Here is a 43,909-nt window from a genome sequence, read left to right on the forward strand (position 1 = left end):
AGCAAGCCGGCTTGCCGGCGCAGCATGGGGGCTTTTTTTGCCGCCGGGCCGCCCCAAGGCAAAAAACCCCCTCGGGGGGCAGCAAGCCGGCTTGCCGGCGCAGCATGGGGGCTTTTTTTGCCGCCGGGCCGCCCCAAGGCAAAAAACCCCCTCGGGGGGCAGCAAGCCGGCTTGCCGGCGCAGCATGGGGGCTTTTTTTATTCTTTCACCGGAGACCGTTTTGCAACGTATTCTTCAACGCGGCGAAATCGAAGCGCTGGACCATAATGCCCTGCCGCGCCTGCGTTTGCCTGCGCGGGACAGCGTCTTTGCCGGCCGCGCGGCGAGGCTGCGCCAGCTGGCTGCGGACAGTCCGGTAGGCGATTACCTGTTGCTGATGGCCAGCCTGACCGATGCGCAGCAGCGCGCGCTGGCCGCCTGCGCGACGCCGGGCGCCTCGGCCGAGCGCATCGCCCTGGCGCAGGCCCATGGCATGCCGCCCCTACAGGCGGCGGGATGGCAGCGCGATCCCGCCTGGCAGGGGGTATTGCGCCAGTTGCTGAACGATGTGGCGCGCTCGGCGGGCGTACCGCCCGAAGCGGTGGCCGCATGCCAGGAAATCCGGCAAGCCCTGGATGACGATCCGGCCCGCATCGAGACGCTGGCCGATGCCTTGCTCGGCCAAAGCACGGCGATCGCCGACGGCGCCGCCGCTCCCTTCATCATGGCCGCCCTGCAAGTCGTCTGGACGGACCTCGCCTGTCGCTTCGATCCCGGCCAGCTGCCTGTCGTCAGCCCGTCCGGCGTCTGCCCGCTATGCGGGAGCCTGCCCGTGGCCAGCGTGGTGCGGATCGGCGGGCAATATCAAGGCTACCGCTACCTGTGCTGCTCGCTGTGCGCGACCGAATGGCATATGGTGCGCGTGAAATGCACGCACTGCGAGTCGACCGAAGGTATCGCCTATCACGGTGTCGAAGGCGGCCCGGAAGCGATCAAGGCGGAATCCTGCGAACACTGCCGCACCTATCGCAAGATCTTCTATCAGGAAAAAGACATGAACGTGGAGCCCGTGGCCGACGACCTTGCCAGCCTGGTGCTGGATGTGCTGATGGGCGAAGCGGACTATAGCCGCTCCAGCGGCAATCCCCTCTTGTGGCAGGAAGAGGAATAAGCCATGGCCGGACGGACGGGCCGAAAAATTCCGCGCGAGACGGCTCCCGCCGATGCGATGGATGCGCGTGACGTCGTTGCCGATGCGCCGGTAGCCGATGCCGATACTGCACGCGCGGCGGATATCCCTTCGCTGGACCGCCTGCTGCATGCACCGCCCATGCACCCGCTGCTGGAGGCGTACGGACATACCCAGGTGGTCGCTGCCTTGCGCGCCCAGCTGGATACCCTGCGCCAGGCGGCCCTGCAGGGACGGCTGGCCCGGGCTTCGATTGATGTCCTGGCCATCGCGCGACAGGTACAGGCCGCTTTGGACGCCGCCGCGCGGCCGCACTTGCGCACGGTCTTCAACCTGACCGGCACGGTGCTGCACACCAACCTGGGCCGCGCCCTGCTGCCCGACGACGCTGTAGCGGCGGTCGTGCGGGCACTGACCGCGCCGGCGAACCTGGAATTCGACCTGGATACCGGCGGACGCGGCGATCGCGATGACCTGGTCGAAGGCCTGTTGCGCGAACTGACCGGTGCCGAGGCGGCAACGGTCGTCAACAATAATGCCGCGGCCGTGTTGCTGATGCTGAACTCCCTGGCGGATCGCCGCGAAGTCATTGTGTCGCGCGGCGAACTCGTCGAGATCGGCGGCGCGTTCCGCATTCCGGACGTCATGAAGCGGGCCGGCGCGAAGCTGGTCGAAGTCGGCACCACCAACCGCACGCATCCTTCCGATTACGAATCCGCCATCGGGCCGCGCACCGGCATGCTGATGAAGGTGCATTGCAGCAATTACGCCGTGACCGGCTTCACCCATAGCGTGGGCGTGGCGCAGGTGGCACGCATCGCCCACCAGGCCGGCCTGCCGATGACGGTGGACCTGGGCAGCGGCACGCTGCTGGACCTGGGGCGCTGGGGGCTGCCGCGCGAAGAGACCGTGCGGGACACGCTATCCGCCGGGGCGGACCTGGTGACCTTCAGTGGCGACAAGCTGCTGGGCGGCCCCCAGGCGGGATTGATCGTGGGACGCGCCGACTTGATACGCAAGATTAAGAAGAACCCCTTGAAGCGGGCGCTGCGGGTAGGCAAGCTGACGCTGGCCGCGCTGGAGCCCGTACTGGCGCTATACCGGGCGCCCGAACGGTTGGCCGAGCGGCTGACCACGCTGAGGCTGCTGACGCGCCCGGCCATGCACATGCGCGAGCAGGCCGAACGCATGCTGCCCGTGCTGCAACAGGCGCTGGGCGCGGGCTACACAGCCGTGGCCGCGCCGATGTTCAGCCAGATCGGCAGCGGCGCCTTGCCGGTGGACCAATTGCCCAGCTATGGCTATGCAATCCGCCACGCGGGCACCGGACGACCGGGACGGGCCCTGGAAAAACTGGAGGCCAGCCTGTGTGCCTTGCCGCGGCCGGTGATCGGACGTATCGCCGACAATGCCTTGTGGCTGGACCTGCGCTGCCTGGAAGCGCGCGACGAGGCGGCGTTCCTGGCACAGCTGGAAGCGTCGCTGGCATGATCGTCGGTACCGCGGGCCATATCGACCATGGCAAGACGACGCTGATCCGCGCCCTGACCGGCGTCGATACGGACAGGCTGAAAGAAGAAAAGGCGCGCGGCATCTCCATCGAATTGGGCTACGCGTACACCCCGTTGAGCAATGGCGACGTACTGGGCTATATCGACGTGCCGGGCCATGAAAAGCTGGTGCACACGATGGCCGCCGGCGCGGGCGGCATCGATTTCGGCCTGCTGGTGATCGCCGCCGATGACGGCGTCATGCCGCAGACACGCGAACACCTCGCCATCCTGCAATTGCTGGGGATACGGCATGGGGCGATCGCGATTACCAAAGCGGACCGCGTGGATGCGGAGCGTATCCACGCGGTCCGCGAACAGGCGCGCGCGCTGGCCGCAGGCACCTTTTTGGCACAGGCCCCGGTGTTCGCGGTCAACGCAACCAGCAACGTGGACCTGGGGACGCGTGCCCTGCGGGTCTGCCTGGAAGAAGCCGCCGCGACGCTGCCCGCGCGCCGGGCCGCCGGCCTCTTCAGGCTGGCCGTGGATCGCGTGTTCAGCCTGCCCGGGCAAGGCACCATCGTGACGGGGACGGTGCACGCCGGACGCGTCACCGACGGCGCCGGCACGCTCAAGCTGATGCCAGCCGGCACCCCCGTACGGATACGCGGTATCCATGCGCAGAACCGGGCCAGCGATACGGGCCAGGCCGGCCAGCGCTGCGCGCTGAACATCGCCGGCATCGACAAATCGGCCATCGCGCGTGGCGACTGGATCGCCGATGCACGCTGCTTCAAGCCGTCCCGGCACATCGATGTCGACATGCGGCTGCTCGCATCGGCCGAAACACCGGTAACGACCTGGCTTCCCGTCCACGTCCACCTCGGCGCGGCCCATCATATGGCCCATATCGTGCCGCTGTCCGGTCCTGGCATGGCGCCGGGGGAAACCGGACTCGCACAGCTCGTCTTCGATGCGCCGGTCTGCGCCATGCCGGGCGATCGCTATATCGTGCGCAACGCCCAGGCCACGCAGACGCTGGGCGGCGGCCGCGTGCTCGACGCCGATGCCCCCGACCGCCGACGGCGCACGCCGCAACGGCTGGCATGGCTGACTGCCATCGGCGCCATGCTGGACGGGAACGGCATCCGCGAACCGCTCTCGCAAGCACCCCACGGCCTGACCGAGGATGTGCTGATGCGGCTGGCCGGATGTCCGGTCGACGATCTGCCACTGCCCGAGGACGCGCTGTGGATCACCTCGCGGGGAGCCCATGCGCCGCGCACGCTGATCCTGCGGCCTTACTGGGAAGCGCTGCGCGAGGCGATCCTGGCCGCCCTGGCGCGCCTGCATCGCGAGACGCCGGACGAGCCCGGCGCGGACAGCGCGCGGCTGCGCCGCATCGCCCTGCCCACTTTGAACGACGCGCTCTGGCAGTCATTGATCGACGACATGGTGAAAGACGGCGTCATCGCCCGCAACGGTCCCTGGCTGCATCTGCCTGGGCATGCGGTGCGCCTGGATGACGAGGAAGGCGCGCTGGCGCAACGGCTGCTGCCCCTGCTGCATGCCGGCGCCTACGATCCGCCCTGGGTGCGCGACCTGGCCCGAGACCACAACATTCCGGAAGACACGGTGCGCGCGGTCCTGCGCAAACTGCTGCGCCGCGGGGATGTGGCGCAGATCGTCACCGATCTGTTCTATCACCGCGACAGGGTTGCCGAATTGGCGGCCTTGGTCGCCGCGCTCACGGCCGGCGCCAGCGCGGGAGCCGTCGACGCCGCCGGTTTCCGCGACGCCACGGGGCTGGGACGCAAGCGCGCCATTCAGATCCTGGAGTACTTCGACCGCATCGGCTACACGCGCCGCCTGCGCAACCTGCATGTGCTGCGCACAGACGGCGGCGCGCGCATGTACGAACGTTAGACTGGCGCTGCACGGCGGGCCAGGAATCGCCCGGGAGTAACCCGGGCCGATGGACGGCCTTAATGCGACGGCGCGCGTTGCGTGTGCCCAGCCCCCTTGTCGTGTAAGCCGTACTTTTCGATCATGGTCGCGCTGGCGCGATTCAGGCCCGTGACCTCTACGCCGATACCGTTGCGCCGGAACTTGTGCACGATGCGATCCAGTGCGTCGATCGCCGTGATATCCCAGAAATGGGCGTGCGATAGGTCCAGAATGACCGACTCGATGTCTTCCTTGAAGTCAAATTCCGAAACCAATGCTTCCGACGAGGCGAAAAAGACCTGGCCGTGCACGCGATAGCGCCGCTCGCCCATCGCTTTGTCCAGAGAGGAATCCACCTGCAGCACCCGGCGCACCTTGGAGGCAAAGAACACCGCGCTGAGCAGCACACCTACCAAGACCCCTTTGGCCAGGTTTCCGGTCGCCACGACGACCACGACGGTCGCCAGCATAACGATGGACGAACTTGCCGGATGACCCTTCAGGTTACGCAAGGATCGCCAGCTGAATGTACTGATGGAAACCATGATCATGACCGCGACCAGGGCGGCCATCGGGATCTGCTTCACCCATGGCCCAAGAAACACCACCAGCACCAGCAGGAAGGCGCCGGCGACAAAAGTCGAAAGGCGCCCGCGCCCGCCCGATTTCATATTGATGACCGACTGCCCTATCATCGCGCAGCCCGGCATGCCGCCCAGGAAGCCCGCCACGATATTCGCAAGCCCTTGACCGCGGCATTCCCTGTTCTTGTCGCTGGACGTGTCCGTGTAGTCGTCGACGATCGCGGCGGTCATCAGGGATTCCAGCAAGCCGACGACGGCGATGCTGATCGAATACGGCAGGATGACGCGCAGCGTCTCGAAAGAGATCGGCACATCCGGCAGCGCGAAGGCGGGCAACTGGTCGGGGAAAGATCCCATGTCGCCCACGGTGCGCAGGTCCAACTTGAGCGCCATGGAGATCGCGGTAAGCACGATGATGCAGACCAGGGGCGATGGCACGGCGCGGGTCAGACGCGGAAACACGTAGATAATCGCCAGTCCGCCGGCGACCATCGCGTAGACGTAGTGCGGTACGCCTGCCAGTTCCGGCAGTTGCGCCAGGAAGATCAGGATTGCCAGAGCGTTGACAAAGCCGGTGATGACCGACCGCGACACGAAGCGCATGAGGCCGCCCAGCTTCAGCCAGCCTGCGCCGATCTGCAGGAGGCCCGCCAGGATGCCGGCAGCCAGTACATACTGGACGCCATGGTCCTTGACCAGCGACGTGATCACCAGGGCGACGGCGCCCGTCGCAGCGGAAATCATCCCCGGTCGCCCCCCCGCGATCGCCGAAACCACGGCGATACTGAAGGCGGCATAGAGGCCGACCGCCGGATCGACGCCGGCAATGATGGAGAACGCGAGCGCCTCGGGGATCAGCGCCAGGGCGACGACAATACCCGCGAGGATATCGCCACGGATATTGGAAAGCCAATCCTCGCGAAAGCTATGGAGAGACATGATGAAAGCCTGCAAAACGATTGAACAGGCTGGCCGCGACGGTTGCGGGCTTGCATGGCGGCAGTCGCCGGAAGGCAGCGGCCGCAGCGCGGCGGATGTCGTTCCTGACGAAAGATGCGGCGTCTGATACCGTGCCACGCTGCACAGCGGCATGCGTGCGACGGTGTGTCCGAGCCCCAAGAACCCCAGTCGGCCAGATGATGAAGACGAGGGAGGTTCGCGGGAAATTACATGGGTCTCTCGGATCGGATGGTGAAGATGCGGAGCGCGCCCGCATCCGCGCGATCCGCGATTCTATCCCATACAATGGCTTTTTTCCGGAAGGCATCCGTGCCCGGTGGCACGGCCGGGCTTCAAACCCGGTTGGGGACGTCAGACGTTCCCACGTAGGTTCGACTCCTGCTGCCTTCCGCCCCGATTGCCATCAAACGGCGCCGAAACCGTACAGCCGCGCCGGGTTGTCCACCAGCACGCGCTTGCGCGTGGCTTCGTCCGGCATCCAATCCGCCAGCAGATTCAGCAGGATGCCGTCATCCGGCACGTGCGCCGCCTCGTAGTAATTGATGTGTGGCCAATCCGTGCCCCAGACGACGCGTTCGCTGTTGGCCTTCAACAGCGACGTCGCGAAGGGCGCGATATCGGGAAACGGCGATCCCACCGCGGTATTGCGATCCGCGCCCGATATCTTGGTCCAGGCCTTGCCCTCGGCGAGCAGCTTGCACAGGAACTGGAATCCCGGGTCGCCCACGCTACGGGATGCGTTCATGCGCCCCTGGTGATCGACCACCAGGTCCACGCCGGATGCCAGCAGGGTGGGGGCGAGTTCCGGCAGATCCGGCGCATGGATCCAGATCTGGGCATGCATGCCACGCGCCTTCAGGCGCGGCGCCAGCGCGACGAAATCGTCGATGCCGACGCCATTGCGGTAAACCGCCTTGCCGTCATGCTTGTACAGATTGAAGCGGGCGCCACGCACACCCTGGTCCGCCAACGCGTCCAGATCCTTGTCCGAAATATCGCCGCGGATGACGGCCACGGCCCGCAGGCGCTCCGGATAGGCGGCCAGGGCCTGCAGCACGTTGCGGTTGTCGTCGCCCTGCGCGCTGGCCGTGACCAGCACGCCCCGGGTCAGGCCCAGGCGATCCAGGTGGGCGATGAAACGCTCGGCGCCGTTTTCCGGCGGCGTATAGCTGCGGTCTTCGCTCAAGGGAAAGCGGTCGTAGGGACCGAAGACGTGCGCATGCGAATCGCACGCACCCGCCGGCACGGTAAAACGCACCGGCGCGAAGCCGGAATGAGGCGGCAAACAGGGCTTGGTCATGTCTCGTTCGATGTTATCGGATTCGGATGTTGCGGCATCGCCTAGCGGGCGTTCTCGGGCTTGAGCACGCCGGAAGTCAGCAGCGGCTGCAGCTTGGCTTCTTCTTTGGCGAAGATCTGCCCGGCCTGGTCGATGGTGGACGGTACCACTTCCGAGCCGATGCTCGCCAACTGGCGTTGCACGTCGGGATCGGCCACCGCCTTGGCCAGCGCATCGTTCAGCACCTGGCGCACGGCCAGCGGCGTGCCCTTGGGCGTCATCAGCGCCGAATAGGTCACCATCTCGAAGTCCGGCTTGCCCAGTTCGGCCACCGTCGGGACGTTCGGCAACTGCGACACGCGCTTGGCGGACGTCACGGCCAGCGCGGTCAGGGCACCGCCCTGGATCTGCGGCTGCGAGCTGGTTAGCTGATCCACCATGCCGTCGACCTGATTACCCAGCAGATCCGCCAGCGCGGGCGCGGATCCCTTGTACGGGATCGGGTTCATCTTGATGCCGAAGTCCCGCTCCAGCAGCAGCTCCGCGATGTGGTTGGTGGTGCCCGTCCCGGAATGGGCCACGGCCAGTTCGCCGGGGTGCGCTTTGGCATAGGCAATGAAACTCTTGAAGTCGGTGATGCCCTGCTTGTTCTTGGCGTTCACTTCCAGCACGGAGGGCACCACAGCCAGCATCCCCACCGGTTCGAAGTCGCTCAGCTTCACCTTGGTGCCGGGCACCAATGTCGGGTTGACGACCAGCGGCACGATGGTGGTGGAGAGCACCGTATAGCCATCCGGCGCCGATCGCGCCACATTGCCGGCGCCGATCGAGCCGCCGGCGCCGCCCAGGTTCTCTACCACGATGGACTGTTTCAGGTACCGGGCCATGGCGGTAGTAATGGCGCGGGTGGTGATGTCCAGATTGCCTCCGGGCGGATAGGGAACCACCAGACGGATCGGCTTGTCGGGAAAGCCCTCCGCCGCCGCCTGGCCTGCGTGGGTGCCCAGGCTCAGGGCGACAACGATCCCCAGCGCTTTGACAGCGCCTTTCAACTGCTTCATTAAAGTCTCCGAACTTTTTGGAAGAAAACGATTACGTGCGGTAGGACGGGTCCAGGCGGTCCGCCAGGCGCAGCAGCGCCGGCCATTCCATCTGGCCGTAGGGGCGCCGCGTTCCCGGCTGGTACTGGTTCCACGTGGCCTGGATGACGTCCTTGGATACCGGATTCAGCGGCGCATTGCAGGCCATCGCGGCCAGTTGCGCGCGGCAGGACACTTCCAGTCTATGCATCCAGTTAAAGGCTTCGCCGATGGAGCGGCCGACGGTGAGCAGGCCATGGTTGCGCAGTATCAGCGCTTCGTTCTGGCCCAGGTCGCGGCACAGGGATTCCTGCTCGCTCAGGTCCAGCACCACGCCTTCGTAGTCGTGGTAGCCGATTTTCGCGAAGCGCATCGAGGTCTGGTTGATCGGCAGCAGTCCGCACGCCAGCGACGATACCGCCATGCCGGCCCAGGTGTGCGTGTGGATCACGCAGTCGACTTCCGGGCGCTTTTCGTGGATCGCGCTATGGATGACGAAGCCCGCCTTGTTCACGCCGTAGGAAAGATGGGGGCCGAAATCCGGCTTGCTCAGGATGTTGCCGTGATGATCGATCTTCAGCAGGCTGGAGGCCGTGATTTCTTCATAAAGCAGGCCGTAGGCGTTGATCAGGAATGCCCCCGACTCGCCCGGCACGCGCAGCGAAATGTGGTTGGCGATCATGTCCGACATGCCGTAATGCGCGATCAGCCGGTAACAGGCCGCCAGGTCCACGCGGGCCTCCCATTCCGCCTCGGTGCATTGCTCTTTCATCGAAGAAATCTTCAGTTCGTGCTTCATCATGGTGGTCTCCTGGCCTGGCGATACGGCGGGCGCACTCTGGGCTCCGCGACTGGCGACGGGCATGCCCGCCCATCCGGACGGGACAGCGCCAGAAAGGAGATGTTACGAGTCTTCGGGCTGCTGGGCTTGCCGATTTGAGAATGCGGCGTTTCCCGTCCTTCGATGGTGCACTGCAACGCCCTGGAGAAAGCCCGCATTACCGCTCGCGGCGCGCTACGCGCCCCGGCCGGGCCAGCCACTGCTGGCCACCCGGCCACCGCCGCCTTGGCCGGGGACCGCCAGGTCGGTATCATCGTGCCCCTGGCGGAACAGGCCACCAGCGAAGCCGGCAAGTTTTCCATCCTGTCCCTGACGCCCTGTGCGCGGCCGCATCGCCCTACGACGAGAGCCTGCGAGCCGTCGAAACGGCGGCGCGGACGCTGCGCGAGCGCGGCGCGCAGATGCTGCTGATGGACTGCATGGGCTTCGTCGAGAACCACCGTGCCGCCGCGCGGCGCGCCAGCGGCCCGCCCACGGTCCTGTCCAACGCCCTGATCGCAAAACTTGTCGCGGAGCTCGTAACCTGATGTCCATGCACCTGCTACTTTTCAGCAACTCCCGGTCTCCCGACGGCAGCTACCTGACACATGCCCGTAAGCCCCTGCGCGCGCTGGCGGGCGAGCGTCGCAAGACCCTGTTCGTGCCTTTCGCCGGGGTCACCACCAGTTGGGACGACTACACCGCCAACGTCGGCAAAAGCCTGGCCCCGCTGGGCCTGGAATTGACCGGCGCGCATACGGTGGACGCCGGCGCTGCCGACCGCTACGACCTGATCCTGGTCGGCGGCGGCAACACTTTCCAGCTGGTGGCCGAATGCCGCCGCCGGGGCTGGCTGCAGGCCATTGCGCAGCGCGTGAAGGCCGGCACGCCGTATTCCGGCTGGAGCGCCGGCGCCAACCTGGCATGCCCCACGCTGTGCACCACCAACGACATGCCTATCGTCGATCCGGGCGGTTTCGATGCCCTGGGGCTGATCGGCTTCCAGATCAATCCGCACTACACCAACGCCCTGCCGGCGGGACATCAGGGCGAAACGCGCAACGACCGCATCGCCGAATTCCTCGTCGCCAATCCGGCCGCCACGGTGGTGGGCTTGCCGGAAGGCGATTGGCTGGCCGGCGATGGCAAGCGCATGACTTTCCACGGGCCGCATACGGGCTATGTATTCCGCCACGGACAAGCGCCGGTGGAATTGCGCGACGGCACGGCCGTCGATCAGGCCGCCTTGCCCAACCCCAGATAGCTTTCCACGACGCGCGGGTTGTGGACCAGATCCGCGGCAGGGCCCGACAGCGCGACCTCGCCGGTTTCCAGCACGTAACCGTGGTCGGCCACCTGCAAGGCGGCTCGGGCATTCTGCTCCACCAGCAGGATCGACACGCCCGCTTCGCGCAGGCGCGCGATGATGTGGAAGATTTCGCGAACGATGCGTGGGGCCAGGCCCAGGCTGGGCTCGTCCAGCATCAGCAATCGCGGCTTGGCCATCAGTGCACGCCCGACGGCCAGCATCTGGCGCTCGCCGCCCGATAAGGTGCCCGCCTGCTGCGCGCGGCGTTCTTTCAGGCGCGGGAAGAGTTCGAAGATGTCGTGCATGCTGTCGCGCCAACCGGCCTCGCGCAGGCGATAGCGGCGAAATCCACCCAGCAGCAGATTGTCTTCCACCGACATGCTGGCGAACAGCTCGCGCCGTTCCGGCACCAGCGACATACCCGCACCAACGCGCCTTTCGACGGGCCAGGCCGACACATCCTTGCCGTCCAGCCATACCTGGCCGGATGCCTGTCCGGTCTGCGGCAAGGCGCCCATGATGGCGTTGAGCATCGTCGACTTGCCGGCGCCGTTGGCGCCGATCACCGTCACGATGCTGCCTGCCTGGACCGACAACGAAACGGGAGCAAGCGCCGCCACCTTGCCGTAGCGCGCGGCCAGGCTTTCCACCCGCAGCAGCGGCATGCCGGTATCGGCGGACACACCAGGAGCGTTCATCGCGCTTCTCCCGCCGCCGCGCCGGATGCTTCCGGCGATGCCGCCGCGCCCGCCGTATCCGGCAGGACTGCGTCGTCGTCGTCCAGGCCGCCCAGGTACGCTTGCAGCACCGCCGGATCGCGCTGGATATCCGACGGAATACCTTCGGCCAGCTTGGTACCGAAATCCATGACGACCAGATGATTGGTCAGGCGCATGACGAAATCCATATCGTGCTCCACCAGAAGGATGCTCATGCCTTCGTCGCGCAATTGCTCCAGCACCTGAGCCAGGGCCTGCTTTTCCTTGTAGCGCAATCCGGCGGCGGGTTCGTCCAGCAGCAGCAGGATGGGGTCGCTCGCCAACGCCCGCGCGATTTCCAGGATCCGCTGCTGGCCCAGCGCCAGATTGCCGGCCTGTTCGTGCATGCAGTCGCCCAGCCCCACCCGTTCGAGCTGGCGCGCCGCTTCGTGCAGCAGCCGCGCCTCCGCCGGACGGTCCAGGCGCAGGGCCCCCGCCAGCACACCCACGTCGGCGCGCAGGTGGGCGCCAAGGGCCACATTTTCGAGCACGGTCATGCCCGGCAGCAACTGCACATGCTGGAAGGTGCGACCGACGCCACGCCGGGCGATATCGCGCGCGGACAGGCGTTCGATAGGCTCCCCCATGAAGCTTACGCCGCCGCGCGTGCAGGGCAGCACGCCGGTGATCAGGTTGAAGGTCGTGCTCTTGCCCGCGCCGTTGGGGCCGATCAGGCCCATGATCTCGCCGGCGCGCACGGTGAAGGAAATATCATTGACGGCCACCAGGCCACCGAAGGTCTTGCGGATGGCATCCACTTCCAGCACCGCCTGCCCCGCCGCGGGCCGGGTACGGCGCTCCAGGGGCGGCGCCTCGCGCGGCGGCAAGGCCCGGCCGCGGGCCGACGGGCCACCCGCCACGCGCCGCCAGCCGGCCGCCAGCATGGGCCAGACGCCATCGCGGGCATACTGCAGCATCACGATCAACAGGACGCCGAATACGATCAATTCGAAGTTCGCGGTGGTATCCAGCAGTCGCGGCAGGACGTTCTGGATCTGGTCTTTCAGCACCAGGATGATGGCCGAACCCAGCAAGGCGCCCCAAACGTAGGCCGCGCCGCCCACCACCGCCATGAAGAGGTATTCGATGCCATAGTTCAGGCCGAAGGGGCTGGGGCTGACGGCGCGCTGCATGTGCGCGTACAGCCAGCCGGACACACTGGCCAGCAAGGCCGCGTAGACGAACACGACAACCTTGTAGCGCCGGGTGTTCACGCCCATGGATTCCGCCATGCCCGCGCCGTTGCGCAGCGCGCGGATGGCTCGGCCGGGACGCGAATCCAGCAGATTGCCGGTCACCCAGACGGCCGCCAGCACGAGCAGCCAGATCAGGTAATAGATTTCGCGGCCGCCGGCCAGCGACACGCCGAACAGCGTCAAGGGGACGATGCCCGCGATACCGTCGTGGCGGCCAAGCGCGTCCACGGTGCCATACAGATAGAACAGCGCCAGGCACCAGGCAATGGTCCCCAGGGGAAGGTAATGACCCGACAGGCGCAGCGTCACCGCGCCCAGCATCCAGGCGACCGCGCCCGTCAGTATCAGCCCGGCCAACAGGCCCAGCCACGGCGACCAGCCCAGCGCCGTCGTCAGCCAGGCCGTGGCATAGGCACCGATGCCGACGAAGGCGGCCTGTCCGAAGGACGTCAGCCCGCTGACGCCGGTCAGCACCACCAGCCCCAATACCACCAGGCTGGCCAGCCCGATGTAATTCAGCTGGGTGATCCAGAATTCCGGCGTGGCGGCCAATAGCGGCAACAGCGCCAGCAGCACCACGAAAAGCAGCAGGGGCAGTCGCCGCAGCAAAGTCGTCTTCATCAGCGTCCCTATTCCTCGGCCTCGGCATGGCCGCCGCCGCGCAGCGACAACCACAACAGCACGGGAATGATCAGGGTGAATACGATCACTTCCTTGTAGGCGCTGGCCCAGAACGAAGAGAACGATTCCAGCAGTCCCACCAGCAGCGCCCCGGCGGCGGCCACCGGATAGCTGGCGAGCGCGCCGATGATCGCCCCGACGAAGCCTTTCAGGCCGATCAGGAAGCCCGTGTCGTAATAGACCGTGGTGACCGGTGCGATCAGTATCCCGGAGATGGCGCCCATCAGCGCCGCCAGGGTGAAAGTAATGCTGCCGGAGATCGTGCTGCTGATGCCGACCAGCCGTGCGCCACGGCGGTTCACCGCGGTGGCGCGCAGCGCGCGGCCATAGAGCGTCTTGCCGAAGAACAGCCACAGCGCCAGGATCAGGACCAGGGACGTTCCCACCACGAACAGGCTTTGGGCCGACCAGGCGGTAACGCCCAGGTCCACCTGCCCATCGACGAAGGCCGGCGTGCGCCAGCCTTCCGCGCCGAAGAAGACCAGGCCCAGCCCGACCAGCACGAAATGCACGGCGACGGAGGTAATCAGCAGGACCAGCACACTGGCTTCGGCCAGCGGTTGGTAGACGATGCGATACACCATCGGCCCCATCGGCACGATCAGCAGCAAGGTCAGCAGCATGTTGCGCCATAGCGGCGTATCGGCGCCGGCCAGCTGGCTGGTCGCCCAGTACAGCAGTGCCGGCAGCACCAGATTGACCAGGATGACCTTCGGCAAGGCGGCAACGGTGCGCAAGCGCACCGCGCGCCCCAGCTCCAGCAGGAACACCACGCCGCCCAGCAGGGGCAGCAGGTACACCGTACCCGGCAGTTTGCCGTCCACCAGCATGGCCAGCGTCAACGCGCCGAACGCGACGAATTCGCCCTGAGGGATGAAAATCACCCGCGTCACTGCGAATACCAGCACCAGCGCCATGCCGAGCAAGGCGTAGATCGACCCGCTGACTACGCCGTCCTGCAGCAGGATGAACGCTATGGAAGAATCCATCGTCCCTTTACCGTGGAAGACATCGGCGCGCGCGACCTCTCGGGCGCGTGCGCCGATGTGTGCTTCATGTACGCCGTGTCACAGGCCCGGCTGGTAGACCCACTTGCCGTTCTGCACTTTCACCATCACGCGCGCGCGCTCGTCGAAGCCGGCGTGATCGGTCGGGCTCATATTGAAGACGCCCTGCGAGGCCGCGAGGTTCTTGATGTTTTCCAGGGCATCGCGCATCGCGGCGCGGAACTCCGGCGTACCCGGCTTGGCCGTCTTGAGCGCAACCGGAACGGCCGCCAGCACGAGCTGGCCGGCGTCCCACAGATGGCCGCCGAAGGTACTGACCGAGCCGGCGCCATGCGCTTTTTCATAGGCAGCCACGTAAGCCAGCGCCGACTTCTTCACCGGATTGCTATCGGGCAACTGTTCCGCCACCAGCAGGGGGCCGGCAGGCAGCAGCATACCCTCGCAATCCTTGCCGCAGACGCGCAGGAAATCGCCATTGGCCACGCCGTGCGTCTGGTAGATCAGCCCACCGTAGTTCCGCGCGCGCAGTTCCTTCTGCGGCAACGCCGCGGGCGTGCCCGAACCTGCGATCAACACGGCGTCCGGACGCGCGCCGACCAGCTTCAGCACCTGCCCCGTCACGCTGGTATCCGTACGGCTGAACTTTTCAACGGCGACGATCTTGATTCCCTTCTTCTCCGCCGCGTTCCTGATTTCCTGCAGCCAGCTATCGCCATAGGCATCGGCGAAACCGATGAAGCCCAGGGTCTTGACCTTGCCCTTGACCATCGCGTCGGCCAGCGCGCTCGCCATCAGGGCGTCGTTCTGCGGCGTCTTGAAAGCCCACTTGCGCGGCCCGTCGACCGGGTCGACGATCTTTACGCTTGCCGCCACGCTGATCATCGGCGTCTTGGTTTCACCGGCAACGTCCACCATTGCCAGGGAAGCAGGCGTCACGGAGGAGCCGATCACCACGTCTGCATTGTCCTCGCTCACGAACTTCCGCATGTTCTTCACGGCTTGCGTCGTGTCGGTCGCATCGTCCAGCACGATCCAGTCGATCTTCTGCCCGGCGACCTCCTTGGGCAGCAAGGCGACGGTGTTGCGCTCCGGAATCCCCAGCGACGCGGCCGGACCGGTGCTGGAGAGAGTGACGCCGACCTTGATTTGTGCGTGCGCCAGCAGCGGCAAGGCCAGGGCCAGCGCCGCCGCCACGAGGCGCGTCTTGTGCTTGGGATGCATCATTGAAGTCTCCAGGAAGTGGCCGGCGCTGTGCGCCCGGCAGCAACAACATATGAACCGATTCTGCAAGCTATACAGAAAATCGGATTATAGGTTCAGAAAGGTATCAAATTGCCTGGGCGCATGGCTCTCGGTAGTCACCCTTAGACGGCGTCTCAGCGCTCGCCGTCGAACGCCCATACCCGGCGCACACGCTGCGTTACGAGGGCCGCCAGTACCGCCTTGGCGATATCGCCCGGCAGAAACACCGCCATGGCCAGCGCCGCCTTGCCCAGCGTCATGCCGGCGATGGCGGCCAGCCAGGGAATGCCGATGGCGTAGACCACGACCAGCCCGCCCGCCAGCGCCGAGGCAAAGTAGCCCAGCATCGCCCGCAGCGTGCCGGCACCCGACCGCCCCACCCGTTGCGCCATGGCGCCGCACAGCGCGGCGCCGAACAGCATGCCGACCAGGAATCCGCCCGTCGGACCCGCGTACACACCCAGGCCGCCGCGCCCCCCGGGCAGCACCGGTAGCCCGATCGCCGCCAGCACCAGATAGAGTCCGACGGCCGCCGCGCCCCGTGCCGGCCCCAGCATGCAACCCGCCAGCATGACGCCGAGCGCCTGCAGCGTAATCGGCACGGGCAGCGCCGGCACCGGTATGGGCGGCGCCAGGCTCAATACGACGATAAAGGCAGCAAACATGGCCACCGTGGCGGTATCCCTCGTGCGCATGCGGACCTCTCCTCTTTCTTTATAGTGAAACGCGTGAATGCGTCGATGTATCGATGCCTGCCCTTGCCGAATACCCGCCTCAGCCGCCGCGCGCGTCGATGGCGTCGCCGACTTCGTCGGCGCGCTTGAGCGTGCGCACCAGCAGGGGTACCGTCAGCGCCAGCGCATTGCGCGATAGCCCGCGCGCCGCCTGGGCCTCGCGGATGTCCTGGTAATTCCGCCATATCTCGGGAATGAAACGCAGCGTCAGCGCCAGCGCCAGTGCGACGCGGCCCGCATCGATCCAGCCCAGCCGGTCCAGCGGATGCAAGGCCCGTTCGCATACCTGTATCAGGTCGCTGGTACGCGTCGTCAGGGTCACGGCCAGGGCGAGCGCCATCAGGGCGGCCACGCGCAGCAGGATCTCCGCCGCATGGGCCCAGCCGTCGAACCAGGCGGTGCAGCCCCCCACCACGGCCAGAATGGGCAACAGGCCGCGCACATGACGCCACAGCGAGCGGGCGCCGGCGCCCGACAGGGTAAGCAGCAGCACGCCGCACGCGAAAGCGAGGGCCAGGCCCTCCAGCCTGTGCACCAGGAACAGCGCCGCGCCCGCCGCCACGAGCACGATCAGCTTGTACGGCGCCGGGATGCGGTGCAACAGGCCGTCGCCGTCGACATACAGCGGCTCCATCATGAGCAATGCTCCCGATACCAATGCAGCGCGGCGGCGGGCCGGTCGTCGGCGGCGACCCTGCCCGCCGCGATGACCAGCACGCGGTCGAAATCTTCCAGCAGTTCCAGGTCGTGGCTGACCACCACTGCGTCGCACGCCAGGCCGGCAATGGCCGCACGCACCCGATTGCGGTTGCGCAGGTCCAGTTGGGTCGTGGGCTCGTCGAATACGATCACATTGGGACGCATCACCAGCACGGCGGCCAGCGCCACCAGTTGCCGCTCACCGCCGGACAACGAGTGGCTGGCACGGTCCGCCAGATGCGCGATGCCCAACGCCGCCAGCTGTTCGACCGCCCGGGCCTGGCGCGCCGCCTTGTCGGGCACCAGCGTCTTCAGGCCGAATTCCATGTCCTCCCGAACGATGGGAAAGACGATCTGGTTTTCCGGATTCTGGAAAACGAAACCCACCTCCCGCCGGACGGCGCGCGTCGCCTGGCGCGTGTCGTGGCCATTGACCCGCACCGCCCCCGACGAGGGCAGGACCAGCCCATTGATGAGCCGGGCCAGGGTGCTCTTGCCCGCCCCGTTAGGCCCGACGATGCCGATGCGCCGTTCGCTCAGCACCGTGCTCACCCCATGCAGAATCTCCGCGCGAGGCGTCTTCACGACGGCATGATCAAACTCGATTAACATGGGGCGCGATTATGCCCGAACCTGCTCATTGCCCCGGAACTCCCGGCGCCTACATGGAAAAAGTACGAAAGACCGAAGCCCAATGGCGCGCTCTGCTGTCTCCGGACGAGTTCTACGTTACGCGCGAAAAGGGGACGGAAAGGGCCTTCACCGGACGCTACTGGGACACCACCGCCCCGGGCACCTACCGCTGCGTTGCCTGCGGCACCGCGCTCTTCGCCTCCGACACCAAGTTCGATGCCGGCTGCGGCTGGCCCAGCTACTACGAACCCCTGGGCCCGGACCTGGTGCGCGAGCAACGTGATACCAGCCATGACATGGTACGCACGGAGGTATTGTGCAATGTATGCGATTCGCATCTGGGCCATGTTTTCCCGGATGGCCCGCCGCCGACAGGCCGGCGATTCTGCATTAATTCCCTCGCATTGAAATTCGAACCTGCCGAAGAATGAAGAAGTTTCTATTCGATCTGTTTCCGCTGCTGCTGTTTTTCATCGCATATCGCTATGCGGGAATCTATACGGCGACAGCGGTCGCAATTACCGCCTCCATCCTGCAAATCCTGTGGCTCAAACTGACGAGCCGCCCGATAGAAGGCATGCACTGGATCAATCTGACCGTGATCGTCGTCTTCGGCGGCGCGACGCTATGGCTGCACAGCGATGTTTTCATCAAATGGAAACCGACGGTGCTGTACTGGCTGTTCGGCGGCGCATTGCTGGTCGGCCGCTGGATATTCAAACGCAACCTGGTGCGCCGGCTGCTGGACAAACAGATCGCGCTGCCCGATCCGGTCTGGGACAAACTCAATGCCACCTGGGCGGTGTTCTTCCTGGTCGCCGGCGCGGCGAATCTCTACGTGGCATTTTCCGGCCATTTTTCGGAATCCGAATGGGTTACCTTCAAGGCATTCGGCCTGATGGGCCTGATGATTGTTTTCGTGATTGCGCAATCGCTCTGGCTGGGCCGGCATTTGCAACCGCCCGGCCATACCGGTGAAACCGCCGACGAAGCCGCCCGCAAGGCGGGCGAAAACTGAATTGATTTGAACAACTTTCCATGACTCAAATAACGGACGTGGCTGCTACCATTCGCCAGCGCCTGCAAGCGCTCGCACCCGTGGAGCTGGACATCCAGGACGACTCCCATTTGCATGCGGGACATGCCGGCGCGCATGGCGGCGCCTCGCACTTCACAGTGAGGATTACATCCGCCAAATTCGCAGGGCTTTCACCGGTCGCGCGTCATCGCCTGGTGTATGATCATTTGAATGATTTAATGCCTTACCCTATCCACGCGCTTGCGCTGGAAACCCGTACTCCTTGAAAGGACCTACATGAAACGCTTTATCCTGCTGGTGGCGGCTTGCGTGATTGCCGCCCCCGCTTTTGCCCAGAACGTGGCGACGGTCAACGGCAAACCCATTACCCAGAAAAGCCTGGACCAGTTCGTCAAGCTGCTGGTCAGCCAGGGCGCCACCGATTCGCCCCAGCTGCGCGAGCAGGTCAAGCAGGAAATGATCAATCGCCAGATTTTCGTGCAAGCCGCCGAGAAGGCCGGCGTGGCGAAACAGCCCGACGTCCAGACCGAAATGGAGCTGGCTCGCCAGGGCATCCTGGTGCGTGCCCTGATGGCCGACTACCTGCAAAAGCATCCGGTTACGGACAAGCAGGTCCAGGACCAATACAACGAGGTCAAGCAGCAGCAGGCCGGCAAGCTGGAATACAAGGTCCGCCATATTCTGGTCTCCGATGAAAAAACCGCCAACGACCTGCTGGCCCAGATCAAAAGTGGCAAGCTGAAGTTCGAAGACGCCGCCAAGAAGGAGTCCAAGGATCCTGGCAGCGCGGAAAAAGGTGGCGACCTCGGCTGGGCCCCGCCCACCAACTACGTCGCGCCTTTCGCCCAGGCCGTCACGTCCCTGAAGAAGGGTGAACTCGCCGAGAAGCCGGTGCAGACCCAATACGGCTGGCACATCATCCAGGTCGAAGATACTCGTCCGGTGGAATTCCCGCCGCTGGACCAGGTGCGCCCGCAGCTCGAGGAAATGCTGCGCCAGCAAGTACTTGCCGATTACCAGAAATCGCTGCGCGACCAGGCCAAGGTACAGTAAGCGTATTTGCCCATTGCCGACCCGGAGTCGGCACGCGCGAATTATGAAAAGCCCCGCCACTGCAAAGTGGCGGGGCTTTTACTTTTCGTTTTCCTTCCTGGCTTCCCGGTGGAGTTTGCCGCGGATGCGCCGGCGGCTCACCCCATGCCGAGCAACTGCTTCAGACCGTCTTCGTCCAGAACGGGCACGCCAAGTTTCTGCGCATTGGCCAGCTTGCTGCCCGCATCGGCACCGGCCACCACATAGGCCGTCTTCTTGGACACCGAACCGCTGACCTTGCCGCCGGCCGCCAGGATATGGCTGGTCGCCTCTTCACGCGTCAGGGTCGGCAGCGTACCGGTCAGCACGAAAGTCTTGCCGGAAAGGCCGCCGCTGCGCGCGGCGGCTTCCGCCACGGGATGCACCCCCTGTCGCTTCAGGGCTTCGACGATATCGCGGTTGTGCGGTTCGGCGAAAAAGCGGTGAATGGACGCGGCGACGGCTGGCCCGACGTCGGGAACTTCCAGCAACTGCTCTTCCCCGGCATCCATGATGGCATCCATGTCGCCGAAATGCCGTGCCACGTCGCGCGCGGTGGTTTCACCGACGTGGCGTATGCCCAGCGCGAAGAGCAGGCGGCCCAGCGTGGGTGTGCGCGCCTTGTCGATGGCACGCACCACGTTTTCGGCGGACTTCGTTCCCATGCGGTCGTAAGCGGCCAGTTCCTCGGCGGTCAGGCCGTAGATATCCGCAAGCGACTTGACGCGATCGCGCTCTACCAGTTGATCGACCAGCTTTTCGCCCAGCCCTTCGATATCCAGCGCCTTGCGCCCCGCCGCGTGCAGCAGCGTCTGCTTGCGCTGGGCGGCGCAGAACAGGCCGCCGGTACAGCGCGCGATGGCCTCGCCTTCCGGCCGTTCGATCGCCGAACCGCATACCGGGCACACCGGGTACTTCTTTTTCATGTCGAAAGGGGCCGCGTCCGCGGGCCGCTTTTCGAGCACCGGGCCGACGACTTCCGGGATAACGTCGCCAGCGCGCCGAACGATGACGGTATCGCCGATCCGCACATCCTTGCGGCGGATCTCGTCCTCGTTATGGAGCGTGGCGTTGGTGACCGTCACGCCGCCCACGAAAACCGGTTGCAAGCGCGCCACCGGCGTGATCGCGCCCGTGCGCCCCACCTGGACTTCGATGTCCAGCAGCGCCGTGGTCGCTTCCTCGGCGGGGTATTTGTGGGCCAGGGCGAAGCGCGGCGCGCGCGCGACGAAGCCCAGCACTTTCTGCGCCGGCAGCGAATCGACCTTGTACACCACGCCATCGATATCGTAGGCCAGCGTCGGGCGCAGCTTCGCGACCCGCGCATAAAAGGCAAGCAAACCGTCCGCGCCTGTAGCTTTCCGGTTGTGCTGGGTATTGATCGGCAAGCCCAGCTCGGCCAGCCAGTCCAGCATCGCGCTGTGCGATTCTCGCGGGAGCGTGGCGGCCTGGCGCACGCCCGGGGCCGGTTCGTCGAACAGCCCGGTCTGGCGATTGGCAAGTCCGTGTACCTCGCCCCATCCATAGGCGAAGAAACGCAGCGGACGCTGCGCCGTGATGCGCGGATCCAATTGCCGCAGGCTACCCGCCGCGGCGTTGCGCGGATTGACGAAGACCTTTTCCCCGCGCTCGGCCTGGGCCGCGTTCAGGCGCTGGAACTCGCGGCGATTCATCAGGACCTCGCCGCGCACTTCCAGCACGCGCGGGGCGCCGGGCTTGAGCTGCAGCGGAATCGAACGAATGGTGCGGATATTGGCCGTCACGTCCTCGCCCGTCTGCCCGTCCCCCCGCGTCGCGGCCTGTACAAGCTTGCCGCCCTCGTAACGCAGGCTGATCGCCAGGCCGTCCAGCTTCAGTTCACAGAAGTAGTCCGGCTGGCTGGCCGGACCCAGTTGCCCGGACGAGCGCAAGGTGTCCGTCACTCGCTTGTCGAAAGCGCGGACTTCCTCTTCATCGAAGGCATTGCCCAGCGACAGCATGGGCACCGCGTGCGTGACGGCGCCGAAGGCCGCCAGGGGCGTGGCACCCACCCGCTGGGTCGGCGACTCCGGCGTCACGAGCTCCGGGTGGGCCGACTCCAGCTCTTCGAGTCGGCGCATCAGGGCATCGTACTCGGCGTCGGAAACGCTGGGCGCGTCCTCGACGTAATACCGGTAATTGTGCTGCTCGATTTCGACACGCAGGCGGTCGATTTCCGCCTGCGCGCCGGTCTTGTCCCCAGCCTTCACGAAAACACCCGCAACGCGCGCTCGCTGCCGGCCCGCAGGCCGGCCTGCTCCAGTTGGCCGAACAGAACCTGCAAGCGCTCGTCGATGATCGACACGGAGGCGTCGGCCAGCGGTTTACCCTGGTCGTCCACCAGTTCGGCGCGCAGCCGCTGCGACAACTGGCGTCCGACGTCCACCATGCGACCGAACGCGCGTTCGTCGGGCGGGCTGCAAGGCACGTCCAGCAGCAGATTCAGGCGTTCGACTCCGCCCATGCCGGCATCGAACGCGGCGCCGTCGCCCCGCGTGAGCGTGAATCGCGGCAGGCCGACGTCGGACATCCAGACCAGGCGCGGGCCGTCATGGATGAACCCAAGGTCGCGCGCGACGGACAGGACCTCCGCCGCCGGCTGGGCGCCGCCCAGCAGCAAGGTCAGGCCTACCTGCGTGTCGAGCGCGGCGCAGGTGTCGTCCAGGCGGGCGGCCTGCTCCAGCACGGCCTGTTGATCGGGTCCTTCGATGGCGGCATCGAAACGCTCGCCCAGGTCCTGGGCCCGAGCCCAGGCCTGCGACCATTCGATGGCCGTCAGCGGGCCGCTCCGGTTGGCCAGCAACACGGCGATCTGCAGGGCACCGTAGCGCTCGTCGGCGCGCAGGCGCGCACGGTGGCGCTGATCGTCCGTCACGCCGAAGACCCGCATGGGCTTGCGGCCGGCCGAGCGCATGCTTTGCGTGACGGGCAACAGATCGCCGCCACGCACCGGCTCGGCGAACGTGACTTCGATCACCACCTCGCAGGTGGGATCGGCTTCTTCGCCATCGTCGCCCTCGGCATGGGCGGCGCCGGAAGATACGGGCGGCGTTTCGGCGTGTGCGCCGGCGGCCGCGCCTGCGGACGCGCTGGCGGGCGCCGCGCCGTTGAAGGCCGGCTCGCGGCGCTGGGAGGATGGGCTGGGCGTGCCATGCGGCACGTGCGCCGCGCCGCCTTCCTGGCCGGTGCCGCCGAACAGAGGATCGTGCTCATTGCTGGGAAAATGCGCCTGCATCCTGCGGCGTACCCGGCGATCCTGCCACCAATTGAAGCCCAGGACCATCAGGATGAGCAGGACACCCAGGACGATCAGCCCGATCTGCAAATCACTCATGTATCAATTCCGCGCCCTTGGGGGCCGCGCCTCTGTCAATCTAAGTTATGCGGCCTCGGCCGCGAGCTGAACCGCCGAATCGATATCCACCGCGACAATGCGGGATACACCTTGCTCCTGCATCGTAACGCCGACCAGCTGCTTCGCCATCTGCATGGCGATCTTGTTATGCGAGATGAACAGGAACTGGGTTTGCTCGCTCATCGCACTGACCAGGTTGGCGTAGCGTTCGGTATTCGCATCATCCAGCGGCGCGTCGACCTCGTCCAGCAGGCAGAACGGCGCGGGATTCAGCTTGAACAGCGCGAATACCAGCGCGGTCGCAGTCAAGGCCTTTTCGCCGCCGGACAACAGATGAATGGTGCTGTTGCGCTTGCCGGGGGGCTGCGCCATCACCTGCACGCCCGCGTCCAGGATTTCGTCGCCAGTCATGATCAGCTTGGCTTCGCCGCCGCCGAACAGGCGCGGAAAGAGCTCGCCGAAATGGCCATTGACGGTATTGAAGGTTTCCTGCAACAGCTCTCGCGTTTCGCGATCGATCTTGCGGATGGCGTCCTCCAGCGTCTCTATGGCCGTCATCAGGTCCTGCTGCTGCGAATCCAGGAACTCCTTGCGCTCGCGCGACGTCGTCAGTTCGTCCAGCGCAGCCAGGTTGACCGAACCCAGGCTATCGATCTGCCGCGAAATACGCGCGACTTCCGACTGCAGCCAATTGGCGCGGCGCCATTCCTCGGGCATGGATTCCAGGGACTGCGCCAGCGCTTCGCGATCCACCTCGCGGGCGTTCAACTGCTCGCTGAACTGCTCCTCGGCCAGGCGAGCGGCCTGTTCCTGCAATTGCAATTCCATGATGCGGGCACGCCGCGGCTCGAGGGATTGCTCGAGCCGCACACGGTCTTCATCGGCGCCACGCAGCTGGGCCGCCAGATTGTCCATCTCGATGCGCGCGCGGGCCAGGGCTTCCTCGCGTTCGGCGCGCAACTCCAGCGCATCCTGCAGCCCGGCCTGCGAAGCCGATGCGTCAAGCTCGAACAGTTCGCCCTGCAACTGCTCCAGTTCCGCGCGCGCGCGCTGGCTCTGGTCCGCCGCCAGCTGCTGGTTGCGGCGCAAGTCCTGGATGCGGGCCTCGATGCCACGCTGCGCGAATTCCGACTCGTGCACCGCGCGCTCCAGTTCGCACAGCCGGGCACGTGCGGCTTCGGCCTTTTCGGCCAGGGTTTCCCCTTCGATCTCGGCATCGGCGAAACGCGATTGGTGTTCCGCCAATTCCTGGTCCAGCGTTTCGAAGCGGACTTCGGCATCTTCGCGCGCCGCGCGCAGTTCTTCCTCGTGGGCGCTGATTTCGGCCAGGTCCTCGCGCAAGCGCGCACCGCGTTCGCCCGATTGTTGCGCCTGCTGCTGCAGGCGGGAATACTCCAATTGGATGTCGTGCACGCGACGGGTGACTTCCGCCACGCGCTGGCGCGCCGGAACCACCGCCTGCGAAACCTGCTGCCACGCCGCTTCGCTGCGAGCCACAGCGGCACGGCCCTGGTCGGCGATCAGCTGCTGCGCCTTCAGTTCGCGCTGCAGGTTCTCGATTTCCTGCTGGCGCGCCAGCAGGCCGGACTGCTCCGAATCTGCCGCGTAGAAGCGCACGCTGTGGGCGTCGACCAGATGGCCGTCCTTGACCACATAGGCACCGCCCGGCGGGAGCGAAGCGCGGGCCGCCAGGGCCTGCGCCAGGCTATCGCCGACGTAGACATCGCGCAGCCACTCGTTCATCAGCGTGCGCAGGTCGCCGTCGGAGATGCGCAGCAGGCCGGTCAGCGGCTGCAGGCCTTGCGCGGCGGCCGGTGCCGGCGCGGCAGCCGGCAACTGGTAGAACGCCAGCCGCGCGGGCGGCGCGTCCTCGGCAAAGGCCCTGGCCCAGTCCAGGCTGCGCACTTCCAGCGCGGCCATGCGTTCGCGTAATGCCGCCTCGAGTGCCGTTTCCCAGCCCGGTTCGATATGCAGCTTCTGCCACAGCCGGCCCAGCCCCGCCAATTCATGCTTGGCCAGCCAGGGCTCCAGTGCGCCCTGCTTCTGCACGTCCTCCTGCAGCTTGGTCAGCGCCGTCAGCCGGGCTTCCAGCCGGGCCAGCGTCTGCGCCTCCTGTTGCGCGGCGGCCTGCGCGCGGCCGCGCTCGGCATCGGCTTCCGGCAAACGGGTTTCCAGCGTCGCCAGTTCTTCCTGCGCGGCCTCCAGCTGTTCCTGGCCGGAAGCCAGCGCGCCGCCCAGTTCCTCCAGCCGCGTGGGATCCGGCGTCTGCAGGTCGCGCATTTCCTGCTGCACGCGCTCGCGGCGCTGTTCCAGCGCCTGCAACTGGCGGTCGGCATCGCGCTGGCTCTGGGCGACCAGGGCCAGATCCTGTTCGACCCGCGCCAGGGCACCGCGCATGGCGTCGCGCCCCTGGGCGGCATCGCGCACCCGGGCCTCGACGGCCGGCAGGGCCGCCTGGGCGTCCTCGGCCATCGCCCGCGCTTCCTGCGCGCGCTCGATACCGGCGGCGAGGTCTTCCTCGGCCTGGGCGATTTGCTCCGTGCAGTGGGTCTGCTGGGCCTCCCATTCCTCGATCTGCCGGGTCAGTTGCTCGCGGCGGGCCTGGACGCGATTGCGGGATTCCACCACGTGGCGGATCTCCGCTTCCAGACGGCTGACCTGGGCATTGGCCTCGTAGAGCTGGCCCTGGGCATTGTGCACGAGATCGCTGGCGGCATAGTGCGCCTGGCGCCGCGATTCGAGTGCGGCTTCGCCCGCCCGCAGTTCGGCGACGGCGGCCTCCAGCTCGTTCTGCGCCTGGTCGATCTCCTGGCTTTTCTTCTGGCGTTCCGCGCGCGCCCCGGATTCCTTCAGAAACCACAATGCGTGCTGCTTGCGTTCGCCATCGGCCTGCAGTTCCCGGTATTCACGGGCCACCTCGGCCTGAGACTCCAGCTTTTCCAGCTGGCTGTTGAGTTCGCGCAGAATGTCCTCGACCCGGGTCAGGTTCTCGCGGGTATCGGACAGTCGGTTTTCGGTTTCGCGGCGGCGTTCCTTGTAGCGCGACACACCGGCCGCTTCTTCCAGGAAGACGCGCAGCTCTTCAGGGCGCGCCTCGATCAGCCGGTTGATCATGCCCTGGCCGATGATGGCGTAGCCGCGTGCGCCCAGGCCGGTGCCGAGGAAGATATCGTGGATGTCGCGCCGGCGTACCTGCTGGTTATTGACGAAATAGCTGCTGGTGCCGTCGCGCGTCAGTACGCGCCGCACCGCGATTTCGGCATAGGAGCTCCATTGCCCGGCGGCGCGGCCTTCGCTGTTGTCGAACACCATTTCCACCGACGCGCGCGCGGCCGGCTTGCGATTGCCCGATCCGCTGAAGATGACGTCCTGCATCGATTCGCCGCGCAATTCCGAGGCCTTGGCTTCGCCCAGCACCCATCGCACGGCGTCGATGATGTTCGATTTGCCGCAGCCGTTGGGTCCCACCACGCCGACCAGTTGGCTGGGGACCGGAATGACCGTGGGATCGACGAACGATTTGAAGCCGGCGAGTTTTAGCTGGGTAAGACGCACAGTATCTGTTTGACTGACCGGAGGGTTGATGGACGCGTTGACGGACCTGCCGCGCATTGCAAATCGGCCCCGCGGGGCCGATGCTGACGAACCGGTTCCATGGACCGGCTTTTTTCGGGGCTTATGATACCCCACCGCCCGCCCGGGCCGCATGCGGCGCCGCCCATCCGCCCCGCCATGGGACGGCCACGCCATCCCGGCCGGCCGCGACGGGGATGCCGCATCAACGCCCCGCCCCAGGGCGGACGCTATACTCCCTGACACTTTAATTTGGCGCGGGCCTATTCATGCCGCGGCCGCTGCCGGATACTGACCGGCAACGTGAATGGGGACATCTCTTTGAAACGCGGTTTCTTTCTGGTCATGGCGGCGCAGGCCCTGTCCTCGCTCGCGGACAATGCGCTCTTCATTGCGGCGATTGCCCTCATCCAGGAATTGCGCGGTCCGGACTGGATGGCGCCGATCATGAAGTGGTCGTTCGCGCTGGCCTATGTGCTGCTGGCGGCCTTCGTGGGCGCCATCGCGGACTCCTACCCCAAGGGCCGCGTCATGTTCGCCACCAATGCCCTCAAGGTGGGCGGCTGTCTGCTGATGTTCTCCTATGCCAGCCTGGGGATCTCGCACGCCCACCAAACCTATCTGGTCTGCCTGGCCTATGCCATGGTGGGCGTGGGGGCGGCGGCCTATTCGCCCGCCAAATACGGCATCGTGACGGAAATGCTGCCGCCCGAACTGCTGGTCAAGGGCAATAGCTGGATCGAAGGGCTGACCGTCATTTCCATCATCCTGGGCACGGTGCTGGGCGGGGCGCTGATCTCACCCGACATTTCGGGCCTCATCCTGCGCCACCCCTGGAGCAGCAAGCTCGTGCATACACCCGCGGAGGCCGCCATCCTCGTCATCGCCGGCGTCTACCTGCTGGCTTCGGCCTGCAACCTGCTGATTCCCAAGACCCACGTGCGCTATCCGCCGCAGCAGAAGAACCCCATCCGGCTCATTTCCATTTTCGGCGGCTACGTCCGCGTGCTTTGGCACGACAAGCTCGGGCAGATATCGCTGGCCGTCACCACCTTGTTCTGGGGCGCCGGAGCCACCCTGCAACTGATCGTCATCGAGTGGGGCCGCAGCCAACTGGGCTACCGCCTGGACCAGGCGTCCATCCTGATGGGCATCGCGGCGGTGGGGACGGTCATCGGGTCCATCCTGGCCGGCCGCATTCCCCTGCGCAAGGCACTGTGCGTCCTGCCGGTCGGTGCCGCCATGGGGCTGGTCGTACTCCTGATGCCGCTGGTGCACAACACATGGCACGTCTATCTGCTGTTGCTGGTGGTGGGTGGCCTGGCCGGGTTCTTTGTCGTGCCGATGAATGCCCTGCTGCAGCATCGCGGGCATGTCCTGCTGTCCGCGGGCCACTCCATCGCCGTGCAGAACTTCAATGAGCAGCTCAACATCCTGCTCATGGTGGCCATTTACACGCTGCTGCTATGGCTGAACCTGCCGATCGGCATCATCATCGTGATTTTCGGCTCCATCGTCGCCATCCTGATGCTGATATTCATGCGCTGGAGCCGCCGCAACATGCAGGACAGCCCGGATCTGATCGGCCAGATCGGCCAGGAAGGCCACGGCAAGGCCCTTGAAGGCCGCGCCCACTAGGCTGCGCGCCGGACCCGACGGGGCAGGCCCGGGACTGCTCCGGGCCCAACCCTGGGACATCATCGGGAACTGGCGGGCGGACGCTGGCGGAAGCGGTGGCTAGGACAGCGCCACTGCCGCCGCCAGACGCAGGTCCTGCCACGCGCGCGCTTTCTCGACGGGGCTGCGCAGCAGATAGGCCGGATGGTAGCTGACCACCATGGGTATCTCGCCATCCGGCGTTTTCAGGACATGGACGCGACCGCGCAGGCTGCCGATGGCCGCATCGGTTTCCAGCAGCGTCTGCGCGGCGAACCGGCCCAGCACCAGGATGCGTTCGGGTTTGAGCAGCGCGATCTGGCGCATCAGGTACGGACGGCAGGCGGCGATCTCTTCCGGCTTGGGATTGCGATTTCCCGGCGGCCGGCACTTGATGACATTGGCGATATAGACATCGCGATCGCGGCTCATGCCGACGGCCGCCAGCATGGCATCCAGCAGTTGGCCGGAACGGCCGACGAAAGGCAGGCCCTGGCGATCTTCCTGTTCGCCCGGCGCCTCGCCGACCACCAGCCAGCGGGCCTGCTCCGGCCCCATGCCGAACACGGCCTGCCGGCGCCCACGGCACAGGCCGCAGGCCGTGCATTCGAGCACGCGCTCACGCAGGGTGGCCATGTCCAGCGTTGCCAGCGATTCGGCCGTCGGTGCGGGCTGCGGCGGGGTCTCCTTGGCGGAACGCGCAGCGGGGGCCGAGGACGGCGCGGGGCGCGGCCCGAGGACCGGACGCCGCGCCGGCGCGCCGGGCCCGGACGCCGGCTGCCCGCCGGATGACTGCTGTACATCGGACGCAGGGCTGCTTCCGGAACCCGTACCCGCACCTGCGACGGCATCCACGGACGATGCTGTGCCTGCGGCGGATGCCGCGGCGGGTGCCCTGGGCGCCGGCCGCGCAACGGTCCCACCCTGCGCCGCATCTGGCGCGACCGCCCCGGCCCGGCCCTGGGCCGCGGACTGCACCCGGGCTGCGGGGGCCGACACTGCGGCTGCATCGCCGGCGGCCGTCGCGGCGGGCTGCGGCGCTTCCTGCCGCAGCCATACTTTCTCCATGCCGATCTCGCGCAGCCACGCCCGCTGCAGCGGGTTGAGCACCGGCGCCTTCGCCGGGAAGCCGGTCGCCTCAGCCATGTCCGGCCTCGTCGATGGGAACCGGCTTCTGCATGACCAGCGCGTCCTCGCGCCGTCCCCGGCCTGCGGGGTAATATCCGCGCCGCACGCCCACGCGCCGGAAACCATGGTGCTCGTAGAACGCCACCGCACCCGCGTTGGACGGGCGAACCTCCAGCAGCACCCCGCCTATGCCACGATCGCGGGCACGCTGGACGCACCAGGCGATCAGCCTGGACCCCAGCCCCTGGCGATGCAAGGCCTTGTCGATAGCCACCACCAGTAGATGCGACACGTCCGGCGCGTGCATCAGGATGGCGAATCCCAACATGCGGCCCGCCCGGCGCAACACGCAGGTGTCGTAGCCCGCCGCCAGCGCATCGGCGAAATTGCGGCGAGTCCAGGGGAAGGCCTGGACGGAGGCCTCGATGCGCTCCATATCGTCCAGATCCAGCACGGTCATCGGCGACATTTCCACCGGCAGGCCATCCCCGCGCGGCGTGGCCGCGATCGACCCGGCGCCGGCGGCTGCCTGTCCTGATTCGGCGCCGGCAACGGCGTCCACCGGCACCGCAGCCGCCGGCCCTGGCGCGGCGGCGGGGACCTGGTTCATCGGCTCGAGGGCGGCCGTCTCCAGCGCGGGGGTAGCCTTGGGGTTGCCCCCCTGCCCCGCCAGCCGCTCCGCCGTTGTGTAGGCGACCCGGTCACGCACGTACAGGGGCATGGCTTGCTCCGGCGGTACGGTTTCGCCGCGACGCCAGGCCTGCAATGCCAGCCGGGCGATATCCCGCGCGTGCGGGCGCCGGGCGTCGTAGCGGGTCCAATCCGCATGCGGTGTCATCTGCCGGGCATACGCGTCCCACGCATCGCCGGCCAGCACGGGGGCGAGCGCCAACCCGGTACGCGCCCGCCATTCGTCCAGATGGTCTTCAATCCAGGGCACGACTTCGGCGGCAGCGATCAATAGGGGCGCCTGCAGGACCTCCCAGCCCGTATCGTCCGCCGCGCCCTGGGCACGGCGGTACACAGCCAGGTAGACCTCTTCCATGCGGGCATCCAGGGCCACGATGACGGCCTGGTCCGGCCGCGCCGGCACTTGGGCCGCGACCGCCATATGGGACACGATGGGAACGACGGGCAGGTCGTGGGCCATGGCGATGCCCTGCGCCACGCCGCACGCCACCCGCAGGCCGGTAAAGCCGCCCGGACCCTGGCCGAAGGCAACCGCCTGGATGCCCTCCGGCCCGATGCCGGCGTCGCGCAACAGCTCGCGCGCCATGGGCAGCAGCCGCTCGGCATGTTCCTGGGCCCCTTCGTGCTCCAGCGTGGCGATGGGCGCGCCGTCCGCGTCGTCGCGCAGCAGCGCGACGCTGCAGCGAGAGGATGACGTTTCAAGCGCCAATAAAGTCGGTTTCATAGCCGGGAATTGTACGTAATACCAAAGACTTGCCCTCGCTTGTAAGGGGGATTTCAACCAACCTGTCCAATGTGTAATATCTTGTGAACGACCACTAGCCGCTCATTCCGGGCGCTGTTACATTTCCGGCCATGAATACGCAAAACACCACTCCGACGCGAAAAGTCCTCGTTGTCGACGACGATCCCCGCCTGCGCGACTTGCTACGGCGGTATCTCTCGGAACAGGGCTTCAATGTCTTCGTCGCCGAAGATGCCAAGGAAATGGGCAAGCTGTGGCAGCGGGAGCATTTCGACCTCCTGGTGCTCGACCTGATGCTGCCCGGCGAAGACGGGCTGTCCATCTGCCGTCGCCTGCGTGGTGGGCACGACAACACGCCTATTATCATGCTGACCGCCAAGGCCGAGGAAATCGACCGCATCGTCGGCCTGGAGATGGGAGCGGACGACTACCTGTCCAAGCCTTTCAATCCGCGCGAACTGCTGGCCCGCATCAACGCGATCCTGCGCCGCCGCGGTACGGAAGAACACCCGGGCGCGCCCAGCCAGGAAAACGAATCGATCGCCTTCGGCCCCTATGTGCTGAACCTGTCCACCCGCACCCTGACCCGCAACAACGAACAGGTACCGATCACCACGGGCGAGTTCTCGGTGCTGAAAGTGTTCGCCCGCCATCCCAAGATTCCTCTGTCGCGCGATAAGCTCATGGAGCTGGCGCGCGGCCGTGAATACGAAGCTTTCGATCGCAGCCTGGACGTGCAGATTTCGCGCCTGCGCAAGCTGATCGAACCGAACCCCTCCAAGCCGGTGTTCATCCAGACAGTATGGGGACTCGGCTACGTCTTCGTGCCGGACGGTGGGAGCTGAAACCTGATCGTTCCCGGGGCAGGAACGCCGCAACATGCTCCGTTTTCGCAGCGCCCTCAAAGCCATGACGTCGCGTGTACGTCTGGGACTGTTCGGCCGTACCTTCCTGTTGCTCGCCGCACTCATGCTCGTCAGTCTGGGCGCCTGGCTGCAGGTCTTCTTCAGCATGGAGCTGGGCCCCCGCGCCAACCAGATGGCGCAACGGGTGATCACGGCCGTCAACATCACCCGTACCGCCCTCGTCTATTCGCAGACGGACGAACGCAGCAAGCTGCTGCTGGACCTGGCCACGAACGAGGGCATCCAGGTCTACCCCCGGGAACTCACCGATTTTGCCGAGCCCCTGCCCAACGACGATTACTGGCAGCGGGTGGCGGACCACATCCGCAGCCGTTTCGGGCCCGAAACGCAGATAGCCTGGGGCGTGAACCAAGTGCCCGGCTTCTGGGTCAGCTTTCAAATCGACCATGACCTGTATTGGCTGGTGTTCGAGCGGGAACAGATCGGCCTGACGGGCGGCATCGAATGGCTGGGCTGGGGTGCCACCGCGCTGCTGCTATCGCTGGTGGGCGCGGCCGTCAGTGTCGGTTTCGTCAACCGGCCGCTGTCCAGGCTGGCGCGCGCCGCGCAGGTACTGTCCCGCGGCGAGACGCCGGCCCCCCTGCCGGAAAACGGGCCGCTGGAAATCCGCGACCTCAATGCCTCGTTCAACCGCATGGCCAAGGACATACGGCAGACGGAGGCGGACCGCGAGCTGATGCTGGCCGGGATCTCGCATGACCTGCGCACGCCGCTGGCGCGGATGCGCCTGGAGATCGAAATGAGCGGCGTGTCCGAGGACGCTCGGCAGGCGATCGACGACGATCTCGCACAGATCGACCACAGTATCGGGCAATTGATGGAATATGCCCGTCCCGCCGGCACCCTGCCCCAGATGGCTACCGACGTCTCGGGGGTGCTTGGCGAACTCCTGGATCGCGAGCGCAGCCATACTGCCTCCACCGGCGGTGAAATCGAAGCCGTCATCACGCCCGGCCTGCGCGCACGCATCACGGCGCTGGACCTCAAGCGTATCGTCAGCAACCTGCTGGAAAACGCCCGCCGCTATGGACGGTCCGGCGACGGCCAGGCCCACTTGTACATGGGCGTGCAATCGGAAGGCAATATCATCGCCATCGAGGTCTCGGATCGGGGTCCCGGCATTGCGGCCGACGATGTGGACCGGCTGCTGCGGCCCTTCTCCCGCGGCGAGGCGGCGCGCACGGGCGTGAGCGGCGCGGGATTGGGACTGGCCATCGTGGAGCGCCTGCTGAAGCACGTCGGCGGCACCCTGAAGATGCTGCCCCGCCCGGGCGGCGGGCTGACGGCGAGGATAGAATTGCCCAAAGCCCGAATTAGAAATTATCAATTAGACAGCGAAACTTAATAGCGTAAAATTTACGGGTCTGAGTTTCATCACCCAAAAAGCAAGGAGTCCACATGAAAACTGTTGGCGACAAACTCGAGCCTTTCAAGGTTGCCGGCGTCAAGCCCGGCTTCAACCACCACGAAGAAAACGGCGTGTCCGCCTTTGAGGACATCACCGAAAGCTCGTTCCCTGGCAAGTGGAAGGTGATTTATTTCTATCCGAAGGACTTCACCTTCGTGTGCCCGACCGAAATCGTCGGCTTCAATGCCCTGGCCAAGGAATTCGAAGACCGTGACGCTGTCCTGCTGGGCGGTTCGACCGACAACGAATTCGTCAAGCTGGCGTGGCGCCGCGAGCACCCGGACCTGAACAAGCTGGGCCACTACCAGTTCGGCGATACCACGGGCGCCCTGGTCGACCAGTTGGGCGTGCGTGAAAAGTCCGCCGGTGTGGCGCTGCGCGCCACCTTCATCGTCGATCCGGACAACGTGATCCAACACGTTTCGGTGAACAACCTGAATGTCGGCCGCAATCCGGAGGAAGTCCTCCGCCTGCTCGACGGCCTGCAAACCGACGAGCTGTGCCCGTGCAACCGTAAGGTTGGCGGCGACACGCTGTAAGATCCCCAGCCCGGTTCGCCGGGCTTTCGCTGCTTCACGCTATAGGTAAAAACTATGGAATTTATCCAAACCATTAAGGACTCAGTGCCGGATTGGGCCAAGGATATCCGGCTGAACCTGGACGGCGTGATCGCGCGGTCCACATTGCCCGCGGAAGACGCGGTGGGCGCCGCGCTGGCGGCGGCCTTCGCGTCGCGTAGCCCGTTCCTGATCGAAGCCTTCAAGAAAGGCCTGTCGGACACCGACGCCAACGCCGCCCTGACGGCGGCCGCGCTGATGGGCATGAACAACGTATGGTATCCGTACGTCGAGATGGCGGAAGATGCGCAGCTGAAGAGCCTGCCCGCGCAACTGCGCATGAATGCCTACTCGACCAGCGGCGGTGTGGACAAAAAGCGATTCGAGCTGTTCGCTTTGTCGGCCTCTATCGTCGGCAAATGCCACTTCTGCGTGCAGTCGCACTACGCCTTGCTGAAAAAAGAAGGCTACACGGTGGAGCAGTTGCGCGATGTGGGCCGCATCGCCGCCGTGGTGAACGCGGCAGCGCTGGTGCTGACCGCGCAAGGCAAGTAAGCGGGACAGGCCCTCGCCCTAGACCGTGGCGTCGCGTGCCAGCAGGGCGACTACCGTGGCCGCGATGCCCTCCTTGCGGCCAAGGTAGCCCAGCCCCTCGTTGGTCTTGGCCTTGATGTTGACCGCGCTTTCGTCCAGGCTCAGGTCGGCGGCGATGTTGCCCACCATTGCGGCGGCATGCGGGCCGATCTTCGGCGCCTGCGCATGCACCGTGGCGTCGATATTGACGACGGTCCAGCCCGCCTCTTTCACCTTGGCCATGGCAGCGCGCAACAGCACGCGGCTATCGGCGCCGCGATAGGCCGGATCCGTATCCGGGAAATGCCGGCCGATATCGCCCAGCGCGGCGCCGCCCAGCACCGCGTCGGTAATGGCATGAAGCAGGACGTCCGCATCGGAATGCCCTTGCAGCCCATGGGTATGCGGAATGGTGACGCCACCGATGACCAACGGACGGCCCACCGCCAATGCGTGGACATCGAAACCCTGCCCTACGCGGAAGGGAATATTCACAGCCATTTCTCCATCAGGCCGAAATCCTCCGGCCAGGTCACCTTGAAATTGCGCATGACGCCCGGCACCAGCAACGGCGCGTGGCCGGCGGCTTCGATGGCCGATGCCTCGTCGGTGACGTCGACGCCGCGCTCACCGGCCTCGCGCAACGCCCGTCGCAGCAGCCCCGCGCGAAACATCTGCGGCGTCTGCGCCTGCCAGAGCTCTTGCCGATCCACCGTGCGCACGACGCGCTCGTGCCCGGCCTTGACCGTGTCGCGTACCGGCAGCGCCAGCAGGCCGCCCACGGCATCTTCCAGGCACGCGTCGATCAGCCGCGCCAGCGCGGCGGCCGTCAGGCCGGGACGCGCGGCGTCGTGAACCAATATCCAGTCGTCGTCCGCCGCCCCGCTATCGCCCAGGGCGTTGGCAACGGTGACCGCGCGCGTGGGGCCGCCACATTCGCGCCATACGGTGCGCGGAAGTCCGGCCAGCGCGGATTCCACCCAGGCATCGCCGGGCGACACGGCAACGCGCACCTGGCACACCCGCGGATCCGCGAGTAGCGCGAGTACCGAATGCCGCAGCATGGGCTGCCCGGCCAGGGGGTAATACTGCTTGGGAAGACCGGCGCCGCCGGCGGCCACGGCACGGGCGCCGATGCCGGCCGCGGGAACGATCGCGATAAGAGAGGCGGACATAGGCTGGAGATTTTATAATCTTCCTTCTCATGCCTGCAGATTTCCCCTCTTCCCCCCCGGCGCCGCTGGTCCCGTCGACGGACTCCATCCTGGCGGCCCTCAAACCCGGCACCCGATATGCACAGCCCCGCCCCCCCGGCTCGGGCGATGCATGGCTGCTGGCCGACCTGGCCCGCCAGGCCGCCCGCCCGCTGCTCGTCCTGACTGCCGATCCGCTGGAAGCGCAACGGCTGACCGACGAAATCCATCTGTTCGACCCCGATCTGCGCGTGCGCCAGCTGCCCGACTGGGAAACGCTGCCCTACGATGCGTTCTCGCCGCATCACGACCTGATTTCCGAACGGCTGAAGACGCTGGACGCACTGATGCGTCATTCCGTCGACGTCCTGGCCGTGCCCATCACCACCGCGTTGTATCGCCTGGCGCCGCCTTCGTTCATGGCCGCCTATACGTTTTCGTTCAAGCAGCGCGACAAGCTGGACGAGGCCGCGCTGCGAGGGCGGTTGACGCTGGCCAACTACAGTCACGTGACCCAGGTCACGGCGCCCGGGGAATTCTGCCTGCGCGGCGGCCTGATCGATCTGTTCCCCATGGGCTCGGCGGTGCCCTACCGGCTGGACCTGTTCGACGACGAAATCGAATCGATACGCGCCTTCGACGTCGACACCCAGCGCAGCCTGTACCCGGTCAATCATGTGCAACTGCTGCCGGGACGCGAATTCCCGATGGACGAGGAAGCGCGCAACCGCTTCCGCGCACGCTTCCGCGAGATCTTCGAAGGGGATCCTTCGCGTGCCGTGCCCTATCGCGATATCGGCAACGGCATCGCATTCGCGGGCGTCGAATACTACCTGCCGCTATTCTTCGAGCAAACCGCCACCCTGTTCGATTACCTGGCGCCGTCCACCATCATGGTGACGATCGGCGATATCGACGATGCCATCCGCCGCTTTGCCCAGGATACCTCCAGCCGCTACCAATTCCTGAAGAGCGACCGCGAGCGTCCGGTGCTGGCGCCGGACGCACTGTTCCTCGATAGCGTATCGTTGTTCGGCCAGCTCAAGGATTTCGAACGTCTTGCGCTGACGGCCGACGCCGGCCATCCCGATATCGGGCCGGCACCCGACGTGGCGGTCACGCGGCGGGCCGACGACCCCGTGGCGCGGCTGCGCACGGTGGTCGATGCCGGCAAGTGGCGCATCCTGCTATGCGCCGATTCCGCCGGCCGGCGCGAGACACTGGCCCAGATGCTGGCCGAGTTCGACCTGGCGCCGGATTTCGAGGCAGCCTCCATCGAGGACTTCCGCCTGTCTCCGGCGCGCCTGGCCCTGCTGGCCGCGCCACTCACATCGGGCTTCAGCCTGCCCGCCGAAGGCATTGCCTTCATCACCGAGAACGACCTGTACCCGGGGCAGGCCGCGGTCGGCCGCCGCGGCCGCCGCGAGCAGGAGCGCGCCAGCAACGTCGAAGCCATGGTGCGCGACCTGTCGGAACTGCGCGAGGGCGATCCGGTCGTCCACGCCCAGCATGGCATCGGCCGCTACCATGGCCTGATCAATATGGACATGGGCGAAGGCGAGATGGAATTCCTGCATCTCGAATACGCCAACGGCAGCACGCTATACGTTCCCGTCTCGCAGTTGCACGTCATCGCGCGCTACAGCGGTGCCGACCCGGAAACCGCGCCCCTGCACCAGCTGGGTTCGGGACAATGGGATAAGGCGCGCCGCAAGGCCGCCAAGCAGGTGCGCGACACCGCGGCGGAACTTCTCGACCTGTACGCGAAGCGGGCGGCGCGCGAAGGCTATGCCTTCAAGTTGCAGCCCAACGACTACGAGGCCTTCGCCGAAGGCTTCGGCTTCGAGGAAACCGCGGACCAGGCCGCCGCCATCCAGGCCGTGATCCACGACATGACATCCGGCAATCCCATGGATCGGCTGGTCTGCGGCGACGTCGGTTTCGGCAAGACGGAAGTAGCGCTGCGGGCCGCCTTCCTTGCGGTCGCCAACGGCAAGCAGGTTGCCCTGCTCTGTCCCACCACCCTGCTGGCCGAACAGCACGCGCAGACCTTCGCGGACCGTTTCGCCGACTGGCCCGTGCGCGTCGTCGAATTGTCCCGTTTCCGGTCCGCGAAGGAAGTCGCGACGGCCATCCAGGGCATCAACGACGGCAGCGTCGACATCGTCATCGGCACGCACAAGATCCTCTCCAAGGATGTGCGCTTCAAGCAGCTGGGCCTGGTCATCATCGACGAGGAGCACCGCTTTGGGGTACGCCAGAAAGAAGCACTGAAGTCCCTGCGCGCCGAAGTCGACGTGCTGACACTGACCGCCACGCCCATCCCCCGCACGCTGGGCATGTCGCTGGAAGGCATCCGGGATTTTTCCGTTATCGCGACCGCGCCGCAGAAGCGCCTGGCCATCAAGACCTTCGTGCGGCGCGAAGACGGAAGCACCATCCGCGAAGCGCTGCTACGCGAGCTGAAGCGCGGCGGCCAGGCCTACTTCCTGCACAACGAAGTGGAAACCATCCACAACCGGCGCGCCAGGCTGGAAGAACTGGTACCGGAAGCCCGCATCGCCGTCGCCCATGGACAGATGGGCGAACGCGACCTCGAACAGGTCATGAAGGGGTTCTACCAGCAACGCTTCAATGTGCTGCTCTGTACCACCATCATCGAAACCGGCATCGACGTCCCGACGGCCAACACCATCGTGATCCATCGGGCGGACCGCTTCGGCCTGGCACAGCTGCACCAACTGCGCGGACGCGTGGGCCGATCGCATCACCAGGCCTACGCCTACCTCCTCACGCCAGGGGAGGACGCCATCACCTCCAACGCCAAGAAGCGTCTCGAAGCGATCCAGGCCATGGAAGAACTCGGCTCGGGCTTCTACCTGGCGATGCACGACCTGGAGATCCGCGGCACGGGTGAAGTCCTGGGCGAATCGCAATCGGGCAACATCCAGGAAGTCGGTTTCTCGATGTACACCGATATGCTGAACGAGGCCGTGCGCGCCCTGAAAGCCGGGGAAGAACCCGACCTGGAAGCCCCGTTCGGCAAATCCTGCGAAGTCAATCTGCACGCGCCCGCGCTATTGCCGGCCGATTACTGCGCTGACGTCCATGCCCGTCTGGCGGTGTACAAGCGCCTTTCGCACGCGGACGGCGAGGACGACCTGATCCGCATCCAGGAAGAGCTGATAGACCGCTTCGGCAAGCTACCGGAATCCGCACAGACGCTGCTGGCCTCGCACCGCCTGCGGCTGGCCGCGCAGGCACTGGGGATCGTCAAGATCGATGCGAGCGAAACCCAGGCGCTGGTGCAGTTTGGACCCAACCCGCCGGTGGACTCCCTGCGCATCATCGAACTGGTGCAAAAGCAACGCCACATCAAGCTGGCCGGCCAGGACAAGCTGCGCGTCGAAATCAAGGGCCAGCAGATCCCGGCCCGCGTCGACGCCGTGCGCACCGTACTGCGGGCCCTGGCATGAACAACCCCGATATTTCCCTGGACATGAACCCACACCATCTCGTCATTCAATCCCCCGCCCTGGCCGCCGAACATTGCGAGCAAGTGGCCGCGCTGTCGCAGGCCCAGGGGCTGCACCGCCTGAGCGCGACGGCGGCGCGCCTGCTGGATGTACAGCACGACGACGCGACGCGCCAGGATGTACGGCAATGGTGCGAGGCCGCGGGCGTGGACTACGCCTTCGTGCCCAGGGGCAGCACCCTGTCGCAATGCAAGGTGCTGGCGATGGATATGGACTCTACCCTGATCAATATCGAATGCATCGACGAGATTGCCGGCGTGGCCGGGGTGAAGGACAAAGTGGCGGCCATTACGGAAGCCGCCATGCGCGGCGAAATCACCGATTTCTCGGAGAGCTTGCGGCGGCGCGTGGCCTTGCTCGCCAGCCAGCCGGCACAGGCGCTGGAACAGGTGTACCGCGATAAGCTGCGCCTGAATCCCGGCGCGGAGACCTTGATCGCATCGGCGCGCGATGCCGGCATCCGGATCCTGCTGGTATCGGGCGGGTTCACCTTCTTCACCGAACGCCTGCGCGAGCGCCTGGGCCTGGACGAAGCCCACGCCAATACGCTGGAGATCGTGGACGGCAGGCTGACCGGCCGGGTACTGGGCGACATCGTTGACGCGGCCGGCAAGGCCGAACGCCTGAGCGCGTTCGCGCGACGCCACGGCGCCGCGCCGCACCAGATCATCGCCATGGGCGACGGCGCCAACGATCTGAAAATGCTGGGGCTGGCCGGCTACTCCGTGGCCTACCACGCCAAACCCATCGTGCGCGAGCAGACGCGCTTCGCGCTGAACGTATCGGGCCTGGACGGCGTGCTGAACTGGTTCGAGCATTGACGCCTGCCCACCCGCCGCGCGCTGTCCGATCGCGCGCGGCACATCGAAACATCCGCGCCGGCGGGCACGGCATGCAAATTTGAAATTTGGAAGGGATCAGAGACTTCTGAACGACTTGCCCCCGAGACAAGACAAGAATATGGGACGGACCAACATTCGGTTCATTTCCCTTTCGGGGACAGTCGCAGGAGATCACGATGCCATACCCCACCGGTTACCAGACGTACAAGCAGCGCGAGCTGCAGGCAATGATGGCTTCCCGACACCGGGATCCTGCCTACATGGAGCGGCAGCGCAAGACCTTCGATACGGTTCTTGCCATGATGCAGGCCGCATTGGGCGGCCTGGATGTCGCAAGCCGCGAATGCCACGCCGTCGGCGGGTTCACCATCGAGGAAGCGAACAAGTGGCTCGATCTCTTCGAGCAGATCGCGCCCATCGTCGTGCAGATCCCCTTCGGCTACGGCCCGGTCAAAGGCGTGCCCGTGCTGGCGCTCAAAGGCGCGGCAGCGGCCGGAGTAAACCTTCCGCGGATTGGCAAGGTCGTGAACAATGCGGTGGAGGTTTCCGGTGCCACAGCCGTCGTGATGACGCCGATGGGATGGGTGGACAAAATCTCGCAGGCCTTCGCGGTGACGGGCTACGCGCATGGCGCCGCGACCTACGGATCGCATTTCGCGACCCCACTGGGTGTTAAAACCGCCCTATCGCCCACGCTGGCGAATCTGTTGAATCAGATCGCCCATTGGACCTCGACCAGCGCCAGCGGCTTTTCGCAATTCGCCGCGACATTCGCCTCCATGGGCTCGGTGTTCACGCACCTGATGGCGACACTGAAAGTGGCGCTCTCGTACAGCAGGCTCGACGGCATCCAGTCGGTGCTGGACCACTACCCCGACTGCGACTGCCAATGCCACCAATACACGCGGGAGCTCGTCAACATGAGCATGAATCCCGCCATGGATGCCGCGATGGGCCTGAACGTCATTACAGCCCCCATCCCCGCATGGAACATGATGCACAAGAAGGTCCACGCGGTCGCCAATAAATTCCGCGGTCCCGAGCACAGGACCCATCGGCATCCGTATGAGGTCGCCACCGGTTTACTGAAAGGCGCGCGGCAACCTTCCATGAACCACGGCTGCCGGACTGCCGGCGGCGCCGCCGGCGGACGATGCCCGGTGGCGCTGTTGGCCATCGCGACCTTGTTCGGCAATGGCAACCCCGCGAAGGGATACAAGGCCGCGGTGGCGGCGGTGCAGGCCAGCATCCCGGCCGGAGCCGACCGGCTCAAGGACAAAATCGGCTGATGCCGGGCAGGCATGGGGGACGAGGTCCGCCCGCCCCCCATGCGTCAATACCGCAGCGACGTCGTCAGGATGACCTGCCGGCCGGGTCCGTAATCCGCGTGATGCACGCCGTTGGTGCGCGAGAAGTACTCCTTGTCGGTCAGGTTCAATACGTTCAGCTGGAAGCTGAGATTGGGCGATACCTGGTAGGCCGCCATGGCATCGAAACGCCAGTAAGCCGGCATATAGACGCTGTTCGTGCCGCCGCCGGCCCCACCCTGGTTTCCGCCATAGGTCTTGCCGACGTAGTAAATGCCACCGCCGACGGTGAATTTCGGCAGAAGTTTGTAGGTATTCCACAGGCTGAAGCTGTTGCGCGGGGTGTTGGCCAAAGGGTCGCCCTGATTCACGCCGTTATAGGCGCCCTTGAGCAGCTCGCTGTCCATGAAGCTGTAGCCGCCGAATACATTCCACTTCGGCGTGACTGCGCCGGCGAAACCCAGCTCCAGCCCGCGCACGCGCGTCTTGCCGGCCTGCGCGAATACGCCCGGGTCGACCTCGATCTGCGCATCCGTCCGTTCGGTCTGGTACAGCGCCGCCGTCAACGTCAGTTTTTCGTTCAGCACATCCCACTTGGTACCCAGTTCGACCGTCCGGCTTTTTTCGGGATCCAGACTGCCGGTGGTTGCCGACAGGCTTTCCTGGTCGCCACCGCTGACCGTCGGCGGCGTGGAGGCCGTGGCATAGGACAAATAGATGCTGCCGTTGGGCGCCGGCTTGTACACGATCCCGGCCTGGTAGCTGAAGATATTCCAACTGCCATCGCTGCTTTGCGACGTGGTGGCGCCGCGTGGCAGGAAGTCCCCGTCGATGCGGTAGTTGTCGAACCGGCCGCCCAGGTTCAGGGACCAGCGGTCATTGAACTCGATCGTATCGAACGCGTAGACTGCGCGGGTATTGGACGTGGAATCGTTGCTGAGCGGCCCTCGCGAAATACTGCCCGACCAATTGTCATGCGGATCGGGATGATAAACGGGGGTGCAGTCCATCGCGCCGGCCGCGTACACCCCGGGGCAAAAGCTGCCGGCCGTCGTCGTGACGTTATAACTGGCGTTCTTGTTTCTTTCGCTGGTGAACTCGATGCCGATGTCATAGGTATGCTTGAGCGTACCCGTGTCGAACTTGCCGTACAGCTCGGTCACGTTGGATAGCAGGGTCGTCTGCTGCCAGCGCGATTTCAAGCCGCGTTGCATCCACCATTCGTTGGTCACGGGGTCGAAGCGCGCCGCGCCGCCGTCGCCGGGGTTGGTCAAGACGTAGTCGTTCAGCGTCTGCCCGTAGCGCGTCGCATTGCGTACCGTCGTGCGGTCGTTGAAATCGTGTTCGAACTCGATGGTGCCAATGTCGGATTTGTTCTTCTGGTAATCGCGGTCGAGCACGCCGTAGAACTTGTCCCGCCCCACATTCAGGATGCCGTCGCTGGTGTGCTTGCCCGGGATCTTGCTGGCCAGCGGCACGCCGTAGTCCGGCATACCGTCGGATTGATAATGGTAGTAGCTCAACGTGACGCGCGTCGGCGTTCCGAGGCCGAAAGACAGCGACGGCGCGACACCCCATTTGTCGTAATCGACCACGTTGCGCCCGGGCACGTTGCCCTTGCCATCCAGCAGATTCAGGCGGAAGGCGGAGTTGTCGTTGAACTGCCAATTGGCGTCCACCGTACCACGCCAGTACGCGTCGCTGCCCAGCCCGGCGTCCGCCTGGACGAAGGACCCCAGCTTGGGCTTCTTGCTGACGAGGTTGATGCTCCCTCCCCCCGATCCCCTGCCGCCATAAGCGGAGTCCGCCCCGCGAATGATCTCGACGCTCTCCACATTGAAGATCTCGCGGGTCTGCCCGCCCGGGTCGCGAATACCGTCAACGAAGATATTGCTGCCCGATGAGCTGCCGCGTATGAATGGGCGGTCGGCCAGGGGCTGGCCGCCTTCCCCCGCGCCGAAGGTGATGCCCGGCGAGTTCCGCAGGACATCCTGCAGCGAGGTCGCCGCCGTATCCTGGATCACGGTCTGCGGAATGATTTGCACCGACTTGGGGGTGTCCAGCAAGGGCGCAGTGAATTTCGTCGACGAGGATACCGGCACGTCGTAGAGGGAATCGCCTTCCACCTGTACCGGCGCCATTTCCGTAACCGGCGCGTTCTGGGCGGAAACCTGCGTGGCGATGAACAAGGCGGGACTGGCCAGTGCGACGGCCAGGGACTGCGTCAGCGTATTCAGCGAATACGACTCCTGCTGTTTCAAGGGGCTTCTCCGAGAAAGAACAATAATGACAATGATTCTTATTTGGATTTTTGTGCCGAATCATAGACAAACTTGTAGCCTCGAACAATGTTTATTAACCTTGTGAAGAAAATGTGGCGGTTGGGCGTCAGGTCTGTTGAGACGTTCGCCCACAGGACATTCAGCATCAAGTAAGCTTTTGCGCCACGTCCAGCGGCCACGTCGATGCGCGGCGCCGGTGGGTGCAGAATCCGCGATAAGCTGGAGCAACCCCATTCCGGGATCGGGAGATGCAAGATGGCCTGGCTGAAGCTCACGCGCCTGTGGGCACTACGCACCCGGGCGGACGCGATGACGCTATGGTTCGCCCTGCGCCACCCGGCAACGCCGTGGTACGCCAAAGCCTTGGCGATCCTGGTGGTCGCCTATATCCTCAGCCCGATCGATCTGATACCGGACTTCATTC

37 protein-coding genes and 1 tRNA gene are annotated in these 43,909 nt (G+C 65.7%); 19 read left to right on the top strand and 19 right to left on the bottom strand.

Annotated features, from left to right (window positions below):
- Nucleotides 1-220 precede the first annotated feature (220 nt).
- Genes fdhE through selB form a run of 3 tightly spaced genes read left to right on the top strand, consistent with a single transcriptional unit; the run spans nucleotide 221 to nucleotide 4,584 of the window.
- Complete coding sequence (fdhE, locus tag ACO1P8_RS12010; protein WP_486296112.1) at nucleotides 221-1,150, top strand: formate dehydrogenase accessory protein FdhE; 930 nt, start codon at nucleotides 221-223, stop codon at nucleotides 1,148-1,150.
- A 57-nt stretch (nucleotides 1,151-1,207) separates the two neighbouring features.
- Nucleotides 1,208-2,659: an L-seryl-tRNA(Sec) selenium transferase gene (gene selA / locus ACO1P8_RS12015; RefSeq protein WP_486296143.1), complete on the top strand. Its 1,452-nt coding sequence runs from the start codon at nucleotides 1,208-1,210 to the stop codon at nucleotides 2,657-2,659.
- On the top strand, nucleotides 2,656-4,584 hold the full coding sequence (gene selB / locus ACO1P8_RS12020; RefSeq protein ID WP_486296113.1) for a selenocysteine-specific translation elongation factor: 1,929 nt from the start codon (nucleotides 2,656-2,658) through the stop codon (nucleotides 4,582-4,584). The genes selA and selB overlap by 4 nt, the downstream gene beginning before the upstream one ends.
- A gap of 59 nt (nucleotides 4,585-4,643) precedes the next feature.
- Here the strand turns inward: selB and ACO1P8_RS12025 are convergent, their stop codons facing one another.
- On the bottom strand, nucleotides 4,644-6,128 hold the full coding sequence (locus ACO1P8_RS12025) for a SulP family inorganic anion transporter (protein ID WP_486296114.1): 1,485 nt from the start codon (nucleotides 6,126-6,128) through the stop codon (nucleotides 4,644-4,646).
- A gap of 319 nt (nucleotides 6,129-6,447) precedes the next feature.
- Here ACO1P8_RS12025 and ACO1P8_RS12030 point away from each other — a divergent pair.
- Nucleotides 6,448-6,540: transfer RNA gene (locus ACO1P8_RS12030), tRNA-Sec, on the top strand.
- 12 nt (nucleotides 6,541-6,552) lie between these two features.
- Here the strand turns inward: ACO1P8_RS12030 and ACO1P8_RS12035 are convergent.
- Genes ACO1P8_RS12035 through ACO1P8_RS12045 form a run of 3 tightly spaced genes read right to left on the bottom strand, consistent with a single transcriptional unit; the run spans nucleotide 6,553 to nucleotide 9,309 of the window.
- Entirely contained in the window at nucleotides 6,553-7,449 is an 897-nt protein-coding gene (locus ACO1P8_RS12035; RefSeq protein WP_486296115.1) for an amidohydrolase family protein, read from the bottom strand.
- 41 nt (nucleotides 7,450-7,490) lie between these two features.
- Nucleotides 7,491-8,489, bottom strand: coding sequence for a Bug family tripartite tricarboxylate transporter substrate binding protein (locus ACO1P8_RS12040; RefSeq protein ID WP_486296116.1), 999 nt, complete (start codon nucleotides 8,487-8,489; stop codon nucleotides 7,491-7,493).
- A 31-nt stretch (nucleotides 8,490-8,520) separates the two neighbouring features.
- A complete protein-coding gene (locus ACO1P8_RS12045; RefSeq protein WP_486296117.1) occupies nucleotides 8,521-9,309 on the bottom strand; it encodes a class II aldolase/adducin family protein in 789 nt (262 codons plus the stop codon).
- 140 nt (nucleotides 9,310-9,449) lie between these two features.
- Here ACO1P8_RS12045 and ACO1P8_RS12050 point away from each other — a divergent pair, with 140 nt between their 5' ends.
- Both ACO1P8_RS12050 and pepE read left to right on the top strand, forming a co-directional pair.
- A complete protein-coding gene (locus ACO1P8_RS12050; protein WP_486296118.1) occupies nucleotides 9,450-9,875 on the top strand; it encodes an AroM family protein in 426 nt (141 codons plus the stop codon).
- 5 nt (nucleotides 9,876-9,880) lie between these two features.
- Complete coding sequence (gene pepE / locus ACO1P8_RS12055; RefSeq protein ID WP_486296119.1) at nucleotides 9,881-10,591, top strand: dipeptidase PepE; 711 nt, start codon at nucleotides 9,881-9,883, stop codon at nucleotides 10,589-10,591.
- On the opposite strand, the gene ACO1P8_RS12060 is transcribed toward pepE, so the two are convergent.
- The 7 genes from ACO1P8_RS12060 to ACO1P8_RS12090 all read right to left on the bottom strand — a co-directional run bounded on the left by ACO1P8_RS12060 (nucleotide 10,564) and on the right by ACO1P8_RS12090 (nucleotide 17,565).
- Nucleotides 10,564-11,334, bottom strand: a complete 771-nt coding sequence (locus tag ACO1P8_RS12060) for an ABC transporter ATP-binding protein (protein WP_486296120.1) — start codon at nucleotides 11,332-11,334, stop codon at nucleotides 10,564-10,566. The genes pepE and ACO1P8_RS12060 overlap by 28 nt on opposite strands.
- Nucleotides 11,331-13,211 (bottom strand): branched-chain amino acid ABC transporter ATP-binding protein/permease, encoded by a 1,881-nt coding sequence (locus ACO1P8_RS12065; protein ID WP_486296121.1) that lies wholly within the window; start codon nucleotides 13,209-13,211, stop codon nucleotides 11,331-11,333. The genes ACO1P8_RS12060 and ACO1P8_RS12065 overlap by 4 nt, the downstream gene beginning before the upstream one ends.
- A gap of 8 nt (nucleotides 13,212-13,219) precedes the next feature.
- A complete protein-coding gene (locus ACO1P8_RS12070; RefSeq protein WP_486296122.1) occupies nucleotides 13,220-14,260 on the bottom strand; it encodes a branched-chain amino acid ABC transporter permease in 1,041 nt (346 codons plus the stop codon).
- A gap of 78 nt (nucleotides 14,261-14,338) precedes the next feature.
- Entirely contained in the window at nucleotides 14,339-15,499 is a 1,161-nt protein-coding gene (locus ACO1P8_RS12075) for an ABC transporter substrate-binding protein (protein ID WP_486296144.1), read from the bottom strand.
- Nucleotides 15,500-15,654: 155 nt separating this feature from the next.
- Nucleotides 15,655-16,215: a biotin transporter BioY gene (locus ACO1P8_RS12080; RefSeq protein ID WP_486296123.1), complete on the bottom strand. Its 561-nt coding sequence runs from the start codon at nucleotides 16,213-16,215 to the stop codon at nucleotides 15,655-15,657.
- A 79-nt stretch (nucleotides 16,216-16,294) separates the two neighbouring features.
- Nucleotides 16,295-16,891, bottom strand: coding sequence for an energy-coupling factor transporter transmembrane component T family protein (locus ACO1P8_RS12085; RefSeq protein ID WP_486296124.1), 597 nt, complete (start codon nucleotides 16,889-16,891; stop codon nucleotides 16,295-16,297).
- Entirely contained in the window at nucleotides 16,888-17,565 is a 678-nt protein-coding gene (locus tag ACO1P8_RS12090) for an energy-coupling factor ABC transporter ATP-binding protein (RefSeq protein ID WP_486296125.1), read from the bottom strand. Before ACO1P8_RS12090 ends, ACO1P8_RS12085 begins: the two co-directional genes overlap by 4 nt.
- Before the next feature lie 53 nt (nucleotides 17,566-17,618).
- Here ACO1P8_RS12090 and msrB point away from each other — a divergent pair, with 53 nt between their 5' ends.
- The 4 genes from msrB to ACO1P8_RS12110 are packed head-to-tail and all read left to right on the top strand — an operon-like array spanning nucleotide 17,619 to nucleotide 19,678.
- The gene (gene msrB, locus ACO1P8_RS12095) at nucleotides 17,619-18,017 is read left to right on the top strand and encodes a peptide-methionine (R)-S-oxide reductase MsrB (RefSeq protein ID WP_486296126.1); all 399 of its coding nucleotides are present in this window, start codon (nucleotides 17,619-17,621) and stop codon (nucleotides 18,015-18,017) included.
- The gene (locus ACO1P8_RS12100) at nucleotides 18,014-18,604 is read left to right on the top strand and encodes a septation protein A (protein WP_486296127.1); all 591 of its coding nucleotides are present in this window, start codon (nucleotides 18,014-18,016) and stop codon (nucleotides 18,602-18,604) included. The genes msrB and ACO1P8_RS12100 overlap by 4 nt, the downstream gene beginning before the upstream one ends.
- A 20-nt stretch (nucleotides 18,605-18,624) precedes the next feature.
- Nucleotides 18,625-18,891: a BolA family protein gene (locus ACO1P8_RS12105; protein ID WP_486296128.1), complete on the top strand. Its 267-nt coding sequence runs from the start codon at nucleotides 18,625-18,627 to the stop codon at nucleotides 18,889-18,891.
- Nucleotides 18,892-18,901: 10 nt separating this feature from the next.
- Nucleotides 18,902-19,678, top strand: a complete 777-nt coding sequence (locus ACO1P8_RS12110; protein ID WP_486296129.1) for a peptidylprolyl isomerase — start codon at nucleotides 18,902-18,904, stop codon at nucleotides 19,676-19,678.
- 137 nt (nucleotides 19,679-19,815) lie between these two features.
- Here the strand turns inward: ACO1P8_RS12110 and ligA are convergent, their stop codons facing one another.
- The 3 genes from ligA to smc are packed head-to-tail and all read right to left on the bottom strand — an operon-like array spanning nucleotide 19,816 to nucleotide 26,624.
- Nucleotides 19,816-21,924, bottom strand: a complete 2,109-nt coding sequence (ligA, locus tag ACO1P8_RS12115) for an NAD-dependent DNA ligase LigA (protein ID WP_486296130.1) — start codon at nucleotides 21,922-21,924, stop codon at nucleotides 19,816-19,818.
- On the bottom strand, nucleotides 21,921-23,048 hold the full coding sequence (locus ACO1P8_RS12120; protein ID WP_486296131.1) for a cell division protein ZipA C-terminal FtsZ-binding domain-containing protein: 1,128 nt from the start codon (nucleotides 23,046-23,048) through the stop codon (nucleotides 21,921-21,923). The genes ligA and ACO1P8_RS12120 overlap by 4 nt, the downstream gene beginning before the upstream one ends.
- A 45-nt stretch (nucleotides 23,049-23,093) precedes the next feature.
- The gene (smc, locus tag ACO1P8_RS12125) at nucleotides 23,094-26,624 is read right to left on the bottom strand and encodes a chromosome segregation protein SMC (protein WP_486296132.1); all 3,531 of its coding nucleotides are present in this window, start codon (nucleotides 26,622-26,624) and stop codon (nucleotides 23,094-23,096) included.
- 339 nt (nucleotides 26,625-26,963) lie between these two features.
- Here smc and lplT point away from each other — a divergent pair, with 339 nt between their 5' ends.
- On the top strand, nucleotides 26,964-28,280 hold the full coding sequence (gene lplT, locus ACO1P8_RS12130) for a lysophospholipid transporter LplT (RefSeq protein ID WP_486296133.1): 1,317 nt from the start codon (nucleotides 26,964-26,966) through the stop codon (nucleotides 28,278-28,280).
- A 99-nt stretch (nucleotides 28,281-28,379) separates the two neighbouring features.
- Here lplT and ACO1P8_RS12135 read toward each other — a convergent pair whose 3' ends face one another.
- Both ACO1P8_RS12135 and tsaB read right to left on the bottom strand, forming a co-directional pair.
- Complete coding sequence (locus tag ACO1P8_RS12135) at nucleotides 28,380-29,444, bottom strand: uracil-DNA glycosylase (protein WP_486296134.1); 1,065 nt, start codon at nucleotides 29,442-29,444, stop codon at nucleotides 28,380-28,382.
- Complete coding sequence (gene tsaB, locus ACO1P8_RS12140; RefSeq protein WP_486296135.1) at nucleotides 29,437-30,840, bottom strand: tRNA (adenosine(37)-N6)-threonylcarbamoyltransferase complex dimerization subunit type 1 TsaB; 1,404 nt, start codon at nucleotides 30,838-30,840, stop codon at nucleotides 29,437-29,439. Before tsaB ends, ACO1P8_RS12135 begins: the two co-directional genes overlap by 8 nt.
- Nucleotides 30,841-30,971: 131 nt before the next feature.
- Here tsaB and risA point away from each other — a divergent pair, with 131 nt between their 5' ends.
- Genes risA through ACO1P8_RS12160 form a run of 4 tightly spaced genes read left to right on the top strand, consistent with a single transcriptional unit; the run spans nucleotide 30,972 to nucleotide 34,307 of the window.
- Nucleotides 30,972-31,706, top strand: a complete 735-nt coding sequence (gene risA, locus ACO1P8_RS12145) for a response regulator transcription factor RisA (RefSeq protein ID WP_066639002.1) — start codon at nucleotides 30,972-30,974, stop codon at nucleotides 31,704-31,706.
- A gap of 34 nt (nucleotides 31,707-31,740) precedes the next feature.
- Nucleotides 31,741-33,132 carry a sensor histidine kinase RisS gene (gene risS, locus ACO1P8_RS12150; protein WP_486296136.1) on the top strand — a complete coding sequence of 464 codons (1,392 nt, stop codon included), beginning with the start codon at nucleotides 31,741-31,743 and terminating at the stop codon, nucleotides 33,130-33,132.
- A 53-nt stretch (nucleotides 33,133-33,185) separates the two neighbouring features.
- Nucleotides 33,186-33,734, top strand: a complete 549-nt coding sequence (locus tag ACO1P8_RS12155; protein ID WP_094843098.1) for a peroxiredoxin — start codon at nucleotides 33,186-33,188, stop codon at nucleotides 33,732-33,734.
- Between the two features lie 54 nt (nucleotides 33,735-33,788).
- Nucleotides 33,789-34,307 (top strand): carboxymuconolactone decarboxylase family protein, encoded by a 519-nt coding sequence (locus ACO1P8_RS12160; RefSeq protein WP_486296137.1) that lies wholly within the window; start codon nucleotides 33,789-33,791, stop codon nucleotides 34,305-34,307.
- Nucleotides 34,308-34,325: 18 nt separating this feature from the next.
- Here the strand turns inward: ACO1P8_RS12160 and ispF are convergent, their stop codons facing one another.
- Together ispF and ispD are read right to left on the bottom strand one after the other, a co-directional pair.
- Nucleotides 34,326-34,820, bottom strand: coding sequence for a 2-C-methyl-D-erythritol 2,4-cyclodiphosphate synthase (ispF, locus tag ACO1P8_RS12165; RefSeq protein ID WP_486296138.1), 495 nt, complete (start codon nucleotides 34,818-34,820; stop codon nucleotides 34,326-34,328).
- Nucleotides 34,817-35,500, bottom strand: coding sequence for a 2-C-methyl-D-erythritol 4-phosphate cytidylyltransferase (gene ispD / locus ACO1P8_RS12170; RefSeq protein WP_486296139.1), 684 nt, complete (start codon nucleotides 35,498-35,500; stop codon nucleotides 34,817-34,819). Before ispD ends, ispF begins: the two co-directional genes overlap by 4 nt.
- Before the next feature lie 29 nt (nucleotides 35,501-35,529).
- On the opposite strand from ispD, the gene mfd reads away from it, so the two are divergent.
- From mfd to ACO1P8_RS12185, 3 genes are all read left to right on the top strand, one after another.
- On the top strand, nucleotides 35,530-38,994 hold the full coding sequence (gene mfd, locus ACO1P8_RS12175; protein WP_486296140.1) for a transcription-repair coupling factor: 3,465 nt from the start codon (nucleotides 35,530-35,532) through the stop codon (nucleotides 38,992-38,994).
- Between the two features lie 23 nt (nucleotides 38,995-39,017).
- Complete coding sequence (gene serB / locus ACO1P8_RS12180; protein ID WP_486296145.1) at nucleotides 39,018-39,875, top strand: phosphoserine phosphatase SerB; 858 nt, start codon at nucleotides 39,018-39,020, stop codon at nucleotides 39,873-39,875.
- A 197-nt stretch (nucleotides 39,876-40,072) separates the two neighbouring features.
- The gene (locus tag ACO1P8_RS12185) at nucleotides 40,073-41,185 is read left to right on the top strand and encodes a hypothetical protein (RefSeq protein WP_486296141.1); all 1,113 of its coding nucleotides are present in this window, start codon (nucleotides 40,073-40,075) and stop codon (nucleotides 41,183-41,185) included.
- A 44-nt stretch (nucleotides 41,186-41,229) separates the two neighbouring features.
- Here ACO1P8_RS12185 and ACO1P8_RS12190 read toward each other — a convergent pair whose 3' ends face one another.
- On the bottom strand, nucleotides 41,230-43,464 hold the full coding sequence (locus ACO1P8_RS12190) for a TonB-dependent receptor (protein WP_486296142.1): 2,235 nt from the start codon (nucleotides 43,462-43,464) through the stop codon (nucleotides 41,230-41,232).
- Between the two features lie 276 nt (nucleotides 43,465-43,740).
- Here ACO1P8_RS12190 and ACO1P8_RS12195 point away from each other — a divergent pair.
- On the top strand, nucleotides 43,741-43,909 hold a 169-nt coding region (locus tag ACO1P8_RS12195; protein WP_486296146.1), incomplete at its 3' end, for a YkvA family protein.

This window comes from Bordetella sp. (genome assembly GCF_057362025.1).

What these genes read in the sequence shown, in the direction of transcription:
- ACO1P8_RS12035 (WP_486296115.1), bottom strand. Translation starts at nt 7,449, where the DNA reads ATGACCAAGCCCTGTTTGCCGCCTCATTCCGGCTTCGCGCCGGTGCGT.
- ACO1P8_RS12050 (WP_486296118.1), top strand. Translation starts at nt 9,450, where the DNA reads ATGCGGCGTTTCCCGTCCTTCGATGGTGCACTGCAACGCCCTGGAGAA.
- ACO1P8_RS12105 (WP_486296128.1), top strand. Translation starts at nt 18,625, where the DNA reads ATGACTCAAATAACGGACGTGGCTGCTACCATTCGCCAGCGCCTGCAA.
- ACO1P8_RS12080 (WP_486296123.1), bottom strand. Translation starts at nt 16,215, where the DNA reads ATGCGCACGAGGGATACCGCCACGGTGGCCATGTTTGCTGCCTTTATC.
- ACO1P8_RS12090 (WP_486296125.1), bottom strand. Translation starts at nt 17,565, where the DNA reads ATGTTAATCGAGTTTGATCATGCCGTCGTGAAGACGCCTCGCGCGGAG.
- ACO1P8_RS12185 (WP_486296141.1), top strand. Translation starts at nt 40,073, where the DNA reads ATGCCATACCCCACCGGTTACCAGACGTACAAGCAGCGCGAGCTGCAG.
- ACO1P8_RS12120 (WP_486296131.1), bottom strand. Translation starts at nt 23,048, where the DNA reads ATGAGTGATTTGCAGATCGGGCTGATCGTCCTGGGTGTCCTGCTCATC.
- ACO1P8_RS12070 (WP_486296122.1), bottom strand. Translation starts at nt 14,260, where the DNA reads ATGGATTCTTCCATAGCGTTCATCCTGCTGCAGGACGGCGTAGTCAGC.
- risA (WP_066639002.1), top strand. Translation starts at nt 30,972, where the DNA reads ATGAATACGCAAAACACCACTCCGACGCGAAAAGTCCTCGTTGTCGAC.
- serB (WP_486296145.1), top strand. Translation starts at nt 39,018, where the DNA reads ATGAACCCACACCATCTCGTCATTCAATCCCCCGCCCTGGCCGCCGAA.
- risS (WP_486296136.1), top strand. Translation starts at nt 31,741, where the DNA reads ATGCTCCGTTTTCGCAGCGCCCTCAAAGCCATGACGTCGCGTGTACGT.
- ispD (WP_486296139.1), bottom strand. Translation starts at nt 35,500, where the DNA reads ATGTCCGCCTCTCTTATCGCGATCGTTCCCGCGGCCGGCATCGGCGCC.
- ACO1P8_RS12085 (WP_486296124.1), bottom strand. Translation starts at nt 16,891, where the DNA reads ATGATGGAGCCGCTGTATGTCGACGGCGACGGCCTGTTGCACCGCATC.
- selA (WP_486296143.1), top strand. Translation starts at nt 1,208, where the DNA reads ATGGATGCGCGTGACGTCGTTGCCGATGCGCCGGTAGCCGATGCCGAT.
- ACO1P8_RS12160 (WP_486296137.1), top strand. Translation starts at nt 33,789, where the DNA reads ATGGAATTTATCCAAACCATTAAGGACTCAGTGCCGGATTGGGCCAAG.
- ACO1P8_RS12110 (WP_486296129.1), top strand. Translation starts at nt 18,902, where the DNA reads ATGAAACGCTTTATCCTGCTGGTGGCGGCTTGCGTGATTGCCGCCCCC.
- ACO1P8_RS12155 (WP_094843098.1), top strand. Translation starts at nt 33,186, where the DNA reads ATGAAAACTGTTGGCGACAAACTCGAGCCTTTCAAGGTTGCCGGCGTC.
- ACO1P8_RS12100 (WP_486296127.1), top strand. Translation starts at nt 18,014, where the DNA reads ATGAAGAAGTTTCTATTCGATCTGTTTCCGCTGCTGCTGTTTTTCATC.
- ACO1P8_RS12060 (WP_486296120.1), bottom strand. Translation starts at nt 11,334, where the DNA reads ATGAACGCTCCTGGTGTGTCCGCCGATACCGGCATGCCGCTGCTGCGG.
- ACO1P8_RS12075 (WP_486296144.1), bottom strand. Translation starts at nt 15,499, where the DNA reads ATGCATCCCAAGCACAAGACGCGCCTCGTGGCGGCGGCGCTGGCCCTG.
- ACO1P8_RS12065 (WP_486296121.1), bottom strand. Translation starts at nt 13,211, where the DNA reads ATGAAGACGACTTTGCTGCGGCGACTGCCCCTGCTGCTTTTCGTGGTG.
- msrB (WP_486296126.1), top strand. Translation starts at nt 17,619, where the DNA reads ATGGAAAAAGTACGAAAGACCGAAGCCCAATGGCGCGCTCTGCTGTCT.
- pepE (WP_486296119.1), top strand. Translation starts at nt 9,881, where the DNA reads ATGCACCTGCTACTTTTCAGCAACTCCCGGTCTCCCGACGGCAGCTAC.
- selB (WP_486296113.1), top strand. Translation starts at nt 2,656, where the DNA reads ATGATCGTCGGTACCGCGGGCCATATCGACCATGGCAAGACGACGCTG.
- tsaB (WP_486296135.1), bottom strand. Translation starts at nt 30,840, where the DNA reads ATGAAACCGACTTTATTGGCGCTTGAAACGTCATCCTCTCGCTGCAGC.
- ACO1P8_RS12045 (WP_486296117.1), bottom strand. Translation starts at nt 9,309, where the DNA reads ATGATGAAGCACGAACTGAAGATTTCTTCGATGAAAGAGCAATGCACC.
- ACO1P8_RS12040 (WP_486296116.1), bottom strand. Translation starts at nt 8,489, where the DNA reads ATGAAGCAGTTGAAAGGCGCTGTCAAAGCGCTGGGGATCGTTGTCGCC.
- ACO1P8_RS12025 (WP_486296114.1), bottom strand. Translation starts at nt 6,128, where the DNA reads ATGTCTCTCCATAGCTTTCGCGAGGATTGGCTTTCCAATATCCGTGGC.
- mfd (WP_486296140.1), top strand. Translation starts at nt 35,530, where the DNA reads ATGCCTGCAGATTTCCCCTCTTCCCCCCCGGCGCCGCTGGTCCCGTCG.
- ACO1P8_RS12135 (WP_486296134.1), bottom strand. Translation starts at nt 29,444, where the DNA reads ATGGCTGAGGCGACCGGCTTCCCGGCGAAGGCGCCGGTGCTCAACCCG.